This is a genomic window from uncultured Fibrobacter sp., assembly GCF_947305105.1.
GTDB lineage: Bacteria > Fibrobacterota > Fibrobacteria > Fibrobacterales > Fibrobacteraceae > Fibrobacter.
On sequence record NZ_CAMZCS010000006.1, the window covers coordinates 115,344 to 160,415 of the forward strand.

The 45,072-nt window shown below is 49.0% G+C and carries 49 protein-coding genes and 3 pseudogenes (1 of these 52 cut by a window edge); 16 read left to right on the forward strand and 36 right to left on the reverse strand.

Annotation, left to right across the window (positions count from 1 at the left end; translation table 11 throughout):
• Nucleotides 1-167, reverse strand: partial view of a helix-turn-helix domain-containing protein gene (locus Q0Y46_RS04725; protein WP_297945473.1) — the beginning only. Its footprint begins 175 nt before the window's first position; the window shows 167 of its 342 coding nt (coding positions 1-167); the start codon lies at nucleotides 165-167; its stop codon lies off the left edge, out of view.
• Nucleotides 168-313: 146 nt separating this feature from the next.
• On the opposite strand from Q0Y46_RS04725, the gene Q0Y46_RS04730 reads away from it, so the two are divergent.
• Complete coding sequence (locus tag Q0Y46_RS04730; protein WP_297945475.1) at nucleotides 314-673, forward strand: nuclear transport factor 2 family protein; 360 nt, start codon at nucleotides 314-316, stop codon at nucleotides 671-673.
• 64 nt (nucleotides 674-737) lie between these two features.
• On the opposite strand, the gene Q0Y46_RS04735 is transcribed toward Q0Y46_RS04730, so the two are convergent.
• The 5 genes from Q0Y46_RS04735 to Q0Y46_RS04755 form a co-directional block, all read right to left on the reverse strand.
• Nucleotides 738-950 carry a hypothetical protein gene (locus Q0Y46_RS04735; protein WP_297945476.1) on the reverse strand — a complete coding sequence of 71 codons (213 nt, stop codon included), beginning with the start codon at nucleotides 948-950 and terminating at the stop codon, nucleotides 738-740.
• A 205-nt stretch (nucleotides 951-1,155) separates the two neighbouring features.
• Nucleotides 1,156-1,581, reverse strand: coding sequence for a hypothetical protein (locus tag Q0Y46_RS04740; protein ID WP_297945478.1), 426 nt, complete (start codon nucleotides 1,579-1,581; stop codon nucleotides 1,156-1,158).
• 20 nt (nucleotides 1,582-1,601) lie between these two features.
• Nucleotides 1,602-2,267 (reverse strand): DUF4405 domain-containing protein, encoded by a 666-nt coding sequence (locus Q0Y46_RS04745; RefSeq protein ID WP_297945480.1) that lies wholly within the window; start codon nucleotides 2,265-2,267, stop codon nucleotides 1,602-1,604.
• 15 nt (nucleotides 2,268-2,282) lie between these two features.
• A complete protein-coding gene (locus tag Q0Y46_RS04750) occupies nucleotides 2,283-3,719 on the reverse strand; it encodes a flavodoxin (protein WP_297945482.1) in 1,437 nt (478 codons plus the stop codon).
• Complete coding sequence (locus tag Q0Y46_RS04755) at nucleotides 3,719-4,921, reverse strand: carboxymuconolactone decarboxylase family protein (RefSeq protein WP_297945484.1); 1,203 nt, start codon at nucleotides 4,919-4,921, stop codon at nucleotides 3,719-3,721. The genes Q0Y46_RS04750 and Q0Y46_RS04755 overlap by 1 nt, the downstream gene beginning before the upstream one ends.
• A gap of 285 nt (nucleotides 4,922-5,206) precedes the next feature.
• Between Q0Y46_RS04755 and Q0Y46_RS04760 the strand changes: the two genes are divergently transcribed.
• Together Q0Y46_RS04760 and Q0Y46_RS04765 are read left to right on the forward strand one after the other, a co-directional pair.
• Complete coding sequence (locus Q0Y46_RS04760; RefSeq protein WP_173319863.1) at nucleotides 5,207-5,374, forward strand: hypothetical protein; 168 nt, start codon at nucleotides 5,207-5,209, stop codon at nucleotides 5,372-5,374.
• A 27-nt stretch (nucleotides 5,375-5,401) separates the two neighbouring features.
• The gene (locus Q0Y46_RS04765) at nucleotides 5,402-5,797 is read left to right on the forward strand and encodes a hypothetical protein (protein ID WP_297945486.1); all 396 of its coding nucleotides are present in this window, start codon (nucleotides 5,402-5,404) and stop codon (nucleotides 5,795-5,797) included.
• Nucleotides 5,798-5,806: 9 nt separating this feature from the next.
• Here Q0Y46_RS04765 and Q0Y46_RS04770 read toward each other — a convergent pair whose 3' ends face one another.
• Nucleotides 5,807-6,319 carry a flavodoxin gene (locus tag Q0Y46_RS04770; RefSeq protein ID WP_297945488.1) on the reverse strand — a complete coding sequence of 171 codons (513 nt, stop codon included), beginning with the start codon at nucleotides 6,317-6,319 and terminating at the stop codon, nucleotides 5,807-5,809.
• A gap of 464 nt (nucleotides 6,320-6,783) precedes the next feature.
• Here Q0Y46_RS04770 and Q0Y46_RS04775 point away from each other — a divergent pair, with 464 nt between their 5' ends.
• The 3 genes from Q0Y46_RS04775 (at nucleotide 6,784) to Q0Y46_RS04785 (ending at nucleotide 9,179) form a co-directional block, all read left to right on the forward strand.
• Nucleotides 6,784-6,948, forward strand: a complete 165-nt coding sequence (locus Q0Y46_RS04775; protein ID WP_297945490.1) for a hypothetical protein — start codon at nucleotides 6,784-6,786, stop codon at nucleotides 6,946-6,948.
• A 148-nt stretch (nucleotides 6,949-7,096) separates the two neighbouring features.
• Complete coding sequence (locus tag Q0Y46_RS04780) at nucleotides 7,097-8,314, forward strand: ATP-binding protein (RefSeq protein ID WP_297945492.1); 1,218 nt, start codon at nucleotides 7,097-7,099, stop codon at nucleotides 8,312-8,314.
• 61 nt (nucleotides 8,315-8,375) lie between these two features.
• Nucleotides 8,376-9,179 (forward strand): LysR family transcriptional regulator, encoded by an 804-nt coding sequence (locus tag Q0Y46_RS04785; RefSeq protein WP_297945494.1) that lies wholly within the window; start codon nucleotides 8,376-8,378, stop codon nucleotides 9,177-9,179.
• 25 nt (nucleotides 9,180-9,204) lie between these two features.
• Here the strand turns inward: Q0Y46_RS04785 and Q0Y46_RS04790 are convergent, their stop codons facing one another.
• From Q0Y46_RS04790 to Q0Y46_RS04805, 4 genes are all read right to left on the reverse strand, one after another.
• On the reverse strand, nucleotides 9,205-9,537 hold the full coding sequence (locus tag Q0Y46_RS04790; protein ID WP_072980505.1) for a putative quinol monooxygenase: 333 nt from the start codon (nucleotides 9,535-9,537) through the stop codon (nucleotides 9,205-9,207).
• 171 nt (nucleotides 9,538-9,708) lie between these two features.
• Nucleotides 9,709-10,599: a phosphatase PAP2 family protein gene (locus tag Q0Y46_RS04795; RefSeq protein WP_297945496.1), complete on the reverse strand. Its 891-nt coding sequence runs from the start codon at nucleotides 10,597-10,599 to the stop codon at nucleotides 9,709-9,711.
• Nucleotides 10,600-10,724: 125 nt separating this feature from the next.
• A complete protein-coding gene (locus Q0Y46_RS04800; protein ID WP_297945498.1) occupies nucleotides 10,725-11,150 on the reverse strand; it encodes an ORF6N domain-containing protein in 426 nt (141 codons plus the stop codon).
• A 10-nt stretch (nucleotides 11,151-11,160) separates the two neighbouring features.
• Entirely contained in the window at nucleotides 11,161-12,117 is a 957-nt protein-coding gene (locus tag Q0Y46_RS04805; RefSeq protein ID WP_297945500.1) for an ORF6N domain-containing protein, read from the reverse strand.
• Nucleotides 12,118-12,981: 864 nt separating this feature from the next.
• Here Q0Y46_RS04805 and dcm point away from each other — a divergent pair.
• The 3 genes from dcm (at nucleotide 12,982) to Q0Y46_RS04820 (ending at nucleotide 17,222) form a co-directional block, all read left to right on the forward strand.
• Nucleotides 12,982-14,040 (forward strand): DNA (cytosine-5-)-methyltransferase, encoded by a 1,059-nt coding sequence (dcm, locus tag Q0Y46_RS04810; RefSeq protein WP_297945502.1) that lies wholly within the window; start codon nucleotides 12,982-12,984, stop codon nucleotides 14,038-14,040.
• Between the two features lie 560 nt (nucleotides 14,041-14,600).
• The gene (locus tag Q0Y46_RS04815) at nucleotides 14,601-15,791 is read left to right on the forward strand and encodes an AAA family ATPase (RefSeq protein WP_297945504.1); all 1,191 of its coding nucleotides are present in this window, start codon (nucleotides 14,601-14,603) and stop codon (nucleotides 15,789-15,791) included.
• The gene (locus Q0Y46_RS04820) at nucleotides 15,792-17,222 is read left to right on the forward strand and encodes an LlaJI family restriction endonuclease (RefSeq protein WP_297945506.1); all 1,431 of its coding nucleotides are present in this window, start codon (nucleotides 15,792-15,794) and stop codon (nucleotides 17,220-17,222) included. It begins immediately after the preceding gene.
• Here the strand turns inward: Q0Y46_RS04820 and Q0Y46_RS04825 are convergent, their stop codons facing one another.
• A complete protein-coding gene (locus Q0Y46_RS04825) occupies nucleotides 17,223-17,531 on the reverse strand; it encodes an RNA 2'-phosphotransferase (protein WP_366522476.1) in 309 nt (102 codons plus the stop codon). It abuts the gene before it with no gap.
• Between the two features lie 58 nt (nucleotides 17,532-17,589).
• Here Q0Y46_RS04825 and Q0Y46_RS04830 point away from each other — a divergent pair, with 58 nt between their 5' ends.
• Entirely contained in the window at nucleotides 17,590-18,054 is a 465-nt protein-coding gene (locus Q0Y46_RS04830) for a GNAT family N-acetyltransferase (protein WP_297945508.1), read from the forward strand.
• Between the two features lie 16 nt (nucleotides 18,055-18,070).
• Here the strand turns inward: Q0Y46_RS04830 and Q0Y46_RS04835 are convergent, their stop codons facing one another.
• The 10 genes and pseudogenes from Q0Y46_RS04835 to Q0Y46_RS04880 all read right to left on the reverse strand — a co-directional run bounded on the left by Q0Y46_RS04835 (nucleotide 18,071) and on the right by Q0Y46_RS04880 (nucleotide 27,021).
• Nucleotides 18,071-18,970, reverse strand: a complete 900-nt coding sequence (locus Q0Y46_RS04835; protein WP_297945510.1) for a hypothetical protein — start codon at nucleotides 18,968-18,970, stop codon at nucleotides 18,071-18,073.
• On the reverse strand, nucleotides 18,939-19,760 hold the full coding sequence (locus tag Q0Y46_RS04840; protein WP_366522474.1) for a protein-ADP-ribose hydrolase: 822 nt from the start codon (nucleotides 19,758-19,760) through the stop codon (nucleotides 18,939-18,941). The genes Q0Y46_RS04835 and Q0Y46_RS04840 overlap by 32 nt, the downstream gene beginning before the upstream one ends.
• Before the next feature lie 31 nt (nucleotides 19,761-19,791).
• Nucleotides 19,792-20,208 (reverse strand): annotated as a pseudogene (locus Q0Y46_RS04845) (Rrf2 family transcriptional regulator); the annotation flags it as partial.
• A gap of 46 nt (nucleotides 20,209-20,254) precedes the next feature.
• A complete protein-coding gene (locus Q0Y46_RS04850; protein WP_297945514.1) occupies nucleotides 20,255-21,052 on the reverse strand; it encodes a hypothetical protein in 798 nt (265 codons plus the stop codon).
• 162 nt (nucleotides 21,053-21,214) lie between these two features.
• On the reverse strand, nucleotides 21,215-21,712 hold the full coding sequence (locus Q0Y46_RS04855) for a cyclophilin-like fold protein (protein WP_297945516.1): 498 nt from the start codon (nucleotides 21,710-21,712) through the stop codon (nucleotides 21,215-21,217).
• Nucleotides 21,713-21,817: 105 nt separating this feature from the next.
• Entirely contained in the window at nucleotides 21,818-22,858 is a 1,041-nt protein-coding gene (locus Q0Y46_RS04860) for an alpha/beta hydrolase (RefSeq protein WP_366522477.1), read from the reverse strand.
• A 188-nt stretch (nucleotides 22,859-23,046) separates the two neighbouring features.
• Nucleotides 23,047-23,586 (reverse strand): flavodoxin family protein, encoded by a 540-nt coding sequence (locus Q0Y46_RS04865; protein WP_297945520.1) that lies wholly within the window; start codon nucleotides 23,584-23,586, stop codon nucleotides 23,047-23,049.
• Nucleotides 23,587-23,813: 227 nt separating this feature from the next.
• Entirely contained in the window at nucleotides 23,814-25,073 is a 1,260-nt protein-coding gene (locus Q0Y46_RS04870) for a DUF4143 domain-containing protein (protein WP_297945522.1), read from the reverse strand.
• 170 nt (nucleotides 25,074-25,243) lie between these two features.
• Nucleotides 25,244-25,900, reverse strand: a complete 657-nt coding sequence (locus tag Q0Y46_RS04875) for a hypothetical protein (protein WP_297945524.1) — start codon at nucleotides 25,898-25,900, stop codon at nucleotides 25,244-25,246.
• Nucleotides 25,901-25,902: 2 nt separating this feature from the next.
• Nucleotides 25,903-27,021, reverse strand: coding sequence for an ATP-binding protein (locus Q0Y46_RS04880; protein WP_297945527.1), 1,119 nt, complete (start codon nucleotides 27,019-27,021; stop codon nucleotides 25,903-25,905).
• Between the two features lie 189 nt (nucleotides 27,022-27,210).
• Between Q0Y46_RS04880 and Q0Y46_RS04885 the strand changes: the two genes are divergently transcribed.
• On the forward strand, nucleotides 27,211-28,098 hold the full coding sequence (locus Q0Y46_RS04885) for a LysR family transcriptional regulator (protein WP_297945529.1): 888 nt from the start codon (nucleotides 27,211-27,213) through the stop codon (nucleotides 28,096-28,098).
• 71 nt (nucleotides 28,099-28,169) lie between these two features.
• Here the strand turns inward: Q0Y46_RS04885 and bioD are convergent, their stop codons facing one another.
• The 4 genes from bioD to bioA all read right to left on the reverse strand — a co-directional run bounded on the left by bioD (nucleotide 28,170) and on the right by bioA (nucleotide 32,277).
• A complete protein-coding gene (gene bioD / locus Q0Y46_RS04890; protein WP_297945531.1) occupies nucleotides 28,170-28,835 on the reverse strand; it encodes a dethiobiotin synthase in 666 nt (221 codons plus the stop codon).
• A gap of 115 nt (nucleotides 28,836-28,950) precedes the next feature.
• Nucleotides 28,951-30,165: an 8-amino-7-oxononanoate synthase gene (gene bioF, locus Q0Y46_RS04895; protein WP_297945532.1), complete on the reverse strand. Its 1,215-nt coding sequence runs from the start codon at nucleotides 30,163-30,165 to the stop codon at nucleotides 28,951-28,953.
• On the reverse strand, nucleotides 30,162-30,965 hold the full coding sequence (locus Q0Y46_RS04900; protein WP_295683096.1) for a 6-carboxyhexanoate--CoA ligase: 804 nt from the start codon (nucleotides 30,963-30,965) through the stop codon (nucleotides 30,162-30,164). The genes bioF and Q0Y46_RS04900 overlap by 4 nt, the downstream gene beginning before the upstream one ends.
• 1 nt (nucleotide 30,966) lies before the next feature.
• Nucleotides 30,967-32,277 carry an adenosylmethionine--8-amino-7-oxononanoate transaminase gene (bioA, locus tag Q0Y46_RS04905; RefSeq protein ID WP_297945534.1) on the reverse strand — a complete coding sequence of 437 codons (1,311 nt, stop codon included), beginning with the start codon at nucleotides 32,275-32,277 and terminating at the stop codon, nucleotides 30,967-30,969.
• Between the two features lie 75 nt (nucleotides 32,278-32,352).
• On the opposite strand from bioA, the gene Q0Y46_RS04910 reads away from it, so the two are divergent.
• On the forward strand, nucleotides 32,353-32,841 hold the full coding sequence (locus Q0Y46_RS04910) for a GNAT family N-acetyltransferase (protein WP_297945536.1): 489 nt from the start codon (nucleotides 32,353-32,355) through the stop codon (nucleotides 32,839-32,841).
• 41 nt (nucleotides 32,842-32,882) lie between these two features.
• Here Q0Y46_RS04910 and Q0Y46_RS04915 read toward each other — a convergent pair whose 3' ends face one another.
• The 6 genes and pseudogenes from Q0Y46_RS04915 to Q0Y46_RS04945 form a co-directional block, all read right to left on the reverse strand.
• Nucleotides 32,883-34,265 carry a hypothetical protein gene (locus Q0Y46_RS04915; RefSeq protein WP_297945538.1) on the reverse strand — a complete coding sequence of 461 codons (1,383 nt, stop codon included), beginning with the start codon at nucleotides 34,263-34,265 and terminating at the stop codon, nucleotides 32,883-32,885.
• A 41-nt stretch (nucleotides 34,266-34,306) separates the two neighbouring features.
• Nucleotides 34,307-35,306, reverse strand: a pseudogene (locus Q0Y46_RS04920) (Na/Pi symporter).
• Nucleotides 35,303-36,013: an ATP-binding protein gene (locus Q0Y46_RS04930; protein ID WP_297945544.1), complete on the reverse strand. Its 711-nt coding sequence runs from the start codon at nucleotides 36,011-36,013 to the stop codon at nucleotides 35,303-35,305. Before Q0Y46_RS04930 ends, Q0Y46_RS04920 begins: the two are co-directional and overlap by 4 nt.
• A complete protein-coding gene (locus Q0Y46_RS04935) occupies nucleotides 36,000-36,269 on the reverse strand; it encodes a hypothetical protein (protein ID WP_295682989.1) in 270 nt (89 codons plus the stop codon). Before Q0Y46_RS04935 ends, Q0Y46_RS04930 begins: the two co-directional genes overlap by 14 nt.
• On the reverse strand, nucleotides 36,250-36,456 hold the full coding sequence (locus Q0Y46_RS04940) for a hypothetical protein (protein WP_295682987.1): 207 nt from the start codon (nucleotides 36,454-36,456) through the stop codon (nucleotides 36,250-36,252). Before Q0Y46_RS04940 ends, Q0Y46_RS04935 begins: the two co-directional genes overlap by 20 nt.
• A pseudogene (locus Q0Y46_RS04945) lies at nucleotides 36,453-37,130 on the reverse strand (response regulator transcription factor). Before Q0Y46_RS04945 ends, Q0Y46_RS04940 begins: the two are co-directional and overlap by 4 nt.
• A gap of 214 nt (nucleotides 37,131-37,344) precedes the next feature.
• Here Q0Y46_RS04945 and Q0Y46_RS04950 point away from each other — a divergent pair.
• The 4 genes from Q0Y46_RS04950 (at nucleotide 37,345) to Q0Y46_RS04965 (ending at nucleotide 40,704) form a co-directional block, all read left to right on the forward strand.
• Nucleotides 37,345-38,379 (forward strand): D-alanine--D-alanine ligase, encoded by a 1,035-nt coding sequence (locus tag Q0Y46_RS04950; RefSeq protein WP_297945548.1) that lies wholly within the window; start codon nucleotides 37,345-37,347, stop codon nucleotides 38,377-38,379.
• A 136-nt stretch (nucleotides 38,380-38,515) separates the two neighbouring features.
• Entirely contained in the window at nucleotides 38,516-39,154 is a 639-nt protein-coding gene (tsaB, locus tag Q0Y46_RS04955; protein ID WP_297945550.1) for a tRNA (adenosine(37)-N6)-threonylcarbamoyltransferase complex dimerization subunit type 1 TsaB, read from the forward strand.
• Nucleotides 39,155-39,186: 32 nt separating this feature from the next.
• A complete protein-coding gene (rimI, locus tag Q0Y46_RS04960) occupies nucleotides 39,187-39,633 on the forward strand; it encodes a ribosomal protein S18-alanine N-acetyltransferase (RefSeq protein WP_297945552.1) in 447 nt (148 codons plus the stop codon).
• 15 nt (nucleotides 39,634-39,648) lie between these two features.
• Nucleotides 39,649-40,704, forward strand: a complete 1,056-nt coding sequence (locus Q0Y46_RS04965; RefSeq protein ID WP_297945554.1) for an ElyC/SanA/YdcF family protein — start codon at nucleotides 39,649-39,651, stop codon at nucleotides 40,702-40,704.
• A 7-nt stretch (nucleotides 40,705-40,711) separates the two neighbouring features.
• On the opposite strand, the gene Q0Y46_RS04970 is transcribed toward Q0Y46_RS04965, so the two are convergent.
• The 4 genes from Q0Y46_RS04970 to Q0Y46_RS04985 all read right to left on the reverse strand — a co-directional run.
• Nucleotides 40,712-41,464 (reverse strand): hydroxymethylpyrimidine/phosphomethylpyrimidine kinase, encoded by a 753-nt coding sequence (locus Q0Y46_RS04970; protein WP_297945556.1) that lies wholly within the window; start codon nucleotides 41,462-41,464, stop codon nucleotides 40,712-40,714.
• A gap of 32 nt (nucleotides 41,465-41,496) precedes the next feature.
• Complete coding sequence (locus tag Q0Y46_RS04975; protein WP_297945558.1) at nucleotides 41,497-42,765, reverse strand: MgtC/SapB family protein; 1,269 nt, start codon at nucleotides 42,763-42,765, stop codon at nucleotides 41,497-41,499.
• Between the two features lie 68 nt (nucleotides 42,766-42,833).
• Nucleotides 42,834-44,513: a GGDEF domain-containing protein gene (locus tag Q0Y46_RS04980; protein ID WP_297945560.1), complete on the reverse strand. Its 1,680-nt coding sequence runs from the start codon at nucleotides 44,511-44,513 to the stop codon at nucleotides 42,834-42,836.
• A 20-nt stretch (nucleotides 44,514-44,533) separates the two neighbouring features.
• The coding region (locus tag Q0Y46_RS04985; RefSeq protein WP_297945562.1) for a dihydrofolate reductase at nucleotides 44,534-45,072 on the reverse strand (539 nt) is incomplete at its 5' end.

Here is a 45,072-nt window from a genome sequence, read left to right on the forward strand (position 1 = left end):
TCCAAAACGCGAGGCGCGGCCTCGGAAAGACGGCGGTGAATTTCACTTGGTCGAAGTTCGACATTGCGGAGCTCGTCAAGAATACAGCAATTCCACTTGCTGCTCATCAGGCTCATCGTCAGCCGAAGGGGACAAGTCAGGTCGATTGGATTTTTTCTCTGGTACATCGTTTAACAAATTAGAAAATATCCCCATTTTGTGGGCATACCGAAAAATTATTCGTGTACTGAAAATTTTTTCGGATATTGCGATTTTTTGCAAGTAGGTATAAATTTTGAATGTCGAACAAAAAACAATCAAAAAAGGATAAAAAATGAACAAAGAAAAAAAGATTGCAGGCATTCTCAACGCCATTGAACTTTACGCCGAAGCAGGTCGCAAGGGTGAAGGTAAGCTGGTCGGGCAAGCATTCATCCCAGAAGCAACCATGACCTGGGTCGCTGACGGAAAAATCACAGCCGTGCCTATCGCCGCCCTCGCCGATGCCCTCGACAAGACCGGAGCAGAAGAAGTGACCTACGAAGTTTCAGACATCACCCTTGCACAGGATGTCGCATTTGTCCGCATTGAATCCTCCTTCAGCAAGTTGGGAAGTTTCAGCGACATGTTCACACTCGCTGAACAGGCCGACGGGACCTGGAAAATCGTAAGCAAAATCTACCACGCAAAATAATTCGTTTACAAACAGTGCTCTCCCGGATTATCCGAGAGAGCGCTATTTTTAGCTTTATGTCCGTTTATTTCACTAAAACGGCGAGAAGTTTACGCGCTTCGTCACCTTCGGCAAATCGGATTTCACCTACGTTATGGTACTCGAATCCCGAGAACTGCTGCAATTGCAGTGCCGCAAATTCGCGGTCCTGCGAATAGCAAAGATTCAGCCGGTAGTTTCCATTGTCGCTTGTTTTAGGCCGCCCCTCTCTTTGAATTGTTGCATCCAGAGATTCCAAAGACGCTTCGACAATCGCCTGGACTTTTTGCCCTTCCGTGGGGCTAAATTTCGGTCTTGATATAGGGCTTATTGAAGAGGGCGTTAGCCATCTCCATCTTGGAAATGTTTTCCATGTTCTTTCTCTTTTTTTAAATGAATGATGTCGCGCACCCGGTAAGGGCCGCGGCTATTTACTAGTGTTTAAGGCTTGGAGAAAGAACTTGCTAACAGAGCATTCGCTCTAGCGTGTAAACGTAATATTCTTTAGGTTTTTGATAAACTAGCGGTAAAGGGAAGCCGCAATGGATGCAAATAGTTGACCGCGCGATTTTAGTCGCAAATGGCGTGGCGTGTTTGGAAGTTGCCGAACTGCGATTGCTATACCCTTGAAGGCTACCGCTTCGCGATGTCCGCAATGAAACCTGCCGGCCCAACCTGCGTGTAAGCAGTGTTGCATCAGCTGTTGATTCTCGAGACAGGTATAACGGATTATCGGCAAAATCGTGAGCAGTGAAAACTTTCTCACTTTCTGCAACCTGACCAAGTTCAGTGCCGTAATCGTAAACAAAAGAACCCTCGACAATAGCAGAAAGAATCGCGAATAACGCGACTGCAATCATCGACAGAATATTTTGTTTAATACGCTTCATTGTACTAATAATGTACAAATCTACGCCTTCATGAGTTTCGCCACATAATGCACCGTGACGGCAAACAGCACGACGATGGCGATATAGTCCGCGAAAAAGAGGGCGTAGCCGCGTTCCGTGTCAAAGAAGAAAAACGGCTGCTGCAGGAACATGTATTTCCAAAGCCCGCGAATGGCGAAGGCGTAAATTCCGTAACCCGCCACGAGAGCGGCAACCACGCGGGTTGCGACAAGTGCCGCCTTTGACTTGAAAGCGCCCGCAAGTCCCAAGCGGTTTGCAATCAGACTCACATGCAGCCCGATGTGGAGCGACATGAACACGTAATACCAGTGGCTTGCGAGCAGGTGCGCCGTACGGGCAAAATTCGAGCCGCTTTCGATGCCAAGCCAAGCAAACACATGGGTCGAGAGCATCACGCCGCTCACCATCAAGAACAATACGCACACGATAACGCCTGCGTTAATGATGGTCCGCACGATGCGGAATGCGTTGTAGCGGCCCTTGAACAACGAAAGGAAGAATCGCCGGTTCAGCGTGATGTGCACCGCCCACAGAACAAGCAGCACCACGCCCAGAATCTCGTGAACGGCAGTCGATTCAAAGAAATAATTGCCGCCCATCAGCACGAGCGTCGCGACCGTCATCGCGATATCAAGCGGCATACGGATTTTGGCGGAAATAGGCATATCAAGGAATATACATTATTTCGTCTTCACGCCGTTTTTCTCGAGCCACTTGGCCACATCTTTCGAGAGGCTCGAACCGCCGGAGTAATGTACCGAAAGGCCTTCGCCGATTTTTGCGTTGGGCGCGAGTTTCGCTATCGCGGTGATGCTCTGGCCAAATCGCCCGCCGCCGTGGGAGCAGAACGGCAGAATCCGCTTGCCCGTAAAGTCGTAACTTTCGAGCAAAGTCGCGATAGGCATCGGGATACTCGCCCACCAGTTGGGGTAACCGATGATAATCGTTTCGTAATCGGCCCACTTCTTTGCGTCAGGCTTTTTCTTGAGGGCCGGGCGCGCCTGTTTGTGCTGGTCGTTCTGCGCCTGCTTCAAGACGGTGTTGTAGTCGTCGGAATAGGGCTTCACGAGTTCAAGTTCCACCATGTCGAAACCGGTCTGTTTCTTGATTTCGCGGGCGACACCACGGGTATTCCCGCTCCAGGAATAGAAAACAATCAGCGCACGGGATCCGCTTTTCGGGTTCGACGCCGCTTGCGTCTTTTCGCCCTTAAAGCCCGCCGCTTCCTGGGTCACAAATGTTCCCTTGACGCCTGCACCCGCATTCATAGCAAGCCGGAGCCCCACATTGTAACTCTTGCTGGATTGCTGCATGGCTCCGCGATAGGCGCTGCGGAGGTTCTTGCCGAAATCGTTCCAGCCGCCACCGCGATGCACGCGCCTTGTGCCCGAAGGTTTGCCCGCCGGATCAACCGTCACGCTTGTCGAGCCCGCAGAAACACCGTAATCGCCGTAAAAGTCAAAGCACCATTCGCCCACATTCCCGTAAATGTCATAAAGCCCGAAGGGATTGGGCTTGAATTTGCCCACGGGGAGCGTGTTCCCGCGATAAACGCCGGGGCGGGTTTCCAGAACCTCGTCGTTGAAATAGTTCTGCTCGATTTGATACGGATAATGCCCGTAAAAATTCACGTCGTCTGCACCGGGAGCCTTCTTTGTGTAGAATGGCGTGGTCGTGCCGCCTCGGGCCGCGTATTCCCATTCCGCTTCGGTAGGGAGCCTGTAGCCATTCGCCTCACGATTCCAGCTAACCGCATCGCCTTCGATAGCGTAAACGGGAGTGCGTCCGTCGCGTTCGCTTAACTTGTTGCAAAAACGAGCCGCTTCGAGCCACGTGATGTTTTCGACGGGCAAGTCATCACCCTTGAAACTGGAGGGATTTTCGCCCATCACTTCGCGGTAAAGCTTTTGCGTCACCTCGTATTTGCCCAAGTAAAAATCGGAGACTTTCACCTTGTGCAGCGTCTCGTCGTTGACGCGCCAGTCCTCGTTTGCGGGACTTCCCATGTTGAAAGTCCCGCCCTTGATAAGCACGAAGCCGTCGGGTGCAGGTGCCGCCGCAAAAGTTCCTACCGTCATAAGGCCAATAAATGCGCAAGCGAGAATTCTGGCAAACATTATTTCAACTTCCCGTAGTCTTCGTCGCTCACGGGCTCAAGCCATTCATTGCTTCCGCCTTCGCCGGGAACTTCGATTGCCAAATGCTGGAACCAGGAATCCGGAGCAGCCCCATGCCAATGCTTGACACCAGCCGGAATATTCACCACGTCGCCGGGCTTCAATTCCACCGCCGGCTTGCCCCATTCCTGATAGTAGCCGCGGCCCGCTGTAGCAATGAGAATCTGCCCACCGCCCTTCTTTGCATGATGGATATGCCAGTTGTTGCGACATGCCGGTTCAAAAGTCACATTCCCGACCCCCACCTGTTCCTTGCTGATCATGTCGAGATAGCTCTTGCCCACGAAATACTTGGCGTAGGCGTCGTTCGGCTTGCCCACCGGGAACACGCTCCAGTCCTTGCCTGGCATGTTTTTTGCGACCGTTGCGACCTTCGTCTCAGCCACCGCTTCCTTGAGCAGTCGCAGCGCGTTCAGCGTGCGCGGGTAACCGCAATACGGCAAGCAGTTGTAAATCGCCTGTTCCACGTAATCGGTCGTGCGAATCTTGAGGTTCGCGCCGATATGCGCCTTGAGCTGCGGCTCCGTTCCCAAGTTCACGAGAATCGCCATCGTCAAAAGTTCGCGGGTATTCAGGTCAAGCCCCTTGCGGGTGTAGTAATCGCCAAAGCAGTTGCTCGCAAGGAAGTAGTTGATAGTCGGCATACCGCTCTTGCCGTTCTTCGCCATGTCGCGGAAAGTCTGGCCGAACAGCGTTCCCTGCGCGTCGGCACCCGCCTCCAAGCGGGACTGCGCCGTCACCGTCGCACGGTTTTCGTCCACCTTCACGTTCTTCGCCTTGAACACGCTGCGGGCAATTTCAACCGCATCCACCGTCCGCGGGAACCCGGTGTAGGGGGCACACTGGTAAATCGCCTCGAGAATCTCTTCGGGAGCAAGCCCCTGCGCAAGCGCCGTCGCCACTTCTTCTTGCAAAAGAGCGCCCGACTGCTGCGTCACAAGCGACACCAGGCGAATCAACTCCACCTCGCGCTTTTCCACAAGCGGAGTCGTCGTCGGAACCTCGTTCTGCGTGAAGTTGTCCATCACGGCACGCAGTTCCTTGTCTTGCGAAAGCGCCTTAGCCTCGCCCTGCGGGCAGCAATCACACGCGGCAAGCACCGCACCCATACCAAGCATCGTCATAATCGTCCCTAGTTTCATGGTTTATTCCTTTTTTTCTACGCCTTTAATATAAATAAATGCGCAAACCCCGCAAAATACCATTTTTTCATGCTCAGTATGCGTGAAACGCATAGTGAAAACGACAAAATTCCGTTTCTTTTCCATTTTGTCATTTTATGACACTCTAAAAATATATTTTTGCTCTTGCATGGTCAAAAGGCTTCATTTTCCTCAAATAAGCCAATTGACTCAAGTTTCACCACTTGCACCAGCACGAGGAAAAATGTATATTGACTATAGTTCAATTCAACAATGGAGGTCATCATGGCACTAGCAATCGCATCAGTACCGATACTGACCGGCGAAGCGTCGGACAGGTTTGACCTCATGATGGAAGAAAGCGAAAAGCGTCGCGGTTCCATCGATTTCTCCAAGCAGATTGAACAGGCCAGGGACATTCTCTCCAAGGCCGATTTTAGAGAATTTAAGTAATGAACTTTCTCCAACAGAATTGCCGCTTTGGGTTCTACACTCAAGGCAAGGCCGCCCTATGCAAATATTGAGAAGAACATCCCCCGCGAAAAGATATACAGCAGTTATCCGGCAGTCATGATCGGTCGTCTCGGAATTAGCCAAAATTTCCAAAGCAAGCATTTGGGAAGCGACGTCCTGAGTTTTATAAAGGCTTGGTTCGTTGATCCGCTTAACAAGATCGGTTGCCGTTTTTTGCTGGTAGATTCCTACAACAAGGAACGAAACCTCAAATTCTATCAGAACAATGAGTTCAAATTCTTGTTCAGCACTGAAGAACAAGAACGCGAATTCCGGGGACTCGCAACAGAGAAGCCATTAAACAGTCGCCTGATGTATTTCGACTTGATTGAATTAAAGAAAAGGAACAGCAATCCTAAGTAAGGCGCAAGCCTACTTCACCCACTTGTCGACTTCTTTCTGGGCTTTGTCGCGTTCGTTCTGGGCCACGTGTCCGTAGATGGCAAGGCCGGGGGTCACATTCGCGCCGGTCACCTTCTTGAGGCGCTGCACACCCGAGAGGCCGCTGCCTTCGTGGGTCACGAACGGGTGAATCGTCTTGCCCTTCAGGTTATACTTCTCGAAGAAAGTGAACATGGGCATGGGCATTTCGCCCCACCACACCGGGTAACCGACGTAAATCTCGTCGAATTCTTCGGGGTTCACGTTCACCGGCTTGATGGCCGGGCGTGCGTCCTGCGCAAGTTCCTTCTTGGCCACGTTAATGCAGTCGTCGTATTTCTTGGGGTATTCCTTCGCGGGCTCCACATGCAAAAGCGTGCCGCCCGTCTTTTTCGCAATCATCTCGGCAATGATTTCAGTATTGCCCTTGGAAATGTTCCCGACGGTGTAGTTTTCATCGGCACGGGAATAGTAAACGACGAGGATTTTCTTTTCTGCTGCCATAGAGACTCCTAGAAGAAGTGATAAAAGAATCAAGGTGATTTTTTTCATGGAATCCGCCTTTTTTGTTAAAAATTTCTTGAACCGGTTGAGTATAATATAAATAAATCTAGAACGGCCGCGTAATGCGTAATTTTTATGCCCACTATGCGTGTGATGCATAGCGGAAGTAACCATCTGCTCTTGAAAAAAACAAATAATCCATTTTCGGGCTAAAATTCCATTTGAACAGGCGCAAAATTTGCGACCGTTGGAAAGCCCTTAAATTCTTCATTTAGGGAGTTGTTGATATGCTTGAAATTGCGAGTCTTTTCTGCTCATTGCAAATATACAATCTCGCAATGTCATATTATGACATTTTCAAAAAAAATGTAAAACTATGCCTTCAAAGCATATCTTTTATGCGAAATAAGTATTTTGATTTATGGCGGGATTTGGTTATTTTTAGGGCATGAGGTGGTTCAAGCGTGCAGAATAGCAAAGGGGCGGCCCCAACGGTCAAGTTGAATTCGGGTTTCGACATGCCGGTTCTCGGGCTTGGCACTTGGACTTTGCGCGGCAAGGTGGCTGAAGACGCTGTCTATGTCGCCATCAAGAACGGGTATCGATTGATTGATACGGCAAAATATTAAGACATCGACGACTCAGACACCGCTACGAGAACTGGTGAAAATCGTCAAGATTTTAGTCAAACTGGATAAAAAAGTACATTTTTTATCCAATACAGTACATTTATTGAATAAAAAAAGCTATTTTTATGGGTAAAGGACGGTTCATCCTATGAAGATAGCCATACAAAACCAGCGCAAGGAACGGGACAGACTTCTCGGTCTGCCGTATATCCCCCGTCAAACCATATACGACTTTGACGAATTGCTGAAAAGCCCAAACATCAAGCTTTTGACGGGGCCGAGGCGTGTCGGAAAATCCACCCAGGCCCTTTTGATGTTGCGAGGCAAGAACTTCGCCTACCTGAATTTTGACGATAACGAACTATTGAACAAGTGGGACGAACAGCAGGCCGAACAGCTGCTCAGCGAAATCTATCCGAATTACGAGTACCTGCTACTGGACGAAGTGCAGAACATTGACGATTGGGATGTCTGGGTAAATAAACTTTATCGACGTGGCGTGAATTTGGTCATAACCGGCAGTAACGCCAAAATGCTTTCTGGCGAAATGGCAACCGTACTAACTGGCCGCTACCTTGAAATCAACATGCTGCCATTTAGCCTTGCCGAAGCATCGCAGTTTGCTAGCCGCTTGGGTAATGCGGAAAAAATACAAGACGACTTCTTGAAAAACGGCGGTTATCCGGAGACTTTTACTCAAAGGTCTATTACCCAGAGTTATTTACAGACCCTTTTCGATTCCATTCTGTACAAGGATATTGTCAGAAGACATAAGATCAGAAACGCAACTGACTTGAACAATGTAGCCATGTTTCTTTTGTCCAATTTCACGGGAACATTTAGCTACAACGACGTGGCCGATGACCTTGGGCTCTCTAGCGTCACCACAACAAAAAAGTTCATGGATTACTTGCACGAGCCGTTTCTGTTTTATTATCTGGACAGGTATAACAACAAACTAAAGTTGATGAAAAAAGCGCCCCGCAAGGTGTATGTGGTTGATAACGGTTTTGTTGCATCGAAGGCTTTCAATTTGAGCGAAAATCTCGGGAAATTGCTGGAAAACCAGGTCTTTGTGGAGTTGCTCCATCGCGGGTATGACACCGAAAAGACTTTGTTCTATTACCATTCCCGAAACGACAAGGAAACCGACTTTGTACTTCGTGAAGGCAACAAGGTCAAGGAACTTATCCAGGTTTGCTACGACATGTCCAAAGAAAAGACTATAAAGCGGGAAGTGGACAGCATCGTCGAATGTGCGGGAGAACTAGGCTGCGACAACCTGACTATTGTGACATGGAACGAGGAAAGGACTATCGAAAAGAAAGGCTACACAATCAAGATTGTGCCTGTGGGTAAGTTTTAAACGTCCACTATTCACTTGACGCATAGCGGATTTATTATATTCTCCCCAAAAGGGGCTTTTTATGTTTGTCGAGACCTACATTTTACGATTGCTGGCCGGGTTCCTGGAATACGGGACGCTTTCTGCCGTTGCGGACAAGCTCTACACTTCGCAGCCGGCGGTGAGCCGCGCGTTCAAGAAGCTGGAAGACGAAATCGGTGCTCCGCTCTTCGAGCGCAAAAAGAACCGCATCGAGCTGAACGAGAAGGGACGCACGGTCGCCGAATACGCGAAGCGCATCATGGATTTGCAGGGCGAAATGCTGGAAAAGGTAAGCCCGCAGGGGGCCATGCGCATGTTCTCTATCGCGTCGGTGGCCATTCTCCCTGCCATGCGGATGGTGCAGGAACTGCAGGAAAAATACCCCGGCGCGCAGGTCACTTACGAGATTATCGACAACGAGTCGGGCGTGCTGAAGGCGCTGAACGAAGGCACTGCGGACATCGGCATCACGCTTAGGGCCCCACGCGCAAAGAAATACCGCGCCGAAAAATACATGCAGGAGCGGCTCTCGATTGCGCTCCCCAAAAAGCACCCGCTTGCGAAGCGCAAGTCCATCCGGCTCCGGGAACTCAAGGGCGAAACCATCATCCAGCGCAGCAACGTAGGGTTCTGGGAGCAGGTCAAGCGCAAGAAGATTCCCGACGTCACCTTCATCAAACACGACAGCACGAAGGGCATTTCAAAGCTCATCGAGCAGTCTTCGCTGTTGACGTTCGTTTCGGACCAGAAGTTTGATTACGAAATTCCCAAGGACCGCAAGATTGTACCGCTCGCTGACCGCGAAATGAACGTGGAATTTTTCAAGGTGAAGTTAATGAAATAGCGCGCGGGCGTTGCATTTTCGCGACTCACTTCCTGATGAACTTTTCGTCGGTCTTGGGCATGGTGTTGTCGGGCGTGTAGCGTTCGACAGTCATTTTCAAGTCGTACTTGTCGCGGAGCTTCGCAATCGTCTTCATCATGGGCGAAGCATGGTGCACGTCGATGGCCGCCTGGCTTTCCCACGCGTCAATCAACAAGATGGTTTCGGGATCGTCCAGCGACTGGAAATATTCGTAGCGGATGTTGCCCTTCTCGGCACGGATTTTCGCCACCGTTCCGCTAGAAACCATCTCTTCGGCGAACTTCTTTGCCGCCCCGTTCTTACCCGTATAGCGCAGGTTTACCGTAATGTTGCTCATGGCACTCTCCGCAAAAACGCTCGCAGCGAGCGCAAGGATTGAAAATAGTGTTAAAAATTTGAGTTTCATTTTGCCACTCCGAAATGTTTCATATGTAATATAAATATTTTCGGAGTATGCGCAAAATGCTTAATTTTCATGCTCAGTATGCGCATGACGCATAGCGAAAACTTAAATTCTCACGCTGAGCACGGCGCCTTTGGTGTCGTCGTAAAATAGCGGGGCGATGGTAACCTTGGGCGGGGTCAGCTTTTCGCCGACTTTTTCCTTGTAGAACACGCTGCCGATGTACCAGCCGATGGAGGCTCCCATCAGGGTGCCCGCGACGGCGTCGGAAAACCAGTGGGCCTCCCCTTTTGCGCCGAGCACCATGCTTGTCGCGATATAGCCCGCATACAGGGCGCAGCCCGCCACGACGAGGGGCTTGTCGCGGTTGTAGCTTGCGATGCTCATGGCCATAGCCGCGTTGGTCATGGAATGTCCCGAGGGCCAGCCGTAAAAGACGCCGCGCCTAAAAAATCCCCATTTGAAATCGCGGGAACGCTCGCCACTGTTGAGTTCTGCGTCAGGGTGCTCGCGTGCCGAAATCGCCTTGAGGATGTTGTTGTAGAGGAAAGCCACGGCGGTAGCCTGCACGGCGACGGCACCGGTGTTGTTCAGCGCGCGGTTGTCGCTGATAAAGTACATGTAGCCCGGAACAAGAATCGGGAAAAATGTCCCCATCATCATGCCGGGAGTGAACGCAATGCCGTAAACAAGTTGATCCTGACGTGCCGCAAAACGGGCCACCATCAGGTCGTTATTTTCCATTGAGAACTTGTACGTGAGCGCACCGCCGAGCATGTGGAATCCGAGCGGCCAGCCGAACGCACTCAGCAACATGTTATGGCCCAGATGGTCGAGCGGGGAAAGCTTTTGTGCGGCATCGACATTCGCCGAGGTTACTGCAGAATCCACGGTTGTTGAATCAATCGAAGGCGTTTCGGCATGAGCGAAACTTGCAAATGCCGCGAGCAGCACAAGCACCAATATCTTTTTAAATGTCGCTAACGATTGTTTCATATATCCATATAAAATATACAAACACTCTAGATTCATTTTTTTTTGCTATTTTGACAAAATTTTACCCGTTCCGCAAGGATTTCAAAAGTTGTTCCGTCGGCCTTGCTGATTGCGCCGAATTTCATCTATCGCTTAACACGCTTTACGGAATGTTTTATCTTGCCTATGATAAAGTTCAGTTCCAGCGAGGATTCTGTTTCCGTTGTTTCTAAATCCGGCATAACGATGTTTGTGAGAATCTCTCCGAAATGCTGCATTTTCGAATGCTTTTCCTCCTTGTCGCCTTCTTTATGCAACTCCACAAGTTCTCTCTTGAGTTCTCGAACAGCCGCAAAAGTCTCGATGATGGCGAAAGTTGTGTTAATCGCCGTCTTGCTTTTTAAGATTGTCGCAAGCATATAGAGGCCTTTTTCTGTGAAAGCGTAGGGTAAAGATCTGCTTTTGGCCGAATAATTTGTGGACGAAATTTTCGTCCGCAAAATTTCAACTTCGTCCTTTGACAATTTTGAGGAAAATCCCCCCCCCCGCAGAAACCTAATCTGCGTTGTCACCTTGTAACGCCTAGCTTTCTTTTTCTGCCTGAATCTTCTGCGATTCCTTCAGCACTTCGTCCAACGTAAAATCTTCTTGAGTAAAGAAGAAGGTGTTCTTGCCCAAATCCTTGAGCGAAGCCCCGAAGTGGTAGGCCGTATCGTCTATGAACAAGAATCGGTCGTGCATCCCGTAACTAGGCAGAACTTGCATCGGGCTATCGGGATATTGTTCGTTGTAAGTGGCTAGGTCCATTTCAAGGACTTTGCTTTTGTCATAGGTGTAGATTGTCACGGAAACGCCTTTTTCCCGCTTGAGCATCATGGCCAACGTTTTTTCAGTCACGTACCTGTCGACAAGTACGATTCTTTTCTTTGCCTGACGAATCAGGTCGCAGACAAATACATAGGCATCGAACTCCTGGTTGTTGTAAAATAAACCCTTGGATTTGAGCTCGCCACGGTCCATTGCCTCGAAAAGTTCGTCAAATTTACGGTCATGGTCAAACAAATGCTCGTCATGACCGGTCAAGCGGCTGTCCTGTTCCAAATCCTTTGCTTCTACATTTGAAAGACGGTTGATAAGACCGCCGTTACCCATCATAAGGTGACGCAATTGCACGAAAGCGTCCATTATAGCGAGAGACACCTTAATTGCCGTTTTGGTACGCAAAACAGCTGAAAGCATTGCCACTCCTTGCTCAGTAAAGGCAAACGGCATCTTACGCAAGCCCATTTTCTCAGAATTGGACATCACAATTTGTGATTTCCAATTTGAAAATTCCAGCTCTGTCAACTGAAAACAATTCCTTTCCGGGAACCTTTCCATATTTCGCTTGACGGCCTGATTTATGGCCCTCGTTTCTACCCCATAAAGCGTTGCTAGATCGCGATCAAGCAACACCTGCTTGTCACGAATGACCAGAATCATCTTTTCTACGCCTGATTCCTCCAGTAGGTTCGGAATCGCAATCTCTTTTTCATTCATCTTCTACTCCAATCCGCCTACAAGCAAAAAAAAGGCGGGGTAAAGTGTTCTTGATGCAAATATACATTCCTCGTATGTCACATTATGACAATCGGCGAAAATCGCGAAAATTTTGGGAATTTTGAGGAAAATTGACCCCTGCAGGCGGTTGAAATCTGCGTTTTTACGCTTTTTTCTTGCCTTCCGGGCGTGGCGTCACCTTTTGACAGCGGAATAATCTATATTTTGAATGAAAATAGAGTTTTTGCTCTTGTTCTCCTCTTGAAAACTAGACACTTTCACGAACAAGGAGAATAAGGCGAACGCTCACGTCTGCGACCGGCGTATGCCAGCCGCATCGTTTTGCTACATGGTCTATTGTTTTATAGCAGTTTGCCTGTATGCAAACGGCCTTTTGGGGCGTGAGTTGTTTGCGCTTATTTTGTTCGGGCAGTCTAGGCCTTCAAGAGGTAAGTGCATTCAACTCCACGCCTTTTTTGTATCCAGAAAATGCTTGGAAGAGTCTGCAAGAACGAGGGTGAACGCTCGTTGAGTATCGCTCTTGTTCTTCTCTTGAAAACTAGACACTTTCACGAACAGAAAGAATAAGACAATAACTCGCCTTCGCCTGTGGGTTGCATGGGCGTAGTGTACCCTGGGCGTATTGTACGCTTAGGGTGGTGTGCCTTTGTAAGGTCCCTGAGCATGTTGAAGGGCCGAACAATTGCACATGTTGCGAGCTATTGTATTCTTTTGAAAATGTCGCGCTTTTAGGCGAGGAGTGAGTCGGCTCCCCGCCGTTCTTTTTGCCTGCACCCCGGCCAAGCGAATCGGCCAGAACCGCTCCCGCGAGAGTGAACTCGTTCACTTTCAAAATGGAGCGATATGGCCCAGACTCGACAGAAGAAGAATGTACTCAGGGTTTTTGAAGGCTTTGCTGGTTATGGCGGAGCATCCTTTGGATTGAAAAGAGCAAAAAAAGCTTTGACGAATTTTGATTACACTGTTGTTGGTTATTCAGAGTTCGATAAATACGCTTCGAAGTTATTTGACGCGAATCATCGTGATGCGAAAGGAAACCCTATAAAGAATTGGGGCGATATCACACAGATTGACCCTAATGAATTGCCTGATTTTGATTTGTTTACAGGCGGTTTTCCTTGCCAGCCCTTCTCTTCCGCAGGAATGCAATTGGGAACCGAAGATCCCTATGGTCGAGGGGCAATGCTTGGACATATCATTCGAATATGTCGAGTAAAAAAGCCGAAGTACATCCTTTTAGAAAATGTTAAAGGCTTTACTTCTGGAAAGTTTAAGCCCATCCACGATCAACTTGTAAAAGACTTGATTGAAATGGGATATGGCACGACGGAAGAAAACACATTGGCAAAGGTTGTTCTGAACTCGAAGGATTATGGGGTTCCGCAAAATAGAGAGCGCCTTTGGATGTTCGCTCGATTAGGTGGATTACCGGAAAACTTTGAAATAAAGCCTCCAGAAATCCAAAGTGATTTGAAAATGGCAGATTTCTTGGACAACTCCCCTGAAAAATTTCTTTATCTGTCAGATGAACAAATTGCTCATTTGAAGGAGAAACATCATATTGATTCTTTTGTCGTAAAAACGCCGTTGTGTTTTGACGTGTATAACAAGAAAATCAAAAAAGATGGCTACAGCATAACAATCACCCAGCCGGAACATAATAGTCTTCGTGTTATTGAGCCGCCTAAGAAATCTGGTAAAGATAAGGGCAAGGAAATTGTTCGAAAGATGTCTGTTCATGAGCAATTCCGTTTAATGGGGTTTGACATATCTCGCGATAAAAAGAAATGCGAAATCAACTTTGACAATCAATCGTATTCACAATTATCCAAAAGAGCCGGAAATGGCTGGGATGTGAATGTCGTCGGAATTCTTTTAGCTCATATATGGAGGCAACTATGAGACTTGACCAAGGATCTTTGATTTTTACTCCACAAAATGGAGAATGTCCTTCATGGGAAACTGCTCTTGGTCAATCACGAGAGCCTAGAGATGATATGCCTCCGTATTATTTCAAAGCGGAAGGTTATGAGAATATGTTAAAGGGAATGTACTTTAATTCAGTCCCTTTGGCTAAAACATCTTGCATTTTAGGCAAGAAGAAATTATTCGTCACTGCAAGCGAATCGTATTTAAATCCCGAATATCAGGAAATACAATTAGCATCAAAATTTGATAATGTTATTGTTCATTTTCAAAACAATGCCAAAATTTTTCGGAATACTCCAATCATTCTATTGTTAACAAAAATACAAGACGTTAACAAATCTCACTACAGGAGACGATCAATCAAATATTCTCCTCATACAACTTATGATACAATAAAAAACCAAGAATCCTTTGAAGAAATTCAAAGACATTATCAAGAACGTTTGATGTGTTATGGCTTTTTCATCGAGCATTTTGACACTCTTCATTTATATTGTGTGAGCGTTGATGATAATAGTTATACTTATTCTAATTTGAGCTTACCTCAAACGGAATGGACAGATTGGGCTGATTGGGAATTAAAAGAACGCGAAAAAATTCAAAATGAGACACCTATTATCTCATCAGAAAAGGATAATCAAGAAAAGGAAAACAATGTTTCTTTCGCCCCCACCCAAATCATCTACTACGGTGTTCCGGGCTGTGGCAAGAGCTACGAAGTAAACAAGGTCATCAACGCCGAATTGGACAAATACGGCGTCACGGACAAGGAATATCATAAGGTTCGCTGTGTGTTCCATCCAGAATATTGCAATGCGGATTTCGTGGGGCAGATTTATCCTTACGTAAAGCCGGATAACGGCGGTGTTGAGTATCGCTTTAAACCGGGTCCGTTTGCGGAAATCGTGCGCAGGGCATATCGCAATCCCGCAGAGCCGTTCTTCTTGGTTATCGAGGAAATCAACCGCGGCAATGCGGCCGCCATTTTTGGCGAAATGTTCCAGTTACTGGACCGTATACGCCCGGAAGACGGCCCTGAAGAACTCTCGGGTAACGTCTATGACACAGGTTGGAGTTCTTATGGAGTTACAAACATTGATGTGAACGCGTATGTTCGCCAGAAAAGTACGGATAATCCGGAAAAGATTGAATACGACGATTCCGTCCCGTACGGTAACGAAATAAAGTTTATCAACAATACTGCTGTGCGCTTGCCGCCGAATCTTTCTATTTACGCAACGATGAACACAAATGACCAAAACGTGTTCACGATGGATAATGCGTTCCAGCGCCGTTTCAAGTCAAAGATGATTCGAAATGTTTTGGACGAAAAATCCGCCCAGTACAAGACCGAAATTGACGATACAGGCGTTTACTGGGGTGATTTCCGTAAATGGATAAACGAGAAGATTCTCTTGCCACAGACGGCTGTTTTGAAGGCTGATGACAAGTGTCTGGGCGGTTGGTTTATCACCGGTGAAAAGATTAACGGTGTAGATAAAATCAAGAAAGAAGACTTCGCGGAAAAGGTTCTCAAGTATCTGTGGGACGACGTTTTCAAGCGCAATAAGTCTGGCGAGATTTTCGTCAAGGACGACAAAGTCAACTCGCTTTCGGATTTGATAGACGCTTTTGAAACGTCCGTCGGATTTGAGTCCTTTGAAAAGATTTTCAAGATGAATGACGTGGATAAGGCAAAGTTGCAAAAGCAGGCGAATACCTAAATGACAGCACTTGCACAACATATCGCAGAACCCGCACAAAAGGCTTTCACGTCTTTTGCGGATTTTTGCGTGTATGATGCCTGGTATTCAAGTGACGAAAAGAAGGATAAATCGTTTGTCGGGATAAGGATTGAAGACAATCAACCTAAGATCTATTTCCCGATGGGGTATCGTGCGTCTAAGCCTCCTGAAGATATTTGCAAGCGGGATTTCTACCAGCTTATTGCTGTATTGAACGATAAATCCCTGCAAAGCTATTTCTCCGAAGAAGACTTGAAAAAATCCCAACTGGATTTCCCGTTCTACGCGTATCTTTCGGTATTGCAATACTATCTTGATTTCGGCTACTTTGTGGAATCCGAAACGATTTACAAGAAGGGTTTCTCCGGCAAAATCAGCTGGCCGCGAACAATTAAAAGAATTAAGCCGCAGGTCGTCAAAGACGAAGAAGGTCACGATCAGGTTGTATATCTGAACTTGATTACGCGCAAGACGAGTTACCGTGAAGACAACCTGATTACGCTCGTCCACAAGTTTTGCGTCAAGGAATCTGCTCAGCTGATAGGCCCGCTTTACGGTGTTTCAGAAAAAGAAGTCGAAGAACCGGAACTTTTGTTCGATTATGAACTGTTTGCAGAAGTGATTCAGGATAAAATCGCAGCGACATTCAACGATAAACACCTGGAACTTTTCCATGCGATGCTGAAAATGGTCCGCTATTTAGGAAACAAGGAAAATCGTGGCGAAGATGGTAGCGAAAACGAGCCGTTGTTTGGCGTAAACACCTTCGCCCCTGTGTGGGAAGCGATGGTGGATAAAATTTTCGGGAAGTTGCCGCAGGGGGTCACCAAGGATAAATTTAATCCTCACTGTGAATGGGATCTGAGTTCTGGAGCCCGCGGATACGAAAATCCCAATTATGCAATGCGTCCCGATACGATTATGTGGGATCAGGAAGGCAATCGTCTTTATGTTCTGGATGCCAAATACTACAAGTTTGGCATGACTGGTTCTGCGGCAGATTTGCCTTCATCTGGTTCAATCTGCAAGCAAATTGCTTATGCGGAATATGTGGAAACACATTGGAAAACGATTTTAGGAGTGGATTCTATCGCTACGCCTTCGGCTTCGCTCCAGAATGACACTCTGCCAAAGCCTATTTACAATGCGTTCCTACTGCCGTATTCTTTTGATGCCGACAACTCTCAATTACCGCCGGACGACGGCTTTGAAACGCGTCCTTGCAAGATGCGCTTTATAGGCCACTGTCATGGGAACTGGAAGAATCTTGATGCAAGGCCAGGTGAAGACGATTATCGTCCTTACCACCGGATTGCAGGAATTTTGCTGGATGTAAGGTCCGTGATGGAGAACTATGGTGCGTTTGGTGAGGCACAAAAGACGTTGGCAGAACTTCTTCCTATCAAATAATTACACCGTAATACATTCCTTCGGCACCCTGTTGCAAAGCCAAACCTTGTCATTTCCGATATAGAACTGGATGCCCGCCTTTTGTGCGGCTTCCGTATCTATGTTCAAGATGACCGGCTCCGAATCGCGTCTTTTGCCGACACGGGTCGCGGTTTCAACATCTATGGAAAGGTGAACATATTGCCGTTGCATCGGCTTTAATCCATCCTGAAGGATTTGCAGCAAGGCCCTGTGCGTTGTTCCGTGGTATAGAACGGCAGGAGGAATTCCTGGCTCCTTCTTTATAATCTGCGGAACCGTGTGACCAATAGCAAAATTACGGCTAGAATTATGGGTTTTACGGTTCGGAAATTTTTATATTGTCAGCATGAAAATCGTCCCTTACAACCCAAAGTACCGCAAAGACTTTGTCGAAATGAACCTGGCGTGGATTTCATCCATGTTCAAGGTGGAACCCGAAGACGAGCGCGAACTTTCAAGTGTCGAGACAGCCATCGCGGCAGGTGCGGAAATCTTTTTCGCCGTTGACGACAGCGACAACCTAATGGCATGCTGCATGGTCGCCCCACGCAGTGCAGGGGAATGGGAAATTATGAAATTCGCCGCCAAGGGCATGTACACGGGAACCGGTGCGGGCAGCGCTTGCCTCAAGGCCTGCATCGAGTACGCCCGCGAAAAACAGGCGAAAAACATCGTTCTCGTTACCAACCGCAAGTGTACACACGCAATTCACTTATATGAAAAATTCGGCTTTGCGGAAATCCCCGTCGACAAGGAAAAATTCCCCTACGATCGCGGCGACATCTCCTTTGAAATGAAATTATTCGAGTGATTCGTCAAATCCTTCATCAAAGAAGTTTCGCCACCACCTCGCCGATATCGCCGTCGACGCATAACGAGCGGGGCCCGATGTCGTCGGGAGCGTAGGCCTGTCCGTAGTTGATGCAGGCGTAGGTGGCGTTCGAATTCAATGCGGTCATTTGCCAGAACGGGTACTTGATGATTCCGGGAGTGTTCATGCCTACGCCCAGTTCCAGGAACAACACGTTTCCGCCGCGCATGGCGTTACATCTGTCGAGAAATTCGCGGTAACGTTTTGCAGCACGATGCCAGCCGTCGTCTTCTACGAAGGTGGAATCAGAGCGCAGGTTCATGGACATGGGGCGGCCGCAAATGGGGCACCTGGGCAACAGTTCCGCAGGGACGGTCATGGCGGCGAACAAGCCCGTCTCTTTTGAAAATCCCTGGGCGTCGAACATGGCACGAATCTGCTTTTCGTTGTCGTAGGTGCAGGGGTGGCACGGCTTGCTGCATTGGAAAAGCCCGTAATCGCCCTGGGTGTAAAAGAGCCGTTCCTTGTCAAAGCCCGCCTTTTGGAAACAATGGTCCACGTTGGTGGTAAGGACAAAGTAATCCTTATCCCGTAGGATTTTCAGGAGATTTTCGTAGACGGGTTTCGGGGCGGCCATGTAGCGGTTTATCGTGACATAGCGGCTCCAGAAGGCCCACATTTCTTCGGGTGTGCCGTAAGGAAAAAAGCCGCCGGAATACATGTCCGAAAAGCCGTACTTTACAGAAAAGTCAGCGAAGTACTTGACAAAGCGTTCCCCGGAATAGGTAAATCCCGCCGATGTCGAAAGTCCAGCGCCCGCGCCCACGACGACGGCATCCGCCCTTGCCAGCGCCTCTTTCAGTCTCGACACTTCGGCAGAAAAATCATCCGTTGAACTTTTCGAAAATCCGCGCATAGATAGCCTCGTCCTTTTCGCTGAAAACGTTAAAGACAACCTTCATGGGGCTTTGTGTACGGCGCTTCCATTCCAGCACCGTATCCACCGCAATTTGGGCGGCACGTTCCGGCGGAAAACGGAATACACCTGTAGAAATACAGCAGAAGGCGATAGATTCCACACCGTTCCGGGCCGCAACTTCGAGACAGTTCCTGTAGCACGATTCCAGCAACTCGCAGTCCCGTTCCGTAAGGCCGTCGCCCACGATTGGCCCCACCGTGTGCAGCACGTATTTGCAGGGCAGGTTGTAGGCCGGCGTGATTTTTGCCTGTCCTGTGGGTTCGGGGTGTCCTTGCCGTTTCATCAGGGCGTCGCAAGCGCTACGGAGGCGGACCCCCGCGAAGGTATGGATGCAATTGTCGATACAGCTGTGGCAAGGCTGCCAGCAACCCGTCATGCCGCTGTTGGCCGCATTCACGATTGCATCCACCCTGAGGGTGGTGATGTCGCCGCGCCACAGGAACAAGGAATCGCCAAACAGGTCGGGCGCACCCGCACTGAACCGCCTGCCAACACTTTCGATGTCCGCGACATCCGTTATTCCGCGGTCACGGATGGATTCCTGCAGGTATTCGTCCTGAATCCTGTAGAATTCATCGCTTGCGGGGGCGGCCTCCCGCACGTTCATCAAGGAACGCAACAGGATTTTCTGTCCTTCGGCGTCCGCGGGGATGGTCGTGCCACTGTACCTGGGACTTTCCGCCAGTAGATACTTTATCAGGAATAGTCTGCGCTCTGCTTGGTTCATGTTTCCTCCCGGATGACTCAGGGGCGGTCTTGAGTTGTGCGGCGAGGCCCTTCAGGGTCGTCTTCTCCAGTTCCATTTCCAGCGCCGTCTGCGCCGAATTCAGGGCCGGGTCCAACAGGCGATGGATGTTCCTGCCTACGGGGCACAGCGGATTCGGTTCCGGGTGGAAACTGAAGACGATCCGTTCCTCGTCGTTATCGTTGATGGCCTTGTAGACATCCAGGAGCGTTATCTTGTCGGCAGGACGCGCAAGGTGAGAGCCCCCTACGCCAGGAGCCGTCTCAACCAGGCCCGCCTTTTGCAACTGCAAAAGAACCTTGCGGATGATGACCGCATTCACGCCGGTGCTGCCCGATATGAATTCCGAGGTCACCCGTTCCACACCCTCGAAGAAGTGGATGCAAAGCAAGGTGTGGACCGCTGCCGTAAAACGAACGCTGACTTTCATAATCCACAATTTAACAATTGTTGCCTGCGTTCACACGCACCTTGGTCTATTTGTAGAACATTCCCGCCGTCATGTCCAGGTAATTTTCGCCGGAGTAGTTCGTAAATTCCTGCTTCATGGCGCTCTTGAATGCCGCCGGGTTCACGTTCTTGAGGGCGATATTCTTCATCACCTTCAGGTACTGGATTTTTGCACGTGCATCTTCCAGATTTTCCACCGTATAGTGTGACGTGAGAATCAGGGAAATTCCGCGGTCGATGTAATCCGTGAGCTGCGCGATGATGGCATCGGCGTGCTTGCTCCCTGCCACGATGGAATGGACGTCGTGGCCCATCATGTGGGTGTAGACAACGTTGATTTCGGGAAATTCGATATCGAATGCCTCCTGGGTCGCGACAATGCGCATGTCGATGCCCGCGAGATTCAAAGTCTCGCCTTCGATAAAGTCTGTCGTCGCGTAAATGGAGCTGTCAAAAGCATCGCCAAAAGCCGCCGTGAAATTCTTGACCAGGGCCGCACCTCCCCCGTTATGGTTGTAATCGTCGGCATGGCGGGTGCTGTACACGGGAGCCCCCTTCATGAAGGTCGCGCCCGCGCCATGGTAGGCAATCACCGTGCCCACGAATTCTACCGAAAGGACCTTGATGTAGGCTTCCAGTTCCCTAATGTTGTCGAAGAAACAGGGGGCTTCGACCATGAACATCTTGCCGCCCTTTTCCAGCAAGAAACACTCGTCGGTTATCAGGTCGTTTGTCTTGTAGGCATGCAGCTTGACCGCGCCGAAATCGTAGACTTCCACGACGCCCTTGCCAAGTTTTACGGTCTTGAAGTTGTTCTTTTCCATTTTGAGTCTCCTTGGGCCATGCCCTTTTTTTATTTTTCTGTTGTTCTTTAATTATTACAACACAAAATATATCCAATTGCCGTTGTAATGTCAATAGAACAACTAGAAATTTAAAGTAAAAATTTGATTACAAAAACAAGGGTTAGTTAGAGCTTTCGCTGTTTATTCCACCGAAAATGTCGCCTTCACGTTCCCTTTGCCGAGGATCTGCTGGAGGCGTTTCTTGTTCACGTTGTCGATGCGGGCGAGGCGCGTGAAGTTCCAGGAATTCTTGTCGTAGTAGATGGTGATGGAATTGCCCTGGTAAAGGATGATGTCGCCTGCGTCGGTGTCGATTTGCTTATCGTTGCGCGGGAAACTGCGCGGCAGGTCGGCCACCTTCTCGAAACTGCCGTAGTCGTGCATGTCGAGCGTCATATCGCCCTGCGCGAGGAATTCGGCGAAGGCCTTGGCCGAGGAATTTTCTTCGAGCGTTGCCGTGAAGGTGGTGTCGTTCACATGGATCTTGAGTTTCACGGGAGCCTCCGTTTGGGCAGATGAATTGGCGGATGATTTCGGCGTCTGAGCTTCGGATTGCGTCGGTTTGACAAACGACGCCGCGTCAGAAGAGCAAGCTGCGAACAGCAAAAGAGTGGCGATGAATGCGAAAAGTTTTTTCATAAACATGATCCTCTTTTAGATCCTTCGGCTGCGTACCTGCGGCACTTCGCTCAGGATGACACAATACAGGAGATCCCCGCCTACGCGGGGATGACATCAGTCAAGTTACTTCAAATTCGTCTTGAAGAATTCGTTCAGCTTTTCGAAGGGGATTTTTTCCAGGTTGTCGTAGAGGTCCACGTGGGAGGCTCCGGGGATAACGAGGAGTTCCTTGTTGCCGACGGTCTTGCTCCAGTTCTTGGTGGCGTCAAGTTTTGCCGGGACGTTCGCCTTCTTGCCGGTCATCTTTTCGAATGCGCCTTCGCCGAAGTAGCGGCTGTGGGCCTTTTCGCCGTGGATGATGAGTACGGGGTTACGGATTTCGTCGGCGTATGCGAGGAGCTTCGTGTTCATGAGCGAGGTGCCTGCGGAGGCGGCCCAGCCCTTGTTGCTGTTGAGGGAGCGCTTGTGGTAGCCGCGCGGGGTCTTGTAGTAGGCGTAGTAATCCTTGACAAAGTAAGGTGCGTCGTCCGGGAGCGGGTCCACCACGCCGCCGGCCAGATCGTACGTGCCGTTCTTGAAGTCCTTGGTGCGCTGGGCCATCAGAGCCTTGCGGGCCTCGTTGCGGGCGTCGGCGTTGTTTGCGGCATCGAAGTAGCCATTTGCGGATACGCGGCTCATGTCGTACATGGTCGAAGCAACCGTCGCCTTTACGCGGGTATCAATGCCGGCAGCGTTAATCGCCATGCCGCCCCAGCCGCAAATGCCGATGATGCCGATGCGTTCCGAGTCAACGTCGTCGCGGGTCGAGAGGAAATCCACGGACGCCATGAAGTCTTCGGTGTTGATGTCCGGGCTGTTCATGTAGCGCGGCTCGCCGCCCGATTCGCCGGTAAAGCTCGGGTCGAATGCGATGGTCAGGAATCCACGTTCCGCCATCTGCTGGGCGTAAAGGCCGCTGGACTGTTCCTTGACGGCTCCGAACGGGCCAGAGACTGCGATTGCGGGGAACTTTCCGTTCACCTTGAGGCTCGTGTCCTTGGGCACGAACATGTCGGCGGCGAGTTCAATGCCAAAATGGTTCTTGAAAGTGACCTTGGAATGTTCGACCTTGTCGCTCTTGGGGAAAACCTTGTCCCATTCGGCGGTGAGGTTAAGCTTGTTCATATCTTTCTCCGGTTGTGCAGATTCTGTTGCAGGTGCGGTTTGTTGAGTCTGCAAGGTCCCTGAGCTTGCCGAAGGGCCTTGCGCGGCATTGCTTTCTTTTTCGGGGCAGCATGCCATCAGGGTGCAGGCGGAAACCACGGCGAACGCCGCTTTCAAGAATTTGGATTTCATGAGTTATCTCCTTGTTGTTAAACTTTACTTCCCATTGCGTACACTTTCTTCAAAAGTGTAGTGCGTTCCTTGACATCGCCGGGATTCTCGGCACCGGTGGCACATATGCCGCCCTTGAATTTCACGCCATCAAAGCAGGCAATCCATCCGCTGATGCCGCGCTTCGCGATGTTCATCGCCTTCTTGTCGGTATCGGCAGCAGAAGCGAGCAAGTAAATCTCGCGGAACTTGAAATCGCTCGTATAAAGGGAATTGGCGCGGTCGAGCATCGTCTTGAGCTGACCGCTCATCTCGTAATAGTAAATCGGCGTCGCGAACACGATGACTTCGGCCTTCTTCATTTTCTCGGTGATGGCGTTCGCGTCGTCCTTGATGACACACTTGCCCTTCTTTTGGCATGCAAGGCAACCCGTGCAGAATGCAATCTTTTTGCCACGCAGCGAAACGACTTCCACCTTATTGCCAGCCTCGGCGGCTCCCTTCGCGAACTCCTGTGCCAAAATTTCGGAATTGCTCTTGGTACGCAGACTGCTCGAAATCACTAGAACGTTTTTCATAATACTCTTCCTTCGGGATTGTCATGCCCGCAAGCATCTCCCTTTACGCTCATAATATAACTAAAACGCCTTGCAATAGCAAATACTTATTTACTATGGCTTGTTATGCTTTTTAGGCATATAGCGTATAGCAAATAAGTAATTGTTAAACCACTGCCTTTAAGTTATTTTTAACGCATTCAATAGGATGGCAACATTTCTGCCAGAATATCGTAGCAATCCAGCAGTTACGCTCTCAAGCAATTTAGAGGAATGACACATATTCCGTCTGGACGCCGGTACGCGGGACCCGTAGCGGTGACAATCGCCATAAAGGCCATATTCGGGTCGTTGACATCATTCTTTAATTTGATCAGGTTCGCAACACCTTCTTCAACGAGTTTATCGCCACCAAGTTTGATTTCAATGGCGCCCCATTTCCCCTTGCCGGTATGGACAACGGCATCGCATTCCAGCCCGCGGCTATCTCGGTAATGTTTGACGTTTCCGCCAAGCAGGCTCGTATAGATGCTCAAATCGCGCACGGCCAAATCCTCAAAGAATAGGCCAAAGGATTTCAAATCAGACATTAGATCATCAGGAGAAATATCAAGTGCCTGGCATGCGATGGATGTGTCGACAAAATGCCTTGTGGGTGTGGTGCGCACGACAGCCTTGCTGCGGAGGTTGGGGTTCCAGGCTTCAATGTCGCTGATGATGAACAAATCCTTGAGTGCATCCCAGTAGTCATCGAAGGTCTTTGTGTCCATGGTCCGGTTATTCGATTCGGTTATGTCTTGAATGATTGTCCTGTAGGCGGCTTCGGTAGAAATGTTTCGGGCGTAGCTGCGCAAAATCATCCGCAGAACTTCGGGTTTCTTGTTGCGGAATTTTTCATTCTCGCTTGTATCGAAATTAAAAAGGCCATTGTAATAGTTTGCCGTGACATCGAGAGCAACGCTTCGGTCGTCAAGAATCGAAAGGGGCCAGCCGCCACGGCAAGTGTAGAAAGCCATGTCTTTCAGGGAATGCTTTTCGTTTGTGTCATATACATTGGGAGCATCACTAGAAAAAAGTTCCGCAAGTGAAACGGACCCGGTGGAATCGCCGGATTCAAAAAGTGACATAGGGCGCATGGGGAGCGTCACGATGCGGCCTGCGCCGGAATGGTGAATCTGGCTTTTGTCGGCAGGGGTGGAGCTGCCCGTCAGAATGAACTGTCCAAAACCGGGATTTTCATCGGCCCACGCCCTGACCTCGTCCCAAAGTTCGGGGACGGTCTGCCATTCGTCGATAAGCCTTGGCTGTTCGCCCAAGAGAGTATTGTGCGGTTCCATTCGGGCCAGTTCAATGTTCCGGCGTGTAGCAAGGCGAACATTGCTTTTTGACATACGAAGACATGTCGTGGTTTTCCCGCAAAATTTAGGCCCTGCGACTAGAACAGCGCTACTGGACTTGAGTAATCGCTCAATTTGGCTTTCGATGTATCGGGGGCGATAATTGTCCATTTTGAACCTCTTTTTGACCTAAATATACAAAATTCCCAAGATTGTTGAATAAAAATTCCCAAGATTGTTGTGTTTTCATTCCCAAGATTGTGAAGATTTTGTAAAAATTTTAACTTTTGGCGCACAACCAACTTTGGGACCTTGGGTGGGACTGTGTTTTCGCCCTTAATTCACAATTTTGCCGCAACTCCTTGTTTCTTGGTCAGGGTACGGTCGACATGGTCCATGATCCACTTGCTGACGACCGTCTCGGGATTGCATACGCCATAAAGGTTGGCGTAAACCTTGCAATAGTCATGGAACCCAGCCATAGACCGTTTTGTTTCATGCACAATTTCAATAAATTCCTCAGGAACAACCAAGGTCAAGTTTTCTTCATCCGTTCCAAAAAGGAACATAAAACCTATGGACAAATTCTGTTCTACGAACTTGAACACGCGCTCGTCAATGTTCGAGAAGTTGAATTTCGCAGGATAATCTTTCGGGAACATTTCCTTAAAGGGAGGCATATTCGCGCTTTTATCGAGCCAAAGGTCTAAGAATAGCGAAAACTCAAAATCACCGGAATACTTGACAAAGCTCTCGAATATTTTGGGAATTCGCTTTTTAAGGATTTCGATGTACTCGGCCTTGCGCAATTGTTCTTCGCAAACCTCGTCTTTTTCCAGTTCCGGCGTCGTGCAGAAATGAATGTCCTGGACGGAATCCTTTGGGCAGGCGTTCAAAAGTTTCACAAGTTTCTTCGACGGGATCGGTTCTTTGTGGATGCAGTTCGTTTCACGGAGCAAACGACTACGGTAGTGTTTCGGCAAAGAATTGATGTTCATTTTTAAAACCTTCTGAACCACTTGTTGAATACGGGGTCGCTGATATAGAGGCCCGTTTCGCGCTGTTCTACTATATCTCGATCTATCAAAGCCTTCTTTATCCGAGGAATGTTCGACTTGGTTCCGAGGCGATAGGTTTCCAACACCTCCTGCGACAGGAAACCATTATGAATTCCCGCAGCAATCGCCCGGAGCATATTCATCTGGTAGCTGGAAAGCCCTTCCGTCTGCTGCATAAAGAGCGCTGAGTTCTGTGCGATGAGTTCGTTCATGGAAACATCAATTATTTCTGAAGATACCTCACGCTCAGTGTGCAGCATTACCAACCAGGCAAGCTGTTGCACATAAGAAGAATAATTTTCCACCTCGCTGCAAATTCTTGAAGCCAGCACTTCATCAATGCGAAGTCCCTGCTTTTTGAATTTATCGCAAATAAAGGGAACCCAATTTTCAGTAGAAATGACGCCCAAGTAAATGGCATCGCCAAACTGGTAGAAAGGCATGCTCTTGTTCTGGAAGATGTTTGTGAGCAAGTGCTTTTTGCTGCCAAACAGGCAATACGAAACATTCTGCTGCAACTGCCATGCGCCACGAAGCCGTTTCTGTACAGAGAGCGAATCAGGAAATTCGCCAATCTGTTGAAACTCGTCGATGCAAACGACAATACGTTTCTTTTGCTTTTTCGCAATATTTTCTGCCAATTCCAAAATCTGCTCGGGAGCATACTCCTTCGGAGTGATACCCAGCGAAAGCGAAAATTCAGACGTCAGATCCGGCCCCATGCTGATTTTAGGCGAAACCCGGCTCAAAAAATTCTTCGCATTTTGCAGGATAGAATCAATCTTTGACGAAGTCTGCTGCAAGACCGCGGTCGCAAGTTTATTGTAGAAATCGTATTCGCTGCGGCAGTCAAAGATGTCCAAATAAACGACGAGGGCCTTTTTCGGATTCACCAAGCGGCCAACATGGCGAACCAGGGAGGTCTTGCCGATACGACGATTAGAGATAAGCAAGGTGTTTACCCCGTGCTCAAAATTCGCCTTGAGCCTTTTGGTCTCGGCTTCGCGATCCGTAAAGTTTTCGCCTTCGACCGCATAGCCATATATAAAAGCGTCGTTCATAAGAACCTCCGCCTATAATATACATTATTTTTTGTCGGTACACAATATTGTGCACCAAAAAGTACACAAAGTTGTGGTCCACAAGGTTGTGTACCAGAAGGAAGGCCTCATTTCGCCCAAATTGGCTTAAAAAGCGTACCAAACCAACCATTTATGCTTTTGAGGCATAAATAATATATATTTATGCCTATGGAACTACGAACTCTTAAATACTTTTTGGCAGTGGCGGAACAGGAAAGTTTCTCTCAGGCGGCGAACAATGTGCTCTTTGTGACGCAGCCGACGCTTTCGCGCCAAATGCAGGAACTCGAAGAAGAAATCGGGGCGCAGCTTTTTGTGCGCAGCAACAAGAAGACGACGCTGACCGAAGAGGGCCTGCGATTCAAGAAGCGTGCGCAAGAAATCATGGAGCTCGTGAAGCACACCCAGAAGGAATTTGCCGAATCGAGCAAGGAAGAAGTTATCGGCGACGTGTATATCGGTGGCGGCGAGACAAAGGCGTTCAGCATTATCGCGGCGGCCTGCAAGCGCATGCAAAAGGAACATCCGAAGATTTGTATGCACATCACCAGCGGCAACGCCCAGGACGTGACCGAAAAACTGGACCAGGGGCTTCTGGACTTCGGGCTTTTGGTGGAGCCGGTTGACAAGTCAAAATACGAATTTGTGGAACTCCCGGCAAGAGACACATGGGGCTTGCTCGTGCGCAAGGATCATCCGCTCGCAAAAAAGGGCTTTGTAACCGTTCGCGACTTGGAAAATATTCCGTTGCTCACATCGAGACAGGTTATGATGTCGCGAGAATTTTCAGGACAACTTGGGCGCGACCTGAATTCGCTCAACATCATCGCAACCTATAACCTGATTTACAATGCATCCGTCTTTGTGGAGCAAGGGCTGGGTGCAGCCATCTCGTTAGAAGGCCTCCTAAATACGGGCGGCAAGAGCAAACTCGTATTCGTGCCGTTTACTCCGTTACGCACCAGCGGTCTCGTGGTCGTGTGGAAAAAGAACCCCGTATTCAGCAAACCCGCCGCGCAGTTCCTGAAGTCTTTAAAAGCGGAATTAGAAAAGTGATTAGAGATTGCCACGTCGCTACGCTCCTCGCAATGACAGAAGGCGGGACTGGAATCACATTCTATTAAGGTTTAAAACGGTTGCACGCCTAGGTCGGTGTCGCCGTCTTTGATTTTCGCAAGGATTTCGAGGCCCGTCAGGTCTTGCATCATGCGGATGTTATCGTCTTCCATTTCCAGGTTGCCGCTAGAGCCGTAGCGGTTCACGATGAGCCCGCGGATGTCTAGGCCGCGGCTACGAGCATATTCTACTGTGAGCACGCAGGCGTTAATGGAGCCGAGCGCCGCCGTCGTAACCACGAGAATCGGGAGATTCACTGTCTTGATAATATCTTCGAGGAAGATTTTCTGATTATCATAGCGAATGGGGCAAATGATTCCCCCGCTGCCTTCGGCAAAAATAAACTCGTGGCGAGCGCAAGCCGCTTCAAAATCGGCTTTGACTTTTGTCAATTCTACGGGATTCCCTTCTTTGCGGGCAGCAAGATGCGGAGAGACCGCCTCCTTATAGACATAGCTTACGAGCTGTTCCTGCGTATCGGGAAGATTAGCAATACGTTTCACGTAGTCGGCATCGCCGGCGACCCATTTGCAGTCGCGGAGTTCTGCGCCGCTGAGGGCGGCCTTGTAGTAGCCCGCATCGATGCCGGAATCGCGCCACTTTTTAACGAGAAGGGCTGTGACGAATGTTTTGCCGACATCGGTTCCGGTTGCTGTAACGAAATATCCCTTGTTCATAAAAAAGTAAACAGTGGTTAGTGATTGGTGGTTAGGAATAGTGATGTGTCATTCAGAGAGAAATTTTCCTTTACTGGATTAGAATGACGATTATGTTTTTAAAATGAGTTACATACTAGTTTGTCGATTTTATGATTTGAGCAATTGCAGATGCGGCGGTTTGAAGTTGTTCATGCGTATGCGTGGCCATCAGGCTTGCGCGGAGGCGGGCTTGCCCCTTGGCGACTGTCGGATAGCGAATCGCGGGAATCAGGATTCCCTGTTCTTGAAGCTTTGCAGAAACTTGCATTGCCTTCGCTTCGTCGCCGATGACAATCGGAACAATCGCCGAAGGAGACTGCACAACATTCACGCCTTCACGCTGCAAGGCTTCACAGAAAAATTTCACGTTATCGCGCAGATTTTGAACGCGTTCAGGATGCGCATCGATGAAGCGCAAGTTATTGCAGGCGGCAGCGGCAACGGCAGGGGCCATCGCCGTCGTGAAAATAAAGCTGCGGGCCTTATTGCGCAAAAAATCAATCAGCTGTTGCTTGCCCGCCACGAAGCCGCCTTCGGCGGCGACGGCTTTGCTCAACGTCCCGACGGTTACGTCGGCGTGAGCACAGCCGTAGTGTTCGGCAAGTCCGCGGCCGGTCTTGCCGAGCACGCCCGTGGCGTGGGCTTCATCGATCATCAAGAGACAATCATTTTCTTTCGCGACACGCATAAGTTCCGGCAAATTTGCGAGGTCGCCATCCATACTGAAAACAGCGTCTGTCACAATGAGTTTGCGAGGAACCGGCAATGTAGGCGCATACGCACGAGACTTATCCGCTTCTTGAATCACTCGCTGCAAATCAGCCATATCGTTATGCTTATAGACAAAGCACTTGGCACGGGAAAGGCGGACACCGTCGATAATGCTGGCGTGGTTCAGTTCATCGCTGAAGATAAAGTCGTTCTTGCCGCACAAGGCCGAAATCGTGCCGACATTCGCCATGTAGCCCGTGTTGAACGTAATGGCGGACTCTTCACCCTTGAATTTCGCGATAAATTCTTCCAGTTCCTGATGCGGAGTCTTGTTGCCCGTCGTAAGGCGAGCGCCGCCGCTACCTGTACCCCACTCAAGAACCGCCTGGGCCATCGCCTGCTTGAGTTCATCGATGTTTGCGAGATCCAAGTATGAATTAGATGCCAACAGAATTTGTTCTTGCAAAGCGCCGTTGGGCATGCGGATTTTCACGCACGACGATTCCGGCGTTTCCATCAAGCGCATCGAGCGATAAGTATTGTTCGCCCGCGCCGATTCCAAAGCGTCTTTCGTAAAAATGTCAAGAATGTGACTCATGCTCCGACATCCACCAAAACTTTCTTCTTCTGCAAGTACTCGATGCATTCTTCGGCAGAGGCCTTGCGCGAATCAAATAGGAAAATCCGGCCTCCGTTTTCGGAGCCCATTTCCTTCATCTTCATGATGCGCACATAGCCGAGTTCCTTGCTCGCGACATAGCCAGTCACGTAATTCGGGTCATCGCTCACGCAAAACTCAGCCACCATTCCAGGAGCATTCGCCACCTTAGTCGCAAGCACAATCGCTTCGTTAAAATGATTCTTGCAACCGTCCACTTCGCTCGAATGCAGCGCATCCATATAAGTCGCGCGGACACCGCGTTCGTGGTCAGGTTCCAGGCGTTCACCCGTCGCAATATCGTAAAGCATTGCGCCACGCATCGGGAATGTCGCCCGCAAAAGTTCTGGCAAATTTGCGGCGAAGTTTTGAAGGCAGGCATTTTCACTCGTTCCCTTCGGCACGCTCAGGGAACTTTCTTTATGAACATCCATCACAGCTTTACTAACCAACCCAAATGCCTTCTCCAGTCCTTCCTGCCACGTTTCCACATCAATCCGCGTTACAGGCAATGCCTTCAAAATCCGAATATCGCTTTCGTGAACCTTTTCGATTTTCACGTTGATAAAATCCGGGTCGCCCTTGGAATGATTCATGGCGCGGCGCACCATCGCCGTACACACAGCTTCTACGGAATCCCGGCCCACAATACGTTCTGCACCAGAAATATGCTGTTCGTGTTTCTGCTCGCCTTCGCCCACTTGCTGCGAGGCCCGCATTTTCAAACTATAATATTCCATATCACTCATGAAATTCATCTTCGCCTTCTACGACGGGCGCGGGTTCACATTCACCAATCATCTTGATAGCCTCGCAAATTCGGTCAACTTCAGAATCGGTCGTAATGAGCGGAGGCATCGTGTAAACATAATTGCAGAACGGCCTGAGCCACACACCGGTTTCGCGAATCACGCGCAGAATATCGTCTGCCGAAGGTTTCGCCTTCAGTTCCAAGACACCAATCGCACCGAGAACACGCACATCCGCCGCATTTTCAAGCGAACGTAGCGGTTCCAAATTCTGCTTCAAACGCTTTTCGATTCGAGCGACACTCATGGCATAATCGCGACTTTCAAACAGCGAAAGCGAAGCGATTCCCGCGGCACATGCCAAAGGGTTCGCCATGTAAGTAGGGCCGTGCATAAAGGCAGGAATCTTACTGTTCGTAATCGTTTCGGCAACCTTCTCGGATGCCACGCAAGCTGCCATCGTAATGCTTCCGCCCGTAAGCGCCTTGCCGATACACATAATATCCGGCTTAATGCCAGCATGCTCCATCGCAAAACGCGGGCCCGTGCGGAAAAAGCCCGAAGCGATTTCGTCCAGAATCAACAGGATGCCGTAGCGGTCGCAAAGTTCGCGGAGAGCCTTCAAGTAGCCTGCATTGTAAAGCCACATGCCGTTTCCGCCCTGGAATACGGGTTCACAAATCACGGCAGCGATTTCATCCTTGTGTTCCTCGACAACGCGCTCCATCGAAGCGAAATCCGTCGGATTCCAAGCCTCGTCAAAGCGGCAGTTCGGGCGTTCCGCAAAGTAATGGTGCGGCATAATTCCGCGGAAAAGCGTATGCATTCCGTCAGGGTCAGAAAGTGCCATCGCGCCTGCGGTGTCGCCGTGATAGCCGCCCTTCAAGGCGACCAACTTGCAACGCTCCGGGCGACCCAGCGAATGCTGGTACTGCACCGCCATCTTGGCGCTGCATTCTACGGCGATGCTTCCCGAATCTGCAAAGAAAATCTTGTTGAGACCTTCCGGCAAAAAATTCACCAGCTTTTCACCGAGTTCAATTGCAGGCTCGTGCGTAAAGCCGCCGAACATCACGTGGCACATCTTTTCGCTCTGTTTCTGAATCGCCTCGACGATTTCAGGGGCGTTATGCCCGTGCGCCATGCACCACCAACTCGATACCGCATCAATCAGTTTCAAACCGTCGGCCGTTTCAATCGTCGTTCTATGAGCGGATTTTGCAAGGAACCTGGCCGGAGTATTTTTCAGCGCCGCATACGGATGCCACAAATGCTCGCTATCAAAATCAAGTAGCTTTTTCATTTGCGGCCAAATATAGAAATTCCCCTACACCACGGCATTTTTTATATATTCTTCCAATAAAAAGAGGTGAAAAACATGCTCAAAATCGAAGCCTACAGCGAAAAGTACACAAATGACGCCATTGCAATCTGGAACGACATCGTCGAAGACGGCATCGCGTTCCCGCAAAAGGAAACACTTGACGCGCAGACGGGAGGCGCTTTTTTCAAGTCGCAGTCGTTCACGGGTATCGCCATTGATGCGGACTCCGGCGAAGTGGTCGGGCTGTACATTCTTCACCCGAACAACGTGGGGCGCTGCGGGCATATTTCGAATGCGAGTTATGCGGTCAAGAAGGACAAGCGCGGCCAGCACATCGGCGAATTTCTCGTGAAAGATTGCCTTGCGAAGGCAAAAGAAATCGGCTTCAGGATTTTACAATTCAACGCGGTTGTTGCCACGAACACCTCGGCACTCAAGCTCTACAAAAAGCTCGGTTTTACCCAACTCGGCTTGATTCCCAAAGGATTTCTGCTCAAAGACGGGAGCTACGAGGACATCATTCCGCACTATATCGAGCTATAAAACGGTCGCACGCCTAAATCGTCGTCGAAGTCCCTATAGTGTTATTTATTTGGATTGGCAATTCTTTTTGCCGCCAAAGATCTGCAATCCCGCAATGCATTACCGTCAGAATCAACCAAAAGGTTTATGACAGAATCCATAAATGCAGAATCTTTGGGGAATTCAAGTTTGCTGGGAATTGTCAATTGGGCTTCTTTCAAGCTGGAATAAGGTTGGATATATCGAATAACGACCTGCAGAGAATCAAAAGTTTGTTTGCAATCTTTTCCGCAAACATCTTCTAAGGCGTAAGCTAATTCAGAATGGGAGATGCAAGGCAATGTGTCATATTCAGAACAAGGAGAATCATCAACAGACCGAATGTTCGCAGGTTCAAAATCAAAGAATGTATAGGCATCCTTAATCTTTACCTTTCCGAAAACTCTTGTAGCCATATGAATTTCTGCCGAAATTCGCAAGGAATCATCAACGGTTAGACCGCTGATTTTATGATTAACGCAATTGACAAATACGACACTATCTTCAGTGTATTGCACAACATCCGGCTTTGCATATTCCTTGCTAGATTGTTGGTAAAAAAGAGCGCATCCAATAATGGCGGTTGAATCATCATTGATGAAATCAAATTTAGCCATGGATTCTTCTGCTATATAAGCATGAGCACGGGAATGGTTACTCAAACTAGTTATTCCCGTATTTTCAAATCCGAGATCCAACGCCAAAGAATCGCCCCCTCGCCTCAAATAGCAGTTGGAATAGACTGTATCGGCAAAAACAGCCGTCGTCCCAAGCTCATAGATGCTCGCATATATATCCATGAAAAATTTATCGCGGCAAACTTCTTTTCTCCCCGTAAGGGATATCGACGAATTAAATAACGCTTTCCCTGTATAAACAAAAGGACGAGGTGTCGCAGGAATAAAATGATATGACTGAGAAAGATTTTCGCATTTGGCAGAATCCATTTGAACGAAAATATCATGTTCTTCAGAATTGATGGTTTCAGGAACTTCAAGAGACAAACATTTAGGACCGTATCCCTTGTCTAGTTCAGAAGGTTCGACTTGTTGACCATCCAAGAAAAATTTTATGTCAGAAAAAGAACATTGTGATTCATTTTTAAATGTGAACGTGAAATTGACATGAGTCGCATAAGAATTCACGAGTATAGTATCAATGCGGGCACGACCTTGCCATTTTTCCAGATAGAAAATTTCATCGGAAACAGCTGTACCTTGATCACCGACACCTTCAACATAAAAACCGACTCCCAAACCTTTCAATGTCGATTCTACAGCAGTTATGTCTTCATATCTTTTTTGTTCTTCCGGAGTCGGCTTATATGGTTCCTCCAAATCTGAGGAATCACAAGCAGAAAGGAAACTCACTAAACCAACGCATAAGGTAATCAAAGAATATTTCATGTAGCGAAAAATAACATTACTAATGAAATTCGTCATTGATTTTACTGCAGTAATTTGTGATTCATGTGGGCTTCCACCACATTGACCACATAATCACCGAGTTTTTCGCAATCATTGATGAGATCCATATAGTGAACACCCATTTGGTAGCTGTAGCGCTGCGCATTCAAATCGTTCACGTTCATTTTTTTGAGCATTTTGCGATAATCATTGATTTCAAATTCAAAATTCCGGATTGCCTTTAAATCTGCTTGCGGGTTATCTTCAACGACCAATTTCATCTGTTCAAGCATCTTGTCGCAGAATTGCAACATGGCATCAATGCGGCTATATTGTTCCTCGGTATAGTCCTCTCCGCACATGAATTTACGATTGATGACGCGCGCCATGTTATAGCAGGCATCGCCAATACTCTCAATTTCTGAAATTTCCTTGAGCATACATTGTAATGCCGTTTTACTTTCGGCGCTCAAGCGGCCTTCACTCACTCTATTCAAATAATTTCCGATTTCTATTTCAAATTTATCGCTGATGCCTTCGTATTTTTCAATGCGGGCAAATAGTTTTTTGAACTCGTCTTCGTCCTTCAACTTGAGCAATTCAGGAACAAACCGGAACATTTTCAAGGTTTGTTCTACAAACAGGTTAATTTCTTTGCGAGCCTCGAAAAGCGAAAGTTCAGCAATACTCATGAGGCCACCGCTAATGAACTTGATGCTAAAATCTTCGTTAAAGAGCCGCCAAATTTGACGTAACCGTTGTACCGATGTTTTCACCCATAATCACAGGAATCGCTTGCACCAAAGTCAGCAAGCCAGCATTTACGAAACTTACAGTCATGACCGTAGTCGCCGTCGATGACTGCACCGCAGCGGTAACGAAGGTGCCCGTAAGGAGGCCACCCAAACGATGCTTGGTCATCGTGCCTAGCACAGCGCGGAGGTGCCCACCAGTGAGTTTCTGTAAGCCTTCGCTCATGGTTTTCATGCCAAACATGAGGAGCGCAAGGCAACCAATCATTTTCAAAATAGCAAGAATCATAAAGTAAATCCGATTCTAATTTCGGTGCCAAAACCGACTGTTGATTTAAGGTCAATCGTCGCATGATGAACTTCGGCGATATGCTTCACGATGGCGAGACCGAGACCCGTGCCGTCCGTCTCTTTGGAACGGCTTTTATCGACACGGTAGAAACGTTCAAAGATGCGGGATTGACATTCCTCAGGGATGCCAATTCCAGTGTCTTTCACAGTAATGGCGTTCGTTTCAACAAGCAATGCAACCTTGCCACCGGCTTCTGTATAGCGGATAGCATTATCGACCAAGTTAAAAATCATTTCGAAGAGGAGTTTTGAGTTTCCAGAAATTTCAGCAGTCGGTTCGCCATCGAGCGTCAGCTGGATATTCTTTTTGTTCGCACTCAAAACGAGATTTTCAATACAAGAGCGAGCCAAATTCCAAAGGTTGATTTTTTCACCGAGATCAAACGATTCACCGTTATGATTGTTCAACTTCGAGAGAACAATGATGTCGTTTGCAATCGCCTGTAGCCGCTGTGCTTCTTTATGGATTTTTCCGGCAAAGACCTTGATATCTTCGGGTTTCGCCATACCATTTTCAATAAGTTCCGCATAGCCCGAAATAGATGTCAGCGGAGTCTTCAGCTCGTGCGAAGCATTTGCGGTGAATTCGTCCTTCAGCTGCGAAATCTTTTGCTTTTCGCTCGAAAGCTGTTCAATGGAATGCACAGCTGAGGCCAATCGCAATCAAGATTGCAGCCACGATGATAGCCCCCAACAAAGCGATAAGGTACGGAATCGTCTTGGCTTGCAAAGTCGAGGAATAACGAAGGTCTTCGCCAAAGCCCTTTGCAAATGCGTCTATCACTTCTTTACGGTCGTTGTGATTTTCCATTTTGCCCGCTTCGGCATCGCTATCGTAAAGAATCGCTCCCGTCGAATCGATGAGAGTGATACGAAGATCCTTATTGGCGTATTGCGACAATTTTTTCGGGAGTGCTGTCTAGCGATTCATTGACGTAGGCGGCTTCTATCAAGCGTAGGTTTTCACGCAAGTTCACCTTGAGCTGGTCAGCCATTTCCCCTTCGAAAACTTGCATCGTAAAATACACGGCAAACAGGGCCGCAAGGACACCCATGTAAATCAGACTGTAGCGGATGCGGTCTTTCATTGAGCCTTGTACCCGACATTACGAACCGTTTGGATAATAGCACCATGCTCGCCAAGTTTTTGACGGAGCGTCTTGACATACATATCTACCGTTCGTGTGTCCATCTTGAAATCGATACCCCAAATTTTTTCAAGAATCTGCTGCCTAGAATAGACAAGCCCAGGATGCGACAGGAGCAACTTGAGGAGTTCATATTCCTTGTAAGTCAAATCAACGTTATTGCTACCAGCAGCAACCGTTCGCGAAGCATCGTCTAAGGAAACTCCACCCAACGTGATTGTTTTCGGTTCTTCGCTTGCCGAGTTTATGTTACCGGAGCGACGAAGCAATGCCTTGACACGCGAAACAAATTCCAAGATGCCGAAGGGCTTGGCGATATAGTCGTCTGCACCAGAATCAAGCCCCTTGACTTTATCAAGCTCAGAACTTTTAGCGGTGAGCATGATGATGGGAATGTTCTTTGTTCTTTCTTGTGCACGGAGACGTTTCAAGATGCTGAGACCATCCTCACCCGGCAACATAATATCGAGAATGAACAAGTCCGGTTCGCAAATTTTGACTTGTTCGTCCATCGCCTTTCCTCATTCGAACACCTTAACCTCAAAACCGCTACTATTGAGCGCATAGGTTTCCAATTCGCGGATTTCGGCGTCATATTCAACAATGTATATCATATTCACAATCTACGAATTATACAACGCCAAGAAAACAACTCCATTGGCCAAATCCAATGCTCCAAAAGATGGTTTAGCAAAGGTTTTATTTGCACTTTACACGGATTTTACTTTCGTCTTTTGAACGGAAACACTCCATTAATCACTTTATGGCCAAACCTAAAACCGTTCCAAATACTACATTATCCTTGAACGAATTCAAAAGAGGTTTTTTATGTCCCGTTTACGCGTTTTAGTACTGATGGGCGGCCCTTCCACGGAACACGACGTATCGGTCGTGAGCGGAACTGGCGTCGTACGTGCCATGGATCCCGAAAAGTACAACATCCACCCTGTCTTGATTGACAAGGACGGAACCTGGCACTGGTCTTCTAGGGAACTTTCCCCCTACCAGAAGATGAATTTCTCGGTCAACTATTTCCACAGTCTCGAAGGTTCGGCTGCCAACTGCAAAAAATCCCCCGCCCTCTCCGAACTGCCCGATTCCGACATTGCATTCCTCGCGCTGCACGGCAAGTGGGGCGAAGACGGCCACATCCAGGCCATGCTCGAAAACTGGGGCATTCCATACACGGGTTGCGGACTCCTCGCATCGGCCCTCGCCATGGATAAAATCAAGTCCAAGGAAATCTACAGGGCTAACGGCATTCCGACTCCTCCCTACCGCGTCATTTGGAAACATGACTTTACCGGAGATGTTCTCGTCAATGTCGCCGACGAGCTCGGATTCCCGCTGGTCATTAAGGACCCGCTGGGTGGTTCTTCCATCGGCATCGGCATTGCAAAGGATATGGACGAGGCCGGCAAGATTGTACAGGACCTCTTCAAGGATTCCAACCGCCTGCTGTGCGAAAAATTCATTGCCGGTGGCGAAGCGAGCTGCGGCTACATCGAAGGCGAAAAACCGCTCCCGCCCACCGAAATGCGCATGACGACGCGCGAATACTTCGACTACGAGGCCAAGTACAACGGGGAATGCCAAGAAGTGACTCCTGCGGAATTCGCACCGGAACTCACCGCTCGCATCCAGGAACTCGCGAAGAACGCTCACTACGCCCTCGGTGGTGCCGGTTACAGCCGTACCGATGTCCGCATAACCAAGGACGGTGAACTGTTCGCCATCGAGACGAACACACTGCCGGGCATGACGCCCACATCGCTGCTGCCACAACAAGCTGCCTGCATCGGCATTACCTACAGCCAGCTCATCGATTTGATTATCGACAAGAGCATTGTGATAAAGAGGTAGATGAGGCTCCAGGCTCGAGGCACGAGGTTCGAGGCTCGAGCCTCCCAAACCACTAACGGCCTTCGGCCCACTGTTTACTAACCACTGTTTACTAACCACTATTTACTAGCCACTGTTTACTAACCACTATAACCCCATGACCTTCGATCTCTATGTAGACACTTCCCGGAAAGGCATCTCGATGGCGATCGCTTCGCCGGACGGTTCCGCCTATGAGGAAATTATAGAGCCATCTGCCAAAGGCGAATCGCTCAGCGCAAACCTCGATACACTCTTGGAACGGTCCGGCGCCACGCTCGACGATGTGAAGCGCGTGATGGTCACGGTCGGGCCGGGCTCGTTCAGCGGACTGCGAACGGGAGTCGCGTTCTGCCAGGGGCTGTGTTTCAGCGGCAAGCGCAACCTGTACGGCGTAACGACACTCCAGGCACTGGAATGTTTTGCCCAGGCTAAAGAAGGCGACCCCGTCGCAGTCGTTATCCGGGCACGCAACGGCTATTGGTACTTGCGCCTAAACGGCACGGAAAAATTCATCGACACGGCAGAAGTCATCCAGGCGTTGGGCAAGAACAAGGCAACGCATGTTGTCGCAGATGAAGCCGCCCAAGCCGACAATGAACTAAAAGCCGTATTTGAAGAACTCGGTGCCAGCATCTCTCCAGACACAGGCAAGCCGCTAAGCCAATGGGCCCCGCTGTTCGATACTGTCAAGCCGACACTGATCCAAGAAGCGAACTACATACAACCTTCATATTTTGAAAAACTGAAAGCATAACCAGCCTAGCCGTTTATATGCCTATCCGCGAAATGAAAGAAACCGATTTGCCCCGAGTTCTGGAAATCCAGCAAGAACTGGCATTCCAGGACTGGAACACGGCTCAATTCGCGGCAGAGATACGCGCCAACTATGCACTTTGCGTTGTCTACGAAACGGGTACAGACCAAGGTACACCACAAATTAATGGCTATGCGGTATTCCACCTGCTAGGCTCAGATTCGGAACTATTAAGCATTGCTGTAAGCCGAAACTGCCAGCATAAAGGCATCGGCAAGATGCTCCTGGATGCAGGCTTATCCCGCCTGAGCCCCGAAGAAAAAGACCGCTGTTTCCTCGAAGTCCGCGAAGCCAATAGCACCGCACGCAAATTCTACGAGAAAAACGGCTTTAAACTTTACGGGGATAGAAAGAATTATTACTCCGATGGCGAAAACGCCTGCCTATATTCTATAGAATTGGAGTCACAAATAAATTAAAGAAGAGGGGAAAAAGTGTCCAAGCTATTATTGAACAAGAAGAAAAAGAACTACGCCCAGTTAGTCAAGAAGGCGCTCATCATCGCAGCATCGACGATCATTCTCGCCATCATTGCGCTTTATGCCGTCTTTACCAAAAGCGGGCAATGGCTCGTGAACGATGATGAATTCAAGCACGTAAAATGGGTCGTCATTCTAGACGGACAATCGGCCGACATGGAACGGAACGACTTTGCCGCAAATCTCGTGGCACAAGGGAAAGCCGATTCTGTGCTCATCATGGGTCGCCGAGTTCTCAGGGACCGGAGCAACGCCGATTTCTACGCCGACGATTTCCTGCGCCATTCCAGCATCGACAGCGCAGCCCTATTCCTCGCCCCCCACGACGACCCCTCCACCATCAGCGAAGCCTATACAATCATCCCCTGGCTCAAGAATCGCAAGGCAGACACCGTACTGTTGTTGACTTCGGCTGCTGCGACCCATAGGGTTGCAAACCTATTCAAAGCGCTCGCCGGAGAGCGTCCCGTTTTCCTCACGACCGACATTCACCACTACCTTTACGATGCCAACACGTGGTACATCAACCGCGAATCCCGCAAGAGTTGGCTCCGCGAATGGGCTGCACTACTTTATTCCAAATTTGAACTCATCGGACTAGACACCCTCACCGCAGCGGATTCCACCTATTACGTTCCCATACGTTCTGTCAGCGAAGAAAAAAATATGGAACCCGTCGTTGACCTGCAAAAGTTTCTGAAGCAGGCCAATTCCAAAACGCAAGAGGTCATCAATAACGCAGCAAAGGATACCACCAAAGCCGTAGAAACAGCCAAGAAGGACTCATCCAAGTCGGAATCTAAGGCCGAACCGAAAAAAGACGATAAAAAAGACGTCAAGAAAGAAGAGTCCAAGAAACAAGAGCCTAAAAAGGACGAAAAGAAAGAAACTAAAAAAGACGAGCCCAAGAAAGAAGAAAAGAAGGACTCCAAGAAGGAAGAACCGAAAAAAGACGACAAGAAGGACAACAAGTCCAGCAGCGACAAGAAAAAGGACGAAAAGAAAAGCTAGCTGAGGCCTAGACAAGGCCCATCAAGCGGCCTTCACCAGAACGCAACATCTTGTCCATATATTCTTTGGCCGCTTTGCAAGCCTCCGGCAAATCCTTGCCTAGGGCCAAGTTCGCCAAAATCGCAGCCGACAAAGTACAACCCGTACCATGCTTTTCAACACCGACAAGGCGCGGGCTCGAAAATTTGTACTGATTCCCGTCACGGTCCCAAAGGATATCAACAGCATCGCTGTCCTTGGAATGCCCCCCCTTCAACAGCAAAGCAAAATCCTTGCCCAGTTCAATTTTTCCACGAGAGGCGGCAAGCCCCAAACCGAGGAAACCAAATTCCTCCTGATTCGGAGTCACTAGGTCGATATTCTTCATCACGGGCATGAAATCGTCCTGCTCCACCGCCCTCAAGAAATGGAAACCGGCGCTGGCACTCGCAATGGGATCCCAGATAATAAAGGCATCAGGAGAACGCATGCGGATAAAGTCGACAATGCGCTTGAGAACCTTGGCTTTCTCCACAAGTCCAATCTTCACGAACTTGAACGTGTGCTTTTTGAACAGCGTTTCGAGCTGAGCCTCAATCCGGTCCCAAATGACCCAACCCGGAGCGACAAATTCATCTTCGTTCTGCTCTGTAAGCGCGGTACACACAGCTTGGGCATAAACACCAAAATGCGCCATCGTCTTGACATCGGCCAAGATTCCCGCACCGGCACTTCCATCAAAACCAGCAATAGTCAAAGCGTAATTCATTTTTTCGGACATACAGACAATTCCCTTTTTCGCCTCGCAGAGGGCTAGAAATAAAGGCCAATAAGAACGGCAGTCACCACGCAAATGCCCAAGACCGCCGGCACGATGAGCTTACGCATGGGCTTTGCCCCCAAGAAAAACACAAGGCCCCCCTTGGTAAGCGTATTCGCAAGGCTTGCAAACAAAATCGAAAGAATCAGTTCCCGGTTCTCGATAGAAGCCTTCATGCTCATGTCTATTAACGAGAAAGCCACGGCATCCATCTCGGCGGCGCCCCCCAAGAAACTGCAACCGATAAGCGCTCCGTTGCCCAAGTACACGCGGGCGGCATTCGCGACAAACATCACGACTGTGAAAACTAGGCCAAACTTGATTGCAGGCAAAAGCCGGAACGGATTGCTGAAATCCGAACTCTTCTCGGTATGCTGCCCAGCCTTGAACTTGAGGAACAAGGCGTATCCCAGGCTCGGGACCACCGGCACAAGCAGCGGAACAGCAAGTGGCCCCGCCAGATTCGGCACCAAGAAAATGCAAATGCAATACAGGCGCGCATACATCACCGCCCAGCTGAGCACGATGCCCACGGTAAAATCATCAGCATAGCTTTCGTTGTTGCGGCTCCGCCCCACCATGTTGAGCGTAAGCGCGGTACTGCTCGCAAGCCCGCCAAAAAGCCCCGTCAGCCAAATTCCCTTGCCCGGGCCAATCAACTTGATCAAGATGTAGCTCACGAAACCGATGCCGCTGATGAACACGACAAAGAGCCAAATCGAATGAGGATTCAGAACCTCGAGCCCCGGCGGGCCAAACGAACTGTTCGGCAAAAACGGAAGAATCATCAACGTGATCACGGCAAACTTCACTGTCGCGATAATATCTTCCGCCGAAAGTCTGTTCGCAAAGTCGTGCAGTTGCTTCTTGGAATTGAGCAGCAACAAGAGAACGACCATCCCCACGCACGCTTCCAGCAACCGATTGTACCAGCACAACCCGCCAAGAAGGTAAACAAGCAGCAAGGCGACACTTGTCGTTATACCGGCCGTACCTTCCTTATGGCTCAAGCCGAATGCGACATGCGATGCCGCCAACAAAATCCCGATGACGACAAGGCCTGTAATGAACGGAGCCACAGAGCCAAGCAAATCAGAAAAGAACACAGACAAAACACCGCTCAAGCCGACCATCGAAAATGTGCGGACACCCGCCGGATGCCTATCCGACGCATCGAAATACGAATGCTCACGCTGCATGCCGATAATAAAACCGATACCCAGCGCAGCGATAAGCTTATAAAAAATATGGAACTCAATCATGCTTGTAAATCTATACAAAAAACAAGAAAAACGTCTATCCCCGAACCATTTTCAAGAACGGGAAGAACCTAATTCTTGCGATTTTTCATCGTACTGACTTTCATGTCGTACATTTTGCTGTCGGCCAACTTGTAGACATCTTTGGCTTTTGTCGAATCGCCCAGTTCATGTATCGCGTAGCCGTAAGCGGCTTCCAATGGCACCGGCAAGCCGTAGCTATTGCTTTTCTCCAGAATTTTCAAGTCCTTCAACGCCGACTGCAACTCATGCAAGTGTTCCGAACGGACTATCGCCAAGAACTCGTCGCCACCCATGCGGATAGTCGTTCCCACTCCGTTGAAAGCCTTCTTGAACACTTCGGCATATCTTATCAATAATTTATCACCGACGCTGTGCCCGTGAGAATCATTCACCTTCTTGAGGCCATTCATATCGATGCTCACGATAGCGTATTTGCTGTCCCGGCGGTCAAGCACCTCAAAAATTCGTTCGCACTTGGCCCTGTTGTAAAGCCCCGTCAGCGAATCACGAAAAGCAATCTGCTTGAGCATTTCTTTTTCGGTCTTGTCCATGACCACATCGTACAGATAAATAAAATAACTCACCATCAGGAATATCACAAAAACAAGCGCACCCAACGGCAAAAGGGTTAAATCGATATTGCTATCGACAACGCCAAGGTACCACTGCATGTGGAAGCGCACCAAATCAATGATTCCGAACGAGAAGAAGATGACGATTCCATAAACAAGGATGCGTTCCTGCATACCAAACATACGGTCGTGCAGAATTCTCGCCAAGAGCATGTACAAGAACAAGACAATCACAAAAAGATGGAAGAACGGAAGGAAGCACGAATAGTGAGCGAAGTTCAGCGCATGGGACACTGTCGATACGACAAAGAACAGCACGGCAACAGCCAAGAACGTCCATAGGCCGTTCATCTTCCAACGGGCAAGCCTCCCCCAGCGCATATTGATCAGCAAAAGACACATGGGAATCGGGACTAGATAAAGCGAAATGTACTCAAGCAAGGTGTTGAAGGCAAAATCCATGGAGAACATTTGGATAACCCTCATATAGCACATGGTCCAAAGCCCCATCAAAAACGAAATGAAGCCTATCAGGATGAGTCGATAGAACGAGCGCGAATAAGCAAGAGCAATGAAACCAACAAAGACAGAAAGAACAGAGAAAAGGCAAAGGAAAATACCACTACCAGCCGCCAGCGCATGCCGCGAGAAAAAGTCCGACACAATGTTGTTATGCAAGACCTTGACGGACGTGGAAGTGAGCGCCGCAGCGGTTTCCGCAACGATTTGTTTTATGGTAATCGTGCGGCGGTCGACATTTTCGGGTAAATTGATAAAATGGAACCCGCTACCGACCAGGCGCCCTTGTTTATACAAATCATGCCCATAGCTGTAAATAGGCTGGTCGTCCAAATAGACCGAAACTGCAGAGTGGAAAGTCCTGAAGCGCAGCGTAGACAAGGGAAGGACGTCGATGTTCAGGAGTTTCTTGTAAACAAGCGTATCGCCAATTTTGACATCTTCGGGAATCTTGTATTCCGCGATATTGACATTATTCGAGGTGGAACCACCATAGGTGACCGACCAGCCCTCATCGAAATGCAGTTGGTCGTTATCAAGCCCGCGCTTGCTCAGATTTGCGAAGAACACAAAAAAGAGCACCAAGAACGCGAACGCGATGACTGTGAATAAAATCCTGCGAGACCGCCTCATCATGTTTCCCAATCCTGCGGGAGTCAACGCTCCCAGACTTGGAACAATGTAGCAAAATCGTTTTTCTCGTCAGCACTAAAAGATTCTTCGGATACCATTCGCCAGCCATCTCCCCAATCCGGGAAGAACACATCGCCATCTACATCGGAAAGCACACGCGTCACATACAACTTTTTGACAAGCGGCATGGCCTCGCGGTATACGGCGGCGCCGCCGATGATGAAGCACTCCGTTTCCCCGGCGGCGCGGGCCTTGTCCAAGGCCTGTTCGAGGCTCCCGCACACAGTGCACCCCGGAGCCTCGAACGCCGTATTCCGCGTGAGCACATAGTTCGTGCGGTTCGGCAACGGGCGTCCGATGTCGTCGTAGTTCTTGCGACCGAGGATTATGGAATGCCCCGTCGTGATAGCCTTGAAGCGTTTGAGGTCGGCGGAAAGGTGCCACGGGAGGTGCCCGTCACGGCCGATGACGTTGTTTTGGGAAATAGCGACAATAGCGGAGATGAGCATAATGGATAATGGATAATGGATAATGGATAATGGATAATGGATAATGGATAATG

What these genes read in the sequence shown, in the direction of transcription:
- Q0Y46_RS04860 (WP_366522477.1), bottom strand. Translation starts at nt 22,858, where the DNA reads ATGAACAAGCTTAACCTCACCGCCGAATGGGACAAGGTTTTCCCCAAG.
- Q0Y46_RS04840 (WP_366522474.1), bottom strand. Translation starts at nt 19,760, where the DNA reads ATGAACCAAGCAGAGCGCAGACTATTCCTGATAAAGTATCTACTGGCG.
- bioF (WP_297945532.1), bottom strand. Translation starts at nt 30,165, where the DNA reads ATGAGTCACATTCTTGACATTTTTACGAAAGACGCTTTGGAATCGGCG.
- Q0Y46_RS04740 (WP_297945478.1), bottom strand. Translation starts at nt 1,581, where the DNA reads ATGAAGCGTATTAAACAAAATATTCTGTCGATGATTGCAGTCGCGTTA.
- Q0Y46_RS04870 (WP_297945522.1), bottom strand. Translation starts at nt 25,073, where the DNA reads ATGGACAATTATCGCCCCCGATACATCGAAAGCCAAATTGAGCGATTA.
- Q0Y46_RS04745 (WP_297945480.1), bottom strand. Translation starts at nt 2,267, where the DNA reads ATGCCTATTTCCGCCAAAATCCGTATGCCGCTTGATATCGCGATGACG.
- Q0Y46_RS04900 (WP_295683096.1), bottom strand. Translation starts at nt 30,965, where the DNA reads ATGGAATATTATAGTTTGAAAATGCGGGCCTCGCAGCAAGTGGGCGAA.
- Q0Y46_RS04795 (WP_297945496.1), bottom strand. Translation starts at nt 10,599, where the DNA reads ATGAAACAATCGTTAGCGACATTTAAAAAGATATTGGTGCTTGTGCTG.
- tsaB (WP_297945550.1), top strand. Translation starts at nt 38,516, where the DNA reads ATGACCTTCGATCTCTATGTAGACACTTCCCGGAAAGGCATCTCGATG.
- Q0Y46_RS04780 (WP_297945492.1), top strand. Translation starts at nt 7,097, where the DNA reads ATGAAGATAGCCATACAAAACCAGCGCAAGGAACGGGACAGACTTCTC.
- dcm (WP_297945502.1), top strand. Translation starts at nt 12,982, where the DNA reads ATGGCCCAGACTCGACAGAAGAAGAATGTACTCAGGGTTTTTGAAGGC.
- Q0Y46_RS04875 (WP_297945524.1), bottom strand. Translation starts at nt 25,900, where the DNA reads ATGAACATCAATTCTTTGCCGAAACACTACCGTAGTCGTTTGCTCCGT.
- Q0Y46_RS04885 (WP_297945529.1), top strand. Translation starts at nt 27,211, where the DNA reads ATGGAACTACGAACTCTTAAATACTTTTTGGCAGTGGCGGAACAGGAA.
- Q0Y46_RS04730 (WP_297945475.1), top strand. Translation starts at nt 314, where the DNA reads ATGAACAAAGAAAAAAAGATTGCAGGCATTCTCAACGCCATTGAACTT.
- Q0Y46_RS04835 (WP_297945510.1), bottom strand. Translation starts at nt 18,970, where the DNA reads ATGCGCGGATTTTCGAAAAGTTCAACGGATGATTTTTCTGCCGAAGTG.
- Q0Y46_RS04750 (WP_297945482.1), bottom strand. Translation starts at nt 3,719, where the DNA reads ATGTTTGCCAGAATTCTCGCTTGCGCATTTATTGGCCTTATGACGGTA.
- Q0Y46_RS04980 (WP_297945560.1), bottom strand. Translation starts at nt 44,513, where the DNA reads ATGATGAGGCGGTCTCGCAGGATTTTATTCACAGTCATCGCGTTCGCG.
- Q0Y46_RS04770 (WP_297945488.1), bottom strand. Translation starts at nt 6,319, where the DNA reads ATGGCAGCAGAAAAGAAAATCCTCGTCGTTTACTATTCCCGTGCCGAT.
- Q0Y46_RS04975 (WP_297945558.1), bottom strand. Translation starts at nt 42,765, where the DNA reads ATGATTGAGTTCCATATTTTTTATAAGCTTATCGCTGCGCTGGGTATC.
- Q0Y46_RS04755 (WP_297945484.1), bottom strand. Translation starts at nt 4,921, where the DNA reads ATGAAACTAGGGACGATTATGACGATGCTTGGTATGGGTGCGGTGCTT.
- Q0Y46_RS04785 (WP_297945494.1), top strand. Translation starts at nt 8,376, where the DNA reads ATGTTTGTCGAGACCTACATTTTACGATTGCTGGCCGGGTTCCTGGAA.
- Q0Y46_RS04940 (WP_295682987.1), bottom strand. Translation starts at nt 36,456, where the DNA reads ATGAAAGACCGCATCCGCTACAGTCTGATTTACATGGGTGTCCTTGCG.
- Q0Y46_RS04760 (WP_173319863.1), top strand. Translation starts at nt 5,207, where the DNA reads ATGGCACTAGCAATCGCATCAGTACCGATACTGACCGGCGAAGCGTCG.
- Q0Y46_RS04850 (WP_297945514.1), bottom strand. Translation starts at nt 21,052, where the DNA reads ATGGAAAAGAACAACTTCAAGACCGTAAAACTTGGCAAGGGCGTCGTG.
- Q0Y46_RS04830 (WP_297945508.1), top strand. Translation starts at nt 17,590, where the DNA reads ATGAAAATCGTCCCTTACAACCCAAAGTACCGCAAAGACTTTGTCGAA.
- Q0Y46_RS04820 (WP_297945506.1), top strand. Translation starts at nt 15,792, where the DNA reads ATGACAGCACTTGCACAACATATCGCAGAACCCGCACAAAAGGCTTTC.
- Q0Y46_RS04950 (WP_297945548.1), top strand. Translation starts at nt 37,345, where the DNA reads ATGTCCCGTTTACGCGTTTTAGTACTGATGGGCGGCCCTTCCACGGAA.
- Q0Y46_RS04805 (WP_297945500.1), bottom strand. Translation starts at nt 12,117, where the DNA reads ATGAATGAAAAAGAGATTGCGATTCCGAACCTACTGGAGGAATCAGGC.
- bioA (WP_297945534.1), bottom strand. Translation starts at nt 32,277, where the DNA reads ATGAAAAAGCTACTTGATTTTGATAGCGAGCATTTGTGGCATCCGTAT.
- Q0Y46_RS04970 (WP_297945556.1), bottom strand. Translation starts at nt 41,464, where the DNA reads ATGTCCGAAAAAATGAATTACGCTTTGACTATTGCTGGTTTTGATGGA.
- Q0Y46_RS04910 (WP_297945536.1), top strand. Translation starts at nt 32,353, where the DNA reads ATGCTCAAAATCGAAGCCTACAGCGAAAAGTACACAAATGACGCCATT.
- Q0Y46_RS04790 (WP_072980505.1), bottom strand. Translation starts at nt 9,537, where the DNA reads ATGAGCAACATTACGGTAAACCTGCGCTATACGGGTAAGAACGGGGCG.
- bioD (WP_297945531.1), bottom strand. Translation starts at nt 28,835, where the DNA reads ATGAACAAGGGATATTTCGTTACAGCAACCGGAACCGATGTCGGCAAA.
- Q0Y46_RS04880 (WP_297945527.1), bottom strand. Translation starts at nt 27,021, where the DNA reads ATGAACGACGCTTTTATATATGGCTATGCGGTCGAAGGCGAAAACTTT.
- Q0Y46_RS04855 (WP_297945516.1), bottom strand. Translation starts at nt 21,712, where the DNA reads ATGAAAAAACTTTTCGCATTCATCGCCACTCTTTTGCTGTTCGCAGCT.
- rimI (WP_297945552.1), top strand. Translation starts at nt 39,187, where the DNA reads ATGAAAGAAACCGATTTGCCCCGAGTTCTGGAAATCCAGCAAGAACTG.
- Q0Y46_RS04865 (WP_297945520.1), bottom strand. Translation starts at nt 23,586, where the DNA reads ATGAAAAACGTTCTAGTGATTTCGAGCAGTCTGCGTACCAAGAGCAAT.
- Q0Y46_RS04915 (WP_297945538.1), bottom strand. Translation starts at nt 34,265, where the DNA reads ATGAAATATTCTTTGATTACCTTATGCGTTGGTTTAGTGAGTTTCCTT.